Annotated in this window: 53 protein-coding genes and 4 tRNA genes; 19 read left to right on the top strand and 38 right to left on the bottom strand. The window is 70.3% G+C overall.

The genetic code is table 11. The features are described 5' to 3' along the window. Positions 1-162 precede the first annotated feature (162 nt). The 4 genes from QM641_RS05430 to QM641_RS05415 all read right to left on the bottom strand — a co-directional run bounded on the left by QM641_RS05430 (position 163) and on the right by QM641_RS05415 (position 3183). The gene (locus QM641_RS05430) at positions 163-837 is read right to left on the bottom strand and encodes an ATP-dependent Clp protease proteolytic subunit (RefSeq protein ID WP_415114233.1); all 675 of its coding nucleotides are present in this window, start codon (positions 835-837) and stop codon (positions 163-165) included. Between the two features lie 23 nt (positions 838-860). Then, a complete protein-coding gene (locus QM641_RS05425) occupies positions 861-1445 on the bottom strand; it encodes an ATP-dependent Clp protease proteolytic subunit (protein WP_415114231.1) in 585 nt (194 codons plus the stop codon). Between the two features lie 129 nt (positions 1446-1574). Continuing rightward, positions 1575-3035 carry a trigger factor gene (gene tig / locus QM641_RS05420; protein WP_415114229.1) on the bottom strand — a complete coding sequence of 487 codons (1461 nt, stop codon included), beginning with the start codon at positions 3033-3035 and terminating at the stop codon, positions 1575-1577. Positions 3036-3106: 71 nt separating this feature from the next. Then, positions 3107-3183, bottom strand: a tRNA-Pro gene (locus QM641_RS05415). A gap of 342 nt (positions 3184-3525) precedes the next feature. Here QM641_RS05415 and QM641_RS05410 point away from each other — a divergent pair. Then, positions 3526-3599: transfer RNA gene (locus tag QM641_RS05410), tRNA-Gly, on the top strand. Between the two features lie 218 nt (positions 3600-3817). Here the strand turns inward: QM641_RS05410 and QM641_RS05405 are convergent. The 3 genes from QM641_RS05405 to QM641_RS05395 all read right to left on the bottom strand — a co-directional run bounded on the left by QM641_RS05405 (position 3818) and on the right by QM641_RS05395 (position 5599). Beyond that, on the bottom strand, positions 3818-4189 hold the full coding sequence (locus QM641_RS05405; protein WP_415114227.1) for a hypothetical protein: 372 nt from the start codon (positions 4187-4189) through the stop codon (positions 3818-3820). 182 nt (positions 4190-4371) lie between these two features. After that, positions 4372-4953: a C40 family peptidase gene (locus QM641_RS05400; RefSeq protein WP_415114225.1), complete on the bottom strand. Its 582-nt coding sequence runs from the start codon at positions 4951-4953 to the stop codon at positions 4372-4374. Positions 4954-5065: 112 nt separating this feature from the next. Continuing rightward, positions 5066-5599 carry a gamma carbonic anhydrase family protein gene (locus QM641_RS05395; RefSeq protein WP_415114223.1) on the bottom strand — a complete coding sequence of 178 codons (534 nt, stop codon included), beginning with the start codon at positions 5597-5599 and terminating at the stop codon, positions 5066-5068. Between the two features lie 126 nt (positions 5600-5725). Between QM641_RS05395 and QM641_RS05390 the strand changes: the two genes are divergently transcribed. Then, positions 5726-6211, top strand: coding sequence for a Dps family protein (locus QM641_RS05390; protein WP_415114221.1), 486 nt, complete (start codon positions 5726-5728; stop codon positions 6209-6211). Positions 6212-6268: 57 nt separating this feature from the next. On the opposite strand, the gene QM641_RS05385 is transcribed toward QM641_RS05390, so the two are convergent. The 3 genes from QM641_RS05385 to QM641_RS05375 form a co-directional block, all read right to left on the bottom strand. Continuing rightward, complete coding sequence (locus tag QM641_RS05385; protein WP_415114219.1) at positions 6269-7768, bottom strand: amidohydrolase; 1500 nt, start codon at positions 7766-7768, stop codon at positions 6269-6271. A gap of 94 nt (positions 7769-7862) precedes the next feature. Next, positions 7863-8858: an Fpg/Nei family DNA glycosylase gene (locus QM641_RS05380; RefSeq protein ID WP_415114217.1), complete on the bottom strand. Its 996-nt coding sequence runs from the start codon at positions 8856-8858 to the stop codon at positions 7863-7865. Beyond that, positions 8858-9346, bottom strand: coding sequence for a ribose-5-phosphate isomerase (locus tag QM641_RS05375; protein ID WP_415114215.1), 489 nt, complete (start codon positions 9344-9346; stop codon positions 8858-8860). The genes QM641_RS05380 and QM641_RS05375 overlap by 1 nt, the downstream gene beginning before the upstream one ends. Before the next feature lie 167 nt (positions 9347-9513). On the opposite strand from QM641_RS05375, the gene pepN reads away from it, so the two are divergent. The 7 genes from pepN to QM641_RS05340 all read left to right on the top strand — a co-directional run bounded on the left by pepN (position 9514) and on the right by QM641_RS05340 (position 17633). Then, entirely contained in the window at positions 9514-12060 is a 2547-nt protein-coding gene (gene pepN, locus QM641_RS05370; RefSeq protein ID WP_415114213.1) for an aminopeptidase N, read from the top strand. Between the two features lie 232 nt (positions 12061-12292). Then, positions 12293-13204 (top strand): ABC transporter ATP-binding protein, encoded by a 912-nt coding sequence (locus tag QM641_RS05365; protein WP_415114211.1) that lies wholly within the window; start codon positions 12293-12295, stop codon positions 13202-13204. Beyond that, the gene (locus tag QM641_RS05360; RefSeq protein ID WP_415114209.1) at positions 13201-14013 is read left to right on the top strand and encodes an ABC transporter permease subunit; all 813 of its coding nucleotides are present in this window, start codon (positions 13201-13203) and stop codon (positions 14011-14013) included. The genes QM641_RS05365 and QM641_RS05360 overlap by 4 nt, the downstream gene beginning before the upstream one ends. Positions 14014-14028: 15 nt before the next feature. Next, complete coding sequence (locus QM641_RS05355) at positions 14029-15321, top strand: sensor histidine kinase (protein ID WP_415114207.1); 1293 nt, start codon at positions 14029-14031, stop codon at positions 15319-15321. Next, complete coding sequence (locus QM641_RS05350) at positions 15318-15980, top strand: response regulator (protein ID WP_415114205.1); 663 nt, start codon at positions 15318-15320, stop codon at positions 15978-15980. The genes QM641_RS05355 and QM641_RS05350 overlap by 4 nt, the downstream gene beginning before the upstream one ends. 58 nt (positions 15981-16038) lie before the next feature. Further along, positions 16039-17181, top strand: coding sequence for a mechanosensitive ion channel family protein (locus QM641_RS05345; RefSeq protein ID WP_415114203.1), 1143 nt, complete (start codon positions 16039-16041; stop codon positions 17179-17181). Further along, complete coding sequence (locus QM641_RS05340; RefSeq protein ID WP_415114201.1) at positions 17178-17633, top strand: globin; 456 nt, start codon at positions 17178-17180, stop codon at positions 17631-17633. The genes QM641_RS05345 and QM641_RS05340 overlap by 4 nt, the downstream gene beginning before the upstream one ends. On the opposite strand, the gene QM641_RS05335 is transcribed toward QM641_RS05340, so the two are convergent. Both QM641_RS05335 and QM641_RS05330 read right to left on the bottom strand, forming a co-directional pair. Then, positions 17611-18660, bottom strand: a complete 1050-nt coding sequence (locus QM641_RS05335; RefSeq protein WP_415114199.1) for a magnesium and cobalt transport protein CorA — start codon at positions 18658-18660, stop codon at positions 17611-17613. The two genes, QM641_RS05340 and QM641_RS05335, sit on opposite strands and share 23 nt — an antisense overlap. A 4-nt stretch (positions 18661-18664) precedes the next feature. Next, complete coding sequence (locus tag QM641_RS05330; RefSeq protein ID WP_415114197.1) at positions 18665-19348, bottom strand: hypothetical protein; 684 nt, start codon at positions 19346-19348, stop codon at positions 18665-18667. Between the two features lie 61 nt (positions 19349-19409). On the opposite strand from QM641_RS05330, the gene QM641_RS05325 reads away from it, so the two are divergent. Further along, complete coding sequence (locus QM641_RS05325; protein ID WP_415114195.1) at positions 19410-20297, top strand: acyl-CoA thioesterase; 888 nt, start codon at positions 19410-19412, stop codon at positions 20295-20297. A gap of 12 nt (positions 20298-20309) precedes the next feature. On the opposite strand, the gene QM641_RS05320 is transcribed toward QM641_RS05325, so the two are convergent. The 4 genes from QM641_RS05320 to QM641_RS05305 all read right to left on the bottom strand — a co-directional run bounded on the left by QM641_RS05320 (position 20310) and on the right by QM641_RS05305 (position 23708). Next, complete coding sequence (locus tag QM641_RS05320) at positions 20310-20813, bottom strand: acyl-CoA thioesterase (protein WP_415114193.1); 504 nt, start codon at positions 20811-20813, stop codon at positions 20310-20312. After that, positions 20806-22488: an energy-dependent translational throttle protein EttA gene (gene ettA / locus QM641_RS05315; RefSeq protein WP_415114191.1), complete on the bottom strand. Its 1683-nt coding sequence runs from the start codon at positions 22486-22488 to the stop codon at positions 20806-20808. Before ettA ends, QM641_RS05320 begins: the two co-directional genes overlap by 8 nt. A gap of 93 nt (positions 22489-22581) precedes the next feature. Next, entirely contained in the window at positions 22582-23052 is a 471-nt protein-coding gene (locus tag QM641_RS05310; RefSeq protein WP_415114189.1) for a DUF6993 domain-containing protein, read from the bottom strand. A 74-nt stretch (positions 23053-23126) separates the two neighbouring features. Further along, a complete protein-coding gene (locus QM641_RS05305) occupies positions 23127-23708 on the bottom strand; it encodes a single-stranded DNA-binding protein (protein ID WP_415114187.1) in 582 nt (193 codons plus the stop codon). 172 nt (positions 23709-23880) lie between these two features. On the opposite strand from QM641_RS05305, the gene QM641_RS05300 reads away from it, so the two are divergent. Continuing rightward, the gene (locus QM641_RS05300; protein ID WP_415114185.1) at positions 23881-24177 is read left to right on the top strand and encodes a hypothetical protein; all 297 of its coding nucleotides are present in this window, start codon (positions 23881-23883) and stop codon (positions 24175-24177) included. On the opposite strand, the gene QM641_RS05295 is transcribed toward QM641_RS05300, so the two are convergent. After that, positions 24178-25614 (bottom strand): PLP-dependent aminotransferase family protein, encoded by a 1437-nt coding sequence (locus QM641_RS05295; protein WP_415114182.1) that lies wholly within the window; start codon positions 25612-25614, stop codon positions 24178-24180. A 61-nt stretch (positions 25615-25675) separates the two neighbouring features. Here QM641_RS05295 and QM641_RS05290 point away from each other — a divergent pair, with 61 nt between their 5' ends. Further along, a complete protein-coding gene (locus QM641_RS05290; protein WP_415114180.1) occupies positions 25676-26305 on the top strand; it encodes a YczE/YyaS/YitT family protein in 630 nt (209 codons plus the stop codon). Here QM641_RS05290 and QM641_RS05285 read toward each other — a convergent pair. The 4 genes from QM641_RS05285 to QM641_RS05270 form a co-directional block, all read right to left on the bottom strand. Next, positions 26266-26748 (bottom strand): DUF2017 family protein, encoded by a 483-nt coding sequence (locus QM641_RS05285; RefSeq protein WP_415114178.1) that lies wholly within the window; start codon positions 26746-26748, stop codon positions 26266-26268. The two genes, QM641_RS05290 and QM641_RS05285, sit on opposite strands and share 40 nt — an antisense overlap. Further along, entirely contained in the window at positions 26745-27035 is a 291-nt protein-coding gene (clpS, locus tag QM641_RS05280; protein ID WP_415114176.1) for an ATP-dependent Clp protease adapter ClpS, read from the bottom strand. The genes QM641_RS05285 and clpS overlap by 4 nt, the downstream gene beginning before the upstream one ends. Next, on the bottom strand, positions 27035-27382 hold the full coding sequence (locus QM641_RS05275) for a metallopeptidase family protein (protein ID WP_415114174.1): 348 nt from the start codon (positions 27380-27382) through the stop codon (positions 27035-27037). Before QM641_RS05275 ends, clpS begins: the two co-directional genes overlap by 1 nt. 137 nt (positions 27383-27519) lie before the next feature. After that, positions 27520-29700 carry a DUF5979 domain-containing protein gene (locus QM641_RS05270; protein WP_415114172.1) on the bottom strand — a complete coding sequence of 727 codons (2181 nt, stop codon included), beginning with the start codon at positions 29698-29700 and terminating at the stop codon, positions 27520-27522. A 137-nt stretch (positions 29701-29837) separates the two neighbouring features. On the opposite strand from QM641_RS05270, the gene QM641_RS05265 reads away from it, so the two are divergent. Then, on the top strand, positions 29838-30608 hold the full coding sequence (locus tag QM641_RS05265) for a LysE family translocator (protein ID WP_415114170.1): 771 nt from the start codon (positions 29838-29840) through the stop codon (positions 30606-30608). Here QM641_RS05265 and QM641_RS05260 read toward each other — a convergent pair. Beyond that, a tRNA-His gene (locus QM641_RS05260) sits at positions 30601-30676 on the bottom strand. The two genes, QM641_RS05265 and QM641_RS05260, sit on opposite strands and share 8 nt — an antisense overlap. A 34-nt stretch (positions 30677-30710) precedes the next feature. Beyond that, on the bottom strand, positions 30711-31334 hold the full coding sequence (gene orn, locus QM641_RS05255) for an oligoribonuclease (protein WP_415114168.1): 624 nt from the start codon (positions 31332-31334) through the stop codon (positions 30711-30713). Positions 31335-31398: 64 nt separating this feature from the next. Here orn and QM641_RS05250 point away from each other — a divergent pair. Beyond that, positions 31399-31471, top strand: a tRNA-Arg gene (locus QM641_RS05250). Between the two features lie 75 nt (positions 31472-31546). On the opposite strand, the gene QM641_RS05245 is transcribed toward QM641_RS05250, so the two are convergent. Next, complete coding sequence (locus tag QM641_RS05245) at positions 31547-32542, bottom strand: NAD(P)-dependent alcohol dehydrogenase (protein ID WP_415114166.1); 996 nt, start codon at positions 32540-32542, stop codon at positions 31547-31549. A 131-nt stretch (positions 32543-32673) separates the two neighbouring features. Between QM641_RS05245 and QM641_RS05240 the strand changes: the two genes are divergently transcribed. Both QM641_RS05240 and QM641_RS05235 read left to right on the top strand, forming a co-directional pair. Continuing rightward, positions 32674-33798: a sensor histidine kinase gene (locus tag QM641_RS05240; RefSeq protein ID WP_415114164.1), complete on the top strand. Its 1125-nt coding sequence runs from the start codon at positions 32674-32676 to the stop codon at positions 33796-33798. Further along, positions 33795-34448, top strand: a complete 654-nt coding sequence (locus QM641_RS05235) for a response regulator (RefSeq protein ID WP_415114162.1) — start codon at positions 33795-33797, stop codon at positions 34446-34448. The genes QM641_RS05240 and QM641_RS05235 overlap by 4 nt, the downstream gene beginning before the upstream one ends. On the opposite strand, the gene QM641_RS05230 is transcribed toward QM641_RS05235, so the two are convergent. The 3 genes from QM641_RS05230 to QM641_RS05220 all read right to left on the bottom strand — a co-directional run bounded on the left by QM641_RS05230 (position 34445) and on the right by QM641_RS05220 (position 37625). Continuing rightward, positions 34445-35890 (bottom strand): CoA transferase, encoded by a 1446-nt coding sequence (locus QM641_RS05230; protein WP_415114160.1) that lies wholly within the window; start codon positions 35888-35890, stop codon positions 34445-34447. The genes QM641_RS05235 and QM641_RS05230 overlap by 4 nt on opposite strands. A 408-nt stretch (positions 35891-36298) precedes the next feature. Continuing rightward, positions 36299-37096 carry a lysostaphin resistance A-like protein gene (locus QM641_RS05225; RefSeq protein ID WP_415114158.1) on the bottom strand — a complete coding sequence of 266 codons (798 nt, stop codon included), beginning with the start codon at positions 37094-37096 and terminating at the stop codon, positions 36299-36301. Further along, the gene (locus QM641_RS05220; RefSeq protein ID WP_415114156.1) at positions 37065-37625 is read right to left on the bottom strand and encodes a DUF4386 family protein; all 561 of its coding nucleotides are present in this window, start codon (positions 37623-37625) and stop codon (positions 37065-37067) included. Before QM641_RS05220 ends, QM641_RS05225 begins: the two co-directional genes overlap by 32 nt. A gap of 147 nt (positions 37626-37772) precedes the next feature. Between QM641_RS05220 and QM641_RS05215 the strand changes: the two genes are divergently transcribed. Next, positions 37773-38411: a MerR family transcriptional regulator gene (locus QM641_RS05215; RefSeq protein ID WP_415114154.1), complete on the top strand. Its 639-nt coding sequence runs from the start codon at positions 37773-37775 to the stop codon at positions 38409-38411. 56 nt (positions 38412-38467) lie between these two features. Then, the gene (locus tag QM641_RS05210) at positions 38468-38677 is read left to right on the top strand and encodes a methyltransferase (protein WP_415114152.1); all 210 of its coding nucleotides are present in this window, start codon (positions 38468-38470) and stop codon (positions 38675-38677) included. Positions 38678-38692: 15 nt separating this feature from the next. On the opposite strand, the gene QM641_RS05205 is transcribed toward QM641_RS05210, so the two are convergent. The 11 genes from QM641_RS05205 to QM641_RS05155 form a co-directional block, all read right to left on the bottom strand. After that, the gene (locus QM641_RS05205) at positions 38693-39280 is read right to left on the bottom strand and encodes a hypothetical protein (RefSeq protein WP_415114150.1); all 588 of its coding nucleotides are present in this window, start codon (positions 39278-39280) and stop codon (positions 38693-38695) included. After that, complete coding sequence (locus QM641_RS05200; protein ID WP_415114148.1) at positions 39264-39584, bottom strand: hypothetical protein; 321 nt, start codon at positions 39582-39584, stop codon at positions 39264-39266. The genes QM641_RS05205 and QM641_RS05200 overlap by 17 nt, the downstream gene beginning before the upstream one ends. Positions 39585-39615: 31 nt before the next feature. After that, entirely contained in the window at positions 39616-40890 is a 1275-nt protein-coding gene (locus QM641_RS05195; RefSeq protein ID WP_415114146.1) for a DNA polymerase IV, read from the bottom strand. 111 nt (positions 40891-41001) lie between these two features. Beyond that, positions 41002-41673 carry a hydrogen peroxide-dependent heme synthase gene (gene hemQ, locus QM641_RS05190; RefSeq protein ID WP_415114143.1) on the bottom strand — a complete coding sequence of 224 codons (672 nt, stop codon included), beginning with the start codon at positions 41671-41673 and terminating at the stop codon, positions 41002-41004. Positions 41674-41692: 19 nt separating this feature from the next. Further along, positions 41693-42799 (bottom strand): ferrochelatase, encoded by a 1107-nt coding sequence (locus QM641_RS05185; RefSeq protein WP_415114141.1) that lies wholly within the window; start codon positions 42797-42799, stop codon positions 41693-41695. Next, on the bottom strand, positions 42796-44310 hold the full coding sequence (gene gatB / locus QM641_RS05180) for an Asp-tRNA(Asn)/Glu-tRNA(Gln) amidotransferase subunit GatB (RefSeq protein ID WP_415114139.1): 1515 nt from the start codon (positions 44308-44310) through the stop codon (positions 42796-42798). The genes QM641_RS05185 and gatB overlap by 4 nt, the downstream gene beginning before the upstream one ends. Then, a complete protein-coding gene (gene gatA / locus QM641_RS05175) occupies positions 44310-45821 on the bottom strand; it encodes an Asp-tRNA(Asn)/Glu-tRNA(Gln) amidotransferase subunit GatA (RefSeq protein ID WP_415114137.1) in 1512 nt (503 codons plus the stop codon). Before gatA ends, gatB begins: the two co-directional genes overlap by 1 nt. Further along, positions 45818-46117: an Asp-tRNA(Asn)/Glu-tRNA(Gln) amidotransferase subunit GatC gene (gene gatC / locus QM641_RS05170; protein ID WP_415114135.1), complete on the bottom strand. Its 300-nt coding sequence runs from the start codon at positions 46115-46117 to the stop codon at positions 45818-45820. The genes gatA and gatC overlap by 4 nt, the downstream gene beginning before the upstream one ends. Positions 46118-46169: 52 nt before the next feature. After that, the gene (locus tag QM641_RS05165; RefSeq protein WP_415114133.1) at positions 46170-46574 is read right to left on the bottom strand and encodes a PIN domain-containing protein; all 405 of its coding nucleotides are present in this window, start codon (positions 46572-46574) and stop codon (positions 46170-46172) included. Then, positions 46571-46831, bottom strand: a complete 261-nt coding sequence (locus QM641_RS05160; RefSeq protein WP_415114131.1) for a type II toxin-antitoxin system Phd/YefM family antitoxin — start codon at positions 46829-46831, stop codon at positions 46571-46573. Before QM641_RS05160 ends, QM641_RS05165 begins: the two co-directional genes overlap by 4 nt. Before the next feature lie 38 nt (positions 46832-46869). Next, positions 46870-47406: a DUF4262 domain-containing protein gene (locus QM641_RS05155; protein ID WP_415114129.1), complete on the bottom strand. Its 537-nt coding sequence runs from the start codon at positions 47404-47406 to the stop codon at positions 46870-46872. Between the two features lie 107 nt (positions 47407-47513). Between QM641_RS05155 and QM641_RS05150 the strand changes: the two genes are divergently transcribed. Then, positions 47514-48332 carry a DUF4440 domain-containing protein gene (locus QM641_RS05150; protein ID WP_415114127.1) on the top strand — a complete coding sequence of 273 codons (819 nt, stop codon included), beginning with the start codon at positions 47514-47516 and terminating at the stop codon, positions 48330-48332. Positions 48333-48590: the final 258 nt, after the last annotated feature.

Here is a 48590-nt window from a genome sequence, read left to right as displayed (position 1 = left end):
TCTGGCTCTTGCCGCAGAAGGAGCACTTGAACAGGTCGGCGCTCTCACCGATGCGTGCCATGGCGCTCCTCCTCGTCGCGGGTCGGGTGCTGCCCTCTGAGCCTAATCGCTGACACCGACATCCGGCGGATTGGCAACGGATGACCTTGTCGCGACGGATCCTCAGGCCGTCAGCGCCGCCTGGGGACCGCGCTTGCGCGAGGTGAGCACCTGGTCGACGATGCCGTAGTCGAGGGCTTCGGTGGCCGACAGGATCTTGTCGCGATCGATGTCCTTGTGCACCTCGGCGGCGGTCTTCTTCGTGTGGCGGGCCATGGTGTCCTCCAGCCACGTGCGCATGCGCAGGATCTCGGCCGCCTGGATCTCGATGTCGGACGCCTGCCCGTGACCGGACTCGCCGACCGCGGGCTGGTGCATCAGGATGCGGGCGTTCGGCAGCGCGAGGCGCTTGCCGGGCGCGCCGGCGGCCAGTAGAACGGATGCCGCGGAGGCGGCCTGCCCGAGGACCACGGTCTGGATCTGCGGCGAGACGTACTGCATCGTGTCGTAGATCGCGGTCATGGCCGTGAAGGAGCCGCCCGGCGAGTTGATGTACATCACGATGTCGCGGTCGGGGTCCTGGCTCTCCAGCACGAGCAGCTGCGCCATGACGTCGTCGGCGGAGGCATCGTCGACCTGGACGCCCAGGAAGATCACGCGGTCCTCGAAGAGCTTGTTGTACGGGTCCTGGCGCTTGTACCCGTAGGCCGTGCGCTCCTCGAACTGCGGCAGGATGTAGCGGCTGCCGGGGGCCTGAATGCCCTGGTGCGCGATGCCGCCAAAGGGGGGGACGTTCATGTGGTTCTCTCTCCTTCGCGGGGTCACTGGTCGGTTCCGCCGCCGCCGTGCACGTCCGCGGCGTGCTCGCGGATGTGGTCGACGAAGCCGTACTCGAGCGCCTCCTCCGCGTTGAACCAGCGGTCGCGGTCGCCGTCGGCGTTGATCTGTTCGACGGTCTTGCCGGTCTGTCCGGCGGTGATCTCGGCGAGGCGCTTCTTCATGTCGAGGATCAGCTGCGCCTGGGTCTGGATGTCGCTGGCCGTGCCGCCGAAGCCGCCGTGCGGCTGGTGCAGCAGCACTCGGGCGTTCGGGGTGATGTAGCGCTTGCCCTTGGTGCCGCTGGTGAGCAGCAGCTGGCCCATCGAGGCGGCCATGCCGATGCCGACGGTCACGATGTCGTTCGGCACGAACTGCATCGTGTCGTAGATCGCCATGCCCGCGGTGATCGAGCCGCCGGGCGAGTTGATGTAGAGGTAGATGTCCTTGTGCGAGTCCTCGGCGGCCAGCAGCAGGATCTTGGCGCAGATCTCGTTGGCGTTCTCGTCGCGCACCTCCGAACCCAGCCAGATGATGCGGTCCTTCAGCAGCCTGTCGAAGACGCTCGTCGCGACAAGTGGTTCAGCCATGAATGCTCCCGTTCCGGTTTCGTCGGATCGAATCTACCCGCGCGTCGGGAACGACCCGCGCATGTTCGCCCTGGGCAGAGCGAGGGGGTGGATGCCGCGGCATCCACCCCCTCGCCCGGGACAGATCGCCTACTCGGCGTCGGCCGCCTTCGTCTTCTTCGCCGCCGGCTTGCGGGCGGGGGCCTTCTTCTTCGGCGCCTGCTCGGCGGGAGCCTCCTCGGCCGCGATGATCGCGTCGGCCTCGGCGGCGGCATCCGCGATCTCCTGCGCCTCCTCGACGACCTCCTCCTCGTCGGTCACGGGCTCCTCGCCCTCGACCGCGATGAACCCGGAGAGGTCGACGGGCTTGCCCGCCGTGTCGACCACGGTGACCTTGCCGAGCGCGATCGCGAGCGCCTTGTTGCGTGCGACCTCGCCGACCATCACCGGCAGCTGGTTGCCCTGCTGCACCGCCTGGAGGAATTCCTGCGGCGCCATGCCGTACTGCGCCGCGGACTGGATGAGGTACTGGGTGAGCTCCTCCTGCGAGACCTGCACGTCGTGCTGCTCGACGATCTTGTCGAGGATCATCTGGGTGCGGAACTGCGTGCGGCTCGCCTCGGCGACCTCGGCGCGGTGCTCGTCGTCATCGAGGCGACCCTCGCCCTCGAGGTGGGCGTGGACCTCGTCCTCGACCAGCTGGTCGGGCACGGGGATGTCGACCTGATCCAGCAGCGTCTCGACGAGCTTCTCGCGCGCGGCCGCACCCTGCCCGAACGCGGCCTGCTGAGCGACGCGCTCGATGAGGCTCTCGCGCAGTTCCCCGATCGTGTCGAACTCGCTCGCCATCTGCGCAAAGTCGTCGTCGACCTCGGGCAGCTCGCGCTCCTTGACCGCGGTCACCGTGACGGCCACCTCGGCCTCCTCGCCGGCGTGGTCGCCGCCGATGAGGGTGGAGCGGAACGTGGTGTCCTCGCCGGCCGTGAGCGAGTCGACGGCCTCATCGATGCCCTCGAGCAGCTCGCCGGACCCGATCTCGTACGACACGCCCTCGGCGCGGTCGATCTCGGCGCCGTCGATCGTGGCGACGAGGTCGAGCTCGACGAAGTCTCCGGCTGCCGCCGGACGGTCGACGGTCACGAGCGTGCCGAAGCGGGCGCGCAGGCGGTCGAGCTCGGCATCCACCGCCGCGTCGTCTACCTCGGCGGCCGGGATCTCCAGCGTCAGGCCGTCGAGCGCGGGCAGCTCGAAGTCGGGCCGCACGTCGACCTCGACCTCGACCTGAAGGTCGCCGGAGAAGTCCTTCTCGCTCGGCCATTCGACGATGTCCGCCGACGGGCGGCCGAGGGCGCGGACCTCGTGCTCGAGGATCGCAGCGCGGTAGAACCCATCGAGTCCGTCGCTGACGGCGTGCTCGAGCACGACGCCGCGACCGATGCGCTGATCGATGATCGGCGCGGGGACCTTGCCCTTGCGGAAGCCGGGGACCTGCACGTCCTTGGCGATGTGCTCGTACGCGTGGGCGATGCTCGGCTTGAGCTCGTCCGGGGTGACCGTGATGCGGAGCTTGACCCGGGTCGGGCTGAGCTTCTCGACGGTGCTGGTGACCATGCCTGTTCGTTCTCCTCGTATTCGGCCGCACCCATGCGCGGTTCGGGAAGGTCTGGGGTCTTGGGATGCCGTGGTCGGGGCGACAGGATTTGAACCTGCGGCCTCCCGCTCCCAAAGCGGGCGCTCTACCAAGCTGAGCTACGCCCCGGGCGCGCACGAAACCGTGCGCCGTAAAACGGCCGGGGCAAGTCTAGCCGACCTCGTCGTCGGGCAGTTGAGGACCCGTGCAGAGGCGACGTCGTCGGGTGCGCCGCGCAATGCTGCCCGCACGAAGGCCAGACGTCGGGAATAGGGGCTTCTCAGCGCCCTGGGACGAGATCCAGCCTTGGTTCGGGCCGCATTCCCCCAGAGACCGCGGGGTCTGTGGACCTCTGTGCGTGCGAGGGAAGTCGGCGCGCCGCACGTTGGTCGCGCTGAGCGTCGCGGGCGTCGCAGTCGGGGGCGCACCGGCGGTCCAGTAGACTTGCGGGTGCCGCGGCCATGCCGCTGCGGGGATGTAGCTCAATGGTAGAGTCCCAGTCTTCCAAACTGGTAGTGCGGGTTCGATTCCCGTCATCCCCTCCAAGCTCCGACGTGTCGCCGAAGGCAGGCGCGGCGGAGCTTTGGTGCGAATGCCGTCCGAACCGACCCGCTTCGGGGGGTCCCGCTCCGCCCGAGGCTCCGCGCGCCGGCGCAGCCGGCGGGTGGAGAGGCGGAGTGGCCGATTCCCGTCATCCCCTCCAAAGCTCCGACGTGCCGCCGAAGGCAGGCGACCCGATCCGCCAGGCGACCCGGAACAGAGGTCAGCGTTCCGCGCCGCGCTCCAGGACGCGCACGAATGAGTCGGGCAGCACGACGTTGTCCGGCGCGCCGGCGAAGAAGTCGGCCACGTCTTCGGAGGCGTACCCGGCGATGCCGCAGCCCACTTCGGTCACCAGGAACCGCAGCTCCGGGTGTTCGACGGCGAACCGCACGAACCGCGCCGCCTGCTCCTCGAAGACCACCGGCCCCGACATGGTGTCGATCCCGTAGGACCGGCCCTGCAGGCCCTCGGCCTGCCCCCACACGGCACCGAACCTGTCATAGGCGAACCGCGCGGCTCCGCCGCCGTGCGCTCCGTAGGAGTTCGAGCCGAAGACGAAGATCTCGCCCGGCGCCAGTGACTCGATGCGCATGTCGACCCCCTCGGCCTGTCTCCTCGTCAGCGTACGCGCAGCGGCGACGGCGGGAGTCGCTGCAGTGCGTCGGAGATCTGCCGTTCGTCGGAGCGACACGCCGGCGGAGGGTCCGACGAAGCGCCGATTTCCGACGATGTGCCGACAACACCGGAGCACACGAGCCCGGGTGTCGGGTGCCGTCAGCCGAGCCGGATGAAGATCGGGCTGTCCCACAAGTCGTCTCGGTGCCGGACCATCAGTCCCTCGTAGGGCGAGTCGAGCATGCCGCCGTTGCCGTCGTAGATCGCGATGTGCGTGTCGGGCCACCACAGCAGGTCGCCGGCGCGGGCCTCGGACTGCGGGATCTGCACGCCCAGCGCGGCCTGGTGGTTGGCACCGCGCGGCAACTCGATGCCGAAGGCCTTGAACACGTACTGGACGTAACCGTCGCACGAGAAGGAGTCGTTCGGATCGTTCCCGGTGCCGTAGGGCACCTTGCCGACGAACTCCGACGCGTACGCGACGACGTTCTCCCCCGAGTAGGACTGCGCAGGCGCGGCGAACGACTCAGCCGCCGCAGCCGAGCCCGCAGCGGTGCTCCCGGACTCAGCGGCTGCGACCGGGAGCGGCGCGACGACCTCGACGCTGTACGAGCCGCGCTCAAGCACCGGCCCGCTGGAGGCCGCCACGACGAGCGTCTGAGCGGCCGGCCGTTGGGCGGGCGCGGCGGCGGATGCCGCAAGACCGCTGTCGGGCCCTGCGGCGAAGGCTGCGGAGGTCACGGGTACGACCAACGCGGCGACGGCTACAACAGCCAGAGTCTGCTTCATCGCGCGCATGCGCCCTCCACAGTACCCGCTCGGGGCGCGGCGGCGAATCGATCACGGCCGCGCCTCACCCGACGGCGTCGGCGTGGGCCGCCAGATGCCCGAGGTAGTTCTCGGCGTTGCGCCGGATGCCCTCGCGCTCCTCGTCGGTGAGCATGCGCCGAACCTTCGCGGGCACGCCCGCCACGAGCGAGCCCGCGGGCACCTCCGTGCCTGCGAGCACGACCGCTCCCCCGGCCACGAGGCTCCCCGCACCGATCACCGCGCCGTTGAGCACGACCGCGCCCATGCCGACCAGCGCGCCGTCGGCGATCGTGCAGCCATGCACGACCGCGTTGTGGCCGACCGACACGTCCTCGCCGATCGTCACCGGGAAGCCGCTGTCGACGTGCACCGCGACGCCGTCCTGCAGGTTGCTGCGGGCGCCCACGGTGATGGTGGCGGCCTCGGCGCGCAGCACCGCGTTGTACCAGACCGAGGCGTGCTCCCCCAGCACGACGTCGCCGACCACGCGTGCCCCGTCGGCGATGAACGCGGATGCCGGGACCTGCGGCGAACGACCGTGGACGGGCAGGACGGAGGCACCGGCGGCGATGGTCATACAGCGACGATATCCCGCGTGATTCCGCGGTGTAAGCCCAGGCTTGTCTTGCTTGCGGAATGCTTCGAGCCGAGTACCGTTGGATGCAGGCAGGGAACATCTGCCGAAATCGGAGGCACAGAGAAAATGACCAAGACGCAGACGATCGCCGCCACCGCCGCGGGCCCCGAGGCCGCCGCCAGCACGGCGCAGTTCCTCACCCCGGTCGTGCTGGGGCTGCAGGCTCTGGCCGTCAACGGGAAGCAGGCGCACTGGAACGTGCGCGGCGCCAACTTCATCGCGATCCACGAGCTCATCGACACCCTCGTGAGCAACGCGCAGGGCTTCGCCGACCTGGCCGCGGAGCGCATCGTGGCCCTCGGGCTGCCGATCGACGCCCGCGTCTCGGTCGTCGCCGAGAAGGTCGCTCCGACCACGGTCCCCGCGGGCTTCGCGCCGTGGCAGACCGAGATCCGCGCGATCATCGACGACATGGATGCCGTGATCGCCGACGTCCAGGCCGCCATCGACGGGCTCGACGAGACCGACCTCACGAGCCAGGACGTCGCCATCGAGATCAAGGCCGGACTGGAGAAGGACCGCTGGTTCCTCTTCGCCCACCTGGCCGAGTAGGACTTCCAGCAGACGAGGCCCCCGATCGCGAGACCCGGGGGCCTCGTCGTCGCGCGACTACCCCACGTGCGTCAGGCGGCCCGCGATCATGGTCGCGGCGATCCGCATCGCGCGCAGCTGCTGCTCGGTGGCGGTGAGCGGGTCGTGCTCGCACACGACGAGGTCGGCGGTCATCCCTGGTTCCAGTGCGCTGCCGGCGTGCGAGCCGCCCTCCGTGGACGCGGCCAGAGCGGTCGCGGCATCCAGCGTCTCCTCGGGATGCCACGCGGTACGGCCGTCGCGCGTCCGGTGCACCGCGGATGCCATCGCCGCCCACGGTTCCAGGGGCGCGACCGGAGCGTCGGAGCCGAACAGGAGGTTCGCACCGGCGTCGGCCAGCGCTCGGAGCGGATAGGCGCGCGCGGTCTGGGCCGCCCATTCCATGTCGGACAGGTCGCGGTCGTCTAGCGCGTGCTCCGGCTGCACGCTGGCACCCACGCCCAGCCGCGCGAACCGCGGTAGATCGGCGTGGGCGACCAGCTGCGCGTGCTCGATCGTGCCGTGCGCGGCGACGAGGCCGAACGCGTCGAGCGCGTGGGTGACGGCGACGTCGCCGATCGCGTGCACCGCGCACGCCAGCCCTCCGCCGGTCGCCCGGGTCATGAGCTCGATCAGCTCGGCGGGCTCGACCGTGAGCACGCCGCGGTTGTGCGGGGCCCCCACGTAGGCGTGCGAGCACGCGGCCGTGCGTGTGCCGAGCGACCCGTCGCTGATGATCTTGAGCGGCCCCATACGTACGAGCCCGGCCGGGTCGATCGCGTCGCCGGTCTCCAGTCCCTCCGCGATCGCACGGTCGAGGTGCGGCGGGTAGACGCCGAACGAGATGCGCGTGGTGTCGAACCCCGCCGCGAGCCGCCGGTTCCACGCCTCGGCATTCCAGGCCATATCGAGGTCGACGATGCCGACGACGCCTCGGGATGCCGCATCCTGAAGCGCCGCGAACACCGCCGCGTCGGCGAGGGCGGAGTCGACGGCGTTGAGCCTGCGGGAGATCTCGAACGCGGGCCCTTCGCGGAGGAGCCCGGTGCCCTCGACGGGCATCGCCTCGCGTCGGAGTGCCGCGGAGTTGAGCCACACGCTGTGCACGTCGGCGTTGATGAGGTAGGTCGGCACCTCGCCGGTGGTCTCGTCCAGCGTGGCGAGGTCGGGCTCATCGGGCCAGAGCGCGTCGCGGAAGCCGGCACCAACCCGTCGCCCGTCGCCGAGGACCGGGGCGGCGCCCATCACAGCGGCGGCGTGCGCGGCCGACTCCGCCTGCCGCAGCGGCACGCGCTGCGCCTCGAGCGCCCACTGCACGGTGTGCACGTGGTGGTCCCACAGTCCGGGGATGAGCCAGGACCCGCCGGCGTCGAGCACTGCACCGCGGCGCGGCAGCGCACCGACCGGGGCGATGTCCGCGATGCGGCCATCAGTGAGGTGGACATCGACCGCGGCGGTGCCGAACGGATCGATCCGATCGGCACCGGTGAGCCGCGCGTCGGCGATGACGTCGACGCGCTCGCCGCGAGCCAGGCTCATCGTCGGCATCCCGTCGCCCGGCTCGCCGCCGCAACTGGCACCCTCGCGGGGGGAAGGGGCACCCTCGCGGGGGGAAGGGGCACCCTCGCGGGGGTCAGCGCTGGCATCGCGGGCACCAGTAGAGCTTGCGGGCGCCCATCTCCTCCAGGACGACCGCGGTGCCGCACACGCGGCACGGCAGCCCGGCGCGGTGGTACACCCAGTGGCGGTCGTCGCGGCTGGCCATCGCGCGGCGGTAGGCCTCGGGATCGAGTCCGTCCATGGTCATCATCTGGCCGGTCTCGACGCCGATGCGCAGCAGCCGCACCCAGTCGCGCCACAGTTCGCGAACGACCTCCTCGCGCACGTCGCGGCCGGGCGTGTGCGGGTCGAGCCCGGCTCGGAAGAGCAGCTCGGCGCGGTAGACGTTGCCGATGCCGCTGACCACGGACTGGTCCATGAGCAGCAGCCCGATCGGGGTCGGCTTGCGGCGGACGGTCGCGGTGAAGCGCTCCTCCCCCTCGGCCGGATCGTCCACGAGCGGGTCGGGGCCGAGCCCTGCGATCGTCGCGAGCATCTCGTCCGGCGTCTGCAGCTGGCACGCGGTGGGTCCGCGCAGGTCCGCGCACGTGCTCTCGGTGAGCAGGCGCAGGCGCACCTGTCCGACCACCGGCGGCGGCCACGCGTCGCCCTCGTCGGCCAGGCCCGTGGTCTGCTCGCTCATGCGCACGTGCACCCGGGTGCGCCGCGGAGCCCCGATCGAGGTCAGCGAGTTCTCCCCCGCGGCATCCATCACACGGTCGAGATCGGTGCCACGCTGATTGGTCTGCCCCATGCGACCGTTCGCCGACGCGATCGTCGGGTCGACGAGGATCTCGCCGGCGAAGTCCCACGCGCCGTACATGCCCAGGTGCACGCGCAGCCAGAGCTCGTCGTCGAACTCCAGGAACATCTGCTTGCCGACGGCACGCACATCGACCGCGGCACGGCCGTCGATGACCGAGGCGCCCTCCGCGAAGCGGCCCTGGGGGCTGGATGCCGCGACCTGGCGCCCGACGAAGTTCCGGTCGAATTGGCGCGCGATCCGATGTACCGAGTGCCCCTCGGGCATCAGTGCGCGCGAGGGTCGGGCGCGAGCGTGCCGTGCGCCTCGTAGGCGGCGATCTGGCGGATGCGGCGGACGTGCCGCTCGTCGTGCGAGAACGGCGTCTCGATGAACCGGTCGATGAACGACACGGCCTCCTCGAACGTGTGCTGACGGGCACCGATCGCGATGACGTTCGCGTCGTTGTGCTCGCGGGCGAGCTCCGCGGTGGCGAGGTTCCATACGAGAGCGGCGCGGATGCCCTGCACCTTGTTGGCGGCGATCTGCTCCCCGTTGCCGGAGCCGCCGAACACGACGCCGAGCGCGGCGACGCCCGCGGCCTGGTCGCGCACGACGGCGTCGGCGGCGCGGATGCAGAAGGCGGGGTAGTCATCGAGCGGGTCGTACTCGACGGGACCGTGATCGACGACGTCGTGCCCCGCCTCGGTGAGGTGGTGCAGCAGCTGCGTCGAGAACTCCAGGCCGGCGTGATCGGTCGCGATGTGGATGCGCATGCCCCCATCCTAGGGAGCACGAGCGTGCGGGTTCCAGCGCGTCGGCGCAGGCTCCTTGCGGTCGCAGCCACGTTCGTCGCGAGCGGGGGAACGCTTAGGCTAGGGGGGTTGTCGTCGGCGCCGGCCACGCCTTCGTGCGGCATCCACCCTCATCCACGGGAGCATCAGTGCCTGGACAGAACCTCACCCGCCGCGAGGCGCAGGAGCGCCGCGCGATCGTCGACACCGCGTCGTACGACATCTCGCTCGACCTCACGATCGGGCCCGAGGTGTTCCGCTCCCGCTCGATCGTGCGCTTCTCCGCGACCGCGGGGGCCTCGACGTTCATCGATCTGGTCGCGCGCGACGTGCACGAGGTCACGCTCAACGGCCGTGCGCTCGACCCCTCGGCCGTGTTCGCCGACTCGCGCATCGCGCTGGAAGGCCTCGCCGCCGACAACGAGCTCGTCGTCGAGGCCGACTGCCTCTACACCAACAGCGGCGAAGGCCTGCACCGGTTCGTCGATCCGGTCGACGGCGAGGTCTACCTGTACTCGCAGTTCGAGGTGCCCGACTCGCGACGGGTGTTCGCGGTGTTCGAGCAGCCCGACCTGAAGGCGGCGTTCCAGTTCACGGTGACCGCGCCCGAGCCCTGGCAGGTCGTCTCCAACTCCCCCACCCCCGAGCCGACCAGGCACGGCGACGGCACCGCGACGTGGCGCTTCGCCCCCACCCCGCCGATCTCCTCGTACATCACGGCGCTCATCGCCGGGCCCTACGAGGCGACGTTCGCCGAGCTGACCAGTTCGTCGGGTCGCGTCATCCCGCTCGGCGTCTACGCCCGAAAGAGCCTGTGGCAGCACCTCGACGCGGACTACGTCTTCGACATCACGCGCAAGGGCTTCGCCTATTACGAGGAGAAGTTCGGCGTCGCCTACCCGTTCGAGAAGTACGACCAGCTGTTCGTGCCGGAGTTCAACGCCGGGGCGATGGAGAACGCCGGCGCGGTCACCTTCACCGAGACGTACGTGTTCCGCAGCAAGGTGACCGATGCCGTCAAGGAGCGCCGCGTCGTCACGATCCTGCACGAGCTCGCGCACATGTGGTTCGGCGACCTGGTCACGATGCGCTGGTGGAACGACCTGTGGCTCAACGAGTCGTTCGCCGAGTGGGCCTCGACGATCGCGACCGCCGAGGCCACCGAGTGGACCGAGGCGTGGACGACCTTCAACGCGATGGAGAAGACCTGGGCGTACCGCCAGGATCAGCTCCCCTCCACGCATCCGATCGTCGCCGAGATCAACGACCTCGAGGACGTGCAGGTCAACTTCGACGGCATCACCTACGCCAAGGGCGGCTCGGTGCTCAAGCAGCTGGCCGCGTGGGTCGGCATCGATGCCTTCTTCGCGGGCGTCTCGGCGTATTTCGCCAAGCACGCGTGGTCGAACACCGAGCTCGGCGACCTGCTCGCCGAGCTGGAGACCACGAGCGGCCGGGAGCTCGCAACGTGGTCGAAGAAGTGGCTCGAGACGGCGGGGGTCAACACCCTCTCGCCCGTGATCGCGACGGATGCCGCGGGCCAGATCACGCGCTTCGCGATCGTGCAGACCGCCCCGGCCGACTACCCCACCATCCGCCCGCACCGGCTCGGCGTGGGTCTGTACAACCTGCGGGACGGCGCCCTCGTGCGCACGCACCACGTCGAGCTCGACGTCGACGGCGACCTCACCGAGGTGCCGCAGCTGAAGTATCACGGCCGTCCCGACCTGGTGCTCCTCAACGACGAGGACCTCGCCTACGCGAAGATCCGCCTCGACGACCGGTCGCTGCAGACCGCGATCGCGCACCTGGGCAAGATCACGGACCCCCTCGCGCGCTCGCTCGTGTGGGGCGCGGCGTGGGATCAGACGCGCGACGGCGAGTCGGCGGCATCCGACTACGTCGACCTCGTCCTCGGCAACATCGGCGCCGAGACGGAGTCGACCACCCTGCGGACCACGCTCGGACAACTCCTGCTGGTCGCGAACTCCTATGTCGCACCGGAGCGCCGTGACGCGACGCGCGAGCGGGTCGCGGACGCGCTGTGGGAGCTCGCGCTGGCGGCGGAACCGGGCAGCGACGCGCAGTTGCAGTTCGTCACGGTGTTCGCGGCGGCCGCGGCCACGCCGGCGCAGTGGGAGCGGGTGCGGGAACTGCGCGAGGGCACTGTGCGCCTGGAGGGCCTTGAGATCGACACCGACCTGTCGTGGTCGCTGCTGGTCTCGCTCGCCGCGGGGGGCCTGGTCACCGAGGCCGACATCGACGCCGCGCACGAGGCCGACAACACGGCCAAGGGCGGCGAGTTCGCCGCGCAGGCCAAGGCGGCCCTCCCGACGCGGGAGGCCAAGCGCGCCGCGTGGTCGTCGCTCGTGGACCGAGCGGCGCTGCCGAACACCGTCGTCCGCTCGGCCGCGCTCGGGTTCGTGCACCCCGCGACGAGAGAGCTGCTGCGCGAGTTCGTCGACGACTACTTCGACATGCTGTTGCCGGTGTGGGACGACCGCACGTACCAGATCGCGAACTACCTGATCGTGGGGCTGTTCCCCGCGCCGCTGGCCGATCTCGCGCTGCGTGACGCGACCCGGGCATGGCTGGCGGCGCACCCCGATGCGCCGCCGGCGCTGCGCCGCCTCGTGCACGAGAACCTCGCCGGCGTCGAGCGTGCCCTCGCCGTGCAGGAGCGCGACGCCGAGTAGTCCTCGCCGTGCTCGGGTGCGGACGAGCTTCTCGCGAGACCTCAGGAGTGCACCGTTCTGGGGCGGAAAGCGGTGCAGACGGGAGGTTTCGCGGGGGTAGGCGGCGGCGAGACGGGCCTAGGCGGCGGCGGCGACAGGGCGCGCCTGACGGTACCTGGGTACTACGCGGCGGCACGGCTTCGGGACTCCGGGTGGACGCGCGACCATATCGGCGCTCCGTAGCGTCGGTGCCATGATCGTTGCAGAGAACCTCACGAAGAGGTACGGAGACCACAACGCGGTGTCGGACGTGTCCTTCACCGTCCGCCCCGGCATGGTGACCGGCTTCCTCGGCCCGAACGGCGCCGGCAAGTCCACCACCATGCGCCTGATCGTCGGCCTCGATCGCCCCACGGCGGGCCGGGCGACCGTCGGCGGCACCGAGTACGCGAAGATGCGCGCGCCCCTCACCGAGGTCGGCGTGCTGCTGGACGCCAAGGCCGTGCACACCGGACGCAGCGCACGCAACCACCTGCGCGCGATGGCGGCGACCCACGGCATCCCGCGCAGCCGCGTCGATGAGGTGATCGAGCTGACCGGCATCTCCTCGGTGGCCGCCAAGCGCGCGGGCACGTTCTCGCTCGGCATGGGGCAGCGGCTCGGCATCGCCTCGGCCCTCCTCGGCGACCCGCACACGCTCATCCTCGACGAGCCGGTCAACGGCCTCGACCCCGAGGGCGTGCGGTGGGTGCGCCAGTTCGTCCGCCAGCAGGCGGCATCCGGACGGACCGTGCTGCTGTCGAGCCATCTCATGAGCGAGATGGCACAGACCGCCGACCACCTGATCGTGCTCGGCCGAGGACAGGTCCTGGCCGACGCGCCGCTGAGCGACATCGTGCGCGCCTGGACCACGAGCCGCGTCGTCGTGCGCAGCCCGCGCGCGACCGAGCTCGCCCAGGCGCTCACCGCGCCCGACGTCACCATCGTCACCACCGCCGCCGACACGATGTGCGTCGAAGGCGTGGCGGCATCCGTCATCGGCGACGTCGCCGCGGCCCGCGGCATTGCGCTCCACGAGCTGACCCCCTCGACCGGATCGCTCGAAGAGGCCTACCTCGCCCTCACCGGACAGGCCGTCGAGTACAAGACCAAGGAGATCTCATGAGCACCCTCACCGCCCCCGCCCCGGCGCGTTCGACCATCGTCGCCCCGTCCACCGCGCGCCTGAGCTTCGGCCGGGTGCTGCGCAGCGAGTGGATCAAGCTCGCCACGCTCCGCTCCACGTGGTGGTCGCTCGGCATCGCCGTCGCGCTCTCGGTCGGCATCTCGCTCCTCATGGCGGCGGCGCTCTCCGACGCGGACGCCGGCTTCCCGGCGGTGATGACGATCGTCATGCCGCTGCAGTTCACGATGCTCGTCGCCGGCATCCTCGGAGCCATCGCCGTCACCGGCGAGTACTCGACCGGCATGATCCGCTCCACCCTGGCCGCTGAGCCGCGGCGCGGCGCGGTGCTCGCGGCGAAGGCGCTGGTCATCGCGGCCGTCCTGGCCGTCGCCACTCTCGTCGGCGACGCCATCGCGATCGCCGCGACCGCCCCCATCCTGTCGACGCAGATCGACTGGTCGGATGCCACGGTCTCGATCCTCCCGCTCGCGTTCGGCATGCTGTCGATGATGGTGTTCGCCCTCATCGGGCTGAGCTTCGGCTTCGTCATCCGCAACGGCGCCGGCGCGATCGCCGCCACCGTGGGCCTGCTGTTCGTCGCCCCGGTCGTGGTGAGCATCTTCTCGATGTTCGGGCAGTCGTGGCGGTGGATCGTCGACCTCGGGCGCTACCTGCCGATGAACGCCGCCGCGGCCATCACCACGCCGGGCGGCCGGGACGACCTCTGGCCGGAGGTGCTCGCCCTCCTCGCGTGGGCGGTCGTGGGCCTCGGCGCCGGCTGGGCCGTCCTGCGCACGCGCGACGCGTAGCCGTAGAGTCGAGCCGTGCCCCGACGCCGTCGCAGCAGCAGCTCCGCTCCGCCTCAGGCGGACGCGGAGCTGCTGCTGCCGCGTCCGCCCGGGCTCATCCGGCAGTTCTGGGCGCGGCATCCGCGTGCAGCCGACGTCATCGTCGCGCTCCTGTGTCTCACGATGTCCTCCGGCACGCTCGCCGCCTCCGTCCGGTACGGCACGCCCACAAGCACCGGGGTCACGACCGACGCGCCCACGGTGGCGGCGACGGCCTGGATCGCCGTGCTCGCCGTGGCCACGTGCGCCGCGCTCCTGGTCCGCCGCCGCATTCCGCTGCTGCCCCTCGCCCTCGCAACGACCGGCCAGCTCCTGTTCGTGTTCGTCCCGGTGAGCTCACTCAGCCCCGCGCTCGCGGTCGCGGTGTACTCCCTCGCCGTCTACCGCTCGAACCGCGCGTGCTGGATCGGCTACGGCGTGTCGGTCGGAGCGGTGGCAGTGGTGGCGGCGGTGGCGGCGACGACCGGTGCCGTGGCGGTCAATCTCGCCACCAACGCCGGCCTCGACGGGGCTGTCACCGCACTCGTGGGGGCCCTGATCGGAGTCAACGTCGGAAACCGCAAGCGTTACCTCGCGGCGGTGATCGACCGGTCCAGACAGCTGCTCGTGGAACGGGACCAGCAGGCCCAGCTCGCCGCCGCCGCCGAACGGGCACGCATCGCCCGCGAGCTGCACGACATCGTCGCGCACAACCTGACGGTGATGGTCGCCCTGGCAGAAGGAGCAACCGCGACCGCCGATCCCGCTCGCGCGCGGGCGGCGACCGGGCAGATCGCCGAGACCGGGCGCGGGGCCCTCACCCAGATGCGGACGATGCTCGGCGTGCTGCGCGACGGCCACGACGACGCGCCGCGCGCGCCACTCGCCCCGCTCGGCGACGACGCGATCGCCGACACCGTGGCTGCCGCACGCGCCGCCGGCTTCCCGGTGACGCTGTCGACCAGCGGTGAGGCGGAGCTGCCCGCCCCGGTACGGCTCGCCCTGACCCGCACCGTCCAGGAGGGACTCACCAACGCCATGCGCCACGCCCCGCGCGCTACCGGCATCGACGTCGCGATCGCCTATGAGCCGGATGGCGTCCACATCGCCATCCGCAACGACGGTGCGCCCGGGACGAGCCGGGAGGGCGGCTACGGCATCCGGGGACTGCGCGAGCGGGTCGCCCACGTCGGCGGCACCTTGGAGGTCGGTCCCCGCGGCGCCGGCGAGTGGGCGCTGCACGCCCGCCTGCCGCTGGAACCGCGGCCGGAGGACGGTGAGGCCGCGTGATCCGCGTGCTGCTCGTCGACGACCAAGAGCTCATCCGCGTCGGCTTCCGGCTCGTGCTGGAGGCCGAGTCCGACATCGAGGTCGTCGGCGAGGCGGGCGATGGCCTCGCGGCGGTCGAGGAGGCGGAGCGGCTCGCGCCGGAAGTCGTACTCATGGACGTGCGGATGCCACGGCTGGACGGCATCGAGGCCACCGCCCGCATCGTGGCGGCCCGACCCGCGACCCGTGTGCTCGTGCTGACGACCTTCGACCTCGACGAGTACGCGTTCGGCGCGCTGGATGCCGGTGCGTCCGGGTTCCTGCTGAAGGACGCGCGTCGCGACGACCTGGTCGCTGCCGTCCGCGCCGTCGAGCGCGGCGATGCCGTGCTCTCCCCGCGCGTCACCCGCGAGGTCATCCGACGCAGTGGCCTCGCGCCGGCGACACGGCCCGCGGCATCGGAGCTCACCGCCGCACTCACCGAGCGCGAGCGCGAGGTGTTCGCCGCGATCGGCCGCGGCCGCAACAACGCGGAGATCGCGCGGGACCTGTTCCTCAGCGAGTCCACGGTCAAGACCCACGTCGGGCGGGTCCTCGCCAAGCTCGGAGCGCGCGACCGGGTGGAGGCGGTCATCCTCGCCCATCGGCACGGGGTCGTCAGGCTCGACGAGCTCGGTTGAGCCGCCCCGCCCGCCACGCCCAGCGCCCGCCGATCGATCGCACCTAGGATCGGGAGCGATGAACATCATTCCTCTGACCGCAGCGACCCCCGCGCCGTTCTGGGACCGGGCGCTCGACGTCCTCATCGTGGTCGGGGCCAAGAGCCTCGCCGTGGCCTCGATCATCGTCGGTGCCTTCCTCGTGGCGTGGCTGCTCAAGCTCCTGATCCGTCGCGTGGTCAGACGCATCGTCACGGGCGCCAAGAACCGCGCCGAAGTGCTCGACACCCGCGCGATGGAGCACTCCCCGCTCGCTCAGGTGCGCATCGTGCAGCGCACGCGCACGCTCGGCTCGATCCTGCAGAACATCGCGAACGTGACGATCGTGATCATCGCGCTGATCCTCATCGTCTACACGATCAACTCCGACGTGATCGGCTCGTTCACCCTGCTGACCGCCGCGATCGGCGCGGGTCTGGGCTTCGGGGCGCAGAACATCGTGCGCGACGTGCTCAACGGCATCTTCATCGTCGCCGAGGACCAGGTCGGCATCGGCGACGTCGTCGACCTGGGACTGGCCACCGGCGTGGTCGAGTACGTGAGCGTCCGCATCACCCACGTCCGCGATGTGAACGGCACGCTCTGGTATGTGCGCAATGGCGAGATCCTGCGGATCGGGAACATGTCCATGGGCTGGTCGCGGGTGATCATCGACCTCGCCGTGCCGGCCGACGCCCCGATCGAGGAGGTCGAGGAATCGATGCTGGAAGCGGCTCGGAGCCTCGCCGAGGAGGAGAAGTGGCGCAGCCGAGTTCTGGAGCAGCCGGAGATCTGGGGACTGGAGTCTGTCTCGGGTGACGCCCTGGTCATCAGGCTCGTCATGAAGACGCGCGCCGGGGCGAAGGAGGACGTCGCGCGCGAGCTGCGCATGCGGCTCAAGCACGCGATCGACGAGCTCGGCCTGACCCTGCCTCAACTCAGCTCGATCACGCTCTCCGGGCTGGAGAGCGCGCAGCGCGTGCGCGGCGCGAACCCGCCGAAGACCCGGCCCACGCCGGTGCCCGTCGGCGAGGAGAAGGTCGTCTGGAAGCCGAAGAAGCGCGGCCGCAAGAAGGCCAAGTCCAAGCGGCATCCCGAGGCGATCGATCTCCAGGCCGCCGACACGGATGCCGCCGAGCCGTCCTCGTCCGAAGACGAGTCGAAGAGCGGGTCGACGACGTGAGCGAGCCGGATGCCGCGCCGCTGAGCTTCTACGACGAGATCGGCGGGCACGACACGTTCGTGCGACTCGTGGCGGCCTTCTACCGCGGTGTCGCCGCCGACGACCCCTTGCGGGCCATGTACCCGGAGGAGGATCTGGGTCCGGCCGCGGAGCGCCTGTGCCTGTTCCTGGAGCAGTACTGGGGCGGACCGACGACGTACAGCCGGAGCCGCGGGCATCCCAGGCTCCGGATGCGGCACGCCGCGTTCCACATCGACCCCGCCGCGCGGGACCGGTGGCTCACTCACATGCGGGCGGCCCTCGACGAGCTCGCCCTGGCTCCCCTGCACGACGCGACGATGTGGGACTACTTGCAGCGCGCGGCGTACGCGATGGTGAACACGTTCGAACCGGGCGGGATCGGCCCCGCAGGCAGCCCGAGCACGCCGGTCAGAGCCAGCTCTTCGCTTTGAAGACGCGGTAGAGCGTGAAGGCGAACGCCCCCATCGCGATGAGGGCCAGCGGGTAGCCCCACGGGGAGCGCAGCTCGGGCATGACCGCGAAGTTCATGCCGTAGATCCCGGTGATCAGCGACGGCGCGAAGATGATCGCCGCCCAGCTGGAGATCTTCTTGGCCTGCTCGGTCTGGGCCAGGCTCGTCTCGGTGAGCCGCTGCATCTTCTCGTTCTGCACCTGGGCGACAAGGGTCGTGTGCACGGTGAGGGCGTTCTGCAGCGTCTGGCGGAACTCGTCCACCTTCTCGTTCACCCGGATGACGTGGTCGAGCACGTCGCGCAGCGACCGCCGCAGCTCGAGCGCCGCCGCGTCCCCCAGCGTGTCGGCATCCACCGCCGCCTTGTCTGCCAGGCCCGCGCGCAGGACCGAGATCATCCCGACGAGCGGACGCACCGCGCGCTGGAAGTCCATCACCTCGCCGGAGAGGTCGTAGATGCGCCGTGCGACGGCGTCGTCGCCGCTGAAGAGCTGGTCCTCGATCTCATCGATGTCGTTCTCCAGCCCCGCGACGACCGGTTCGTACTCGTCCACGACCTGGTCGAGGATCGCGTAGCAGACGCTCAGCGGCCCGCGCGCCAGCAGCTCGGGCTCGTGCTCCAGGCGGGCACGGATACGGGCGAGGTTCGGCGTCTCGGCGTGGCGCACCGCGATGACGAAGTCCTCGCCGACGAACAGGTGGATCTCGCCGAACTCCACCCGCTCCTCACTGTCGAGGTAGCGTGCGGGTCTGAGCACGAGGAAGCGGTGGTCGCCGTATCGATCGATCTTCGCGCGCTGGTGGCCGCGCACGGCGTCTTCGACGGCGAGATCGTGCAGGTCGAACTCGTGCGCCACGACGTCGAGCTCGGTGGCATCGGGACGGTAGAGCCCGATCCAGGCGAAGCCCCCCGGCTCGGAGCGCAGTGTCTCGAAGGTCTCGTCCAGGCTCTTGGGCGTCGCCGCCCGGTGTCCGTCGACATACACCGCGTTTCCGATCACCGTCACGGCGTCATCCTCGCACGTCGCCCCGCCCGGTGGTGCGCACGGCGGTCAGTCCCGTGCGTGTCGGCCCCTTGTGCAGCACGTGCCCTCGCCGCAGGCTCAGCCGCGTCCAGGCTCCCGAGCGGAGCACGCGCACCTGTTCACGGTCGCCGAGAAAGCCGAGACTCAGGGCCGCGAAGGCGACACCGGCGGGAAGGCCGACGAGCTCGTCCACCGGAACGCTCCACACCGCCGCGCGCACCGCGCGCACGGCATCCTCGCCCGCATCGACCGGCACCGCCCGGGCGACGTCTGCCACCCCGCGGTCAGCGGCCTCGCGCAACCGATCGGACAGCAGCGAGGCTGTGCGGGTCCACCCGGTACGCGGCGGGGAGATCCCGGCCCAGGCGGCCGTGACCGCCGACTCGGGAAGGTCGACCGAGGTCGGGTCGCCGACGGTCGCGACCAGGCGTGTGGCATCGACCACCAGGTCGCACACCAGCTCGGGGTCGACCCCGACCGCGCGCATGCCCAGCACCGTCGGCGTGGGATCGAGCAGTCCCTGCGGGGCCAGCGGGCCCGCGCTGAGCCGAAGCACGCCACCCGATGCCTGCAGGCGAAGCGCGCCGTCGCCGGTGCGCGCGGCACGCGAGGCGAAGGTCAGTGCATCGCTCGCCGCGCGCGGATCAGGGAAGAGCAGTCGAGCCGGCATCCGACCTAAACTACCAACGCGGCGCCGACGTGACGCCGTCTGACGACATCTGGGGGCGCTCATGACGCAGACCGGTGCCGAGCGCTCCCCCGCCGTCCGCGCGGTGGACCGACTGATCGGCGTGCTCGATCTGGACGACACCGCCGCGCGCACCACCGAGGACATCTTCACGGGGCGTTCGCAGCGGATGCCGTTTCGCCGCGTGTTCGGCGGTCAGGTGCTGGCGCAGTCGCTCGTCGCCGCCACGCGCACGGTGCCCGACGGACGCCGCCCGCACTCGATGCACGGCTACTTCCTGAGGCCCGGAGATGACACGCTCGATGTGACGTTCGCGGTCGACCGCATCCACGACGGCCGGTCATTCTCGCGCCGGCGCACGCAGGCGTTCCAGCACGGCGTGCCGATCTTCTCGATGATCGCCTCGTTCCAGGTCGGCGACGAAGGCCTAGAGCACGCGGTGCCCATGCCCGACGTGCCCGAGCCCGATGACGTCGTCGACTCCGTGCCCGACCTCCCGGAGGACCACCCTCTGTTCCGGCACGTCATGGCCGATCGTCCGGCCGAGCTCCGACACATCGACTCGCCTCTGTATCTTCGCGTCGAAGGCGAGCCGCGACCCGCGCAGGCGGTGTGGATGCGCACGCGTGCGCGACTTCCCGACCACGCCGCGCTGCACCGTGCGGTGCTCGCCTACCTCAGCGACATGACGCTCCAGGAGCCGATCCTGCGCGCCCACGGCATCCCGTGGGCGACGCCGGGGCTGAAGGTTGCGAGCCTCGACCATGCCATGTGGTGGCATCGCGACGGCCGGCCCGACGAGTGGATGCTGTATGTGCAGGAGTCTCCGAGCGCGGGCGGCGGACGCGGCCTTTCGACCGGGCGCATCTTCGACCGCGCGGGGCGACTGCTCGTCAGCGTCGCGCAGGAGGTCATGGTGCGCGTGGCCTGACGCGCGGCGGCGTCAGTGACGGTGCGAGAACGCGACCGGTGCGCCGAGATACGGCGCCCACGCGGAGCGCACGTGCTCGGGCAGCCGCACCGGACGCCCGGTGGTGAGGTCGACGAGCACGAAGACCGCGTTGGCGCGCACGTAGAGCTCGGCCGGCTCCGCCCCGACGGGGCTGTGCACCTCGTAGCAGACCTCGACGCTCGCCCCGCCCATGCGGGCGAACCAGAGCTGGATGTCCAGCGGCTCGCGCTGGTACGGCACCGGGAGCAGGTACTCGATCTCCTGCCGCGCGATCAGGGTGCCCAGGCCCTCCGCGCCCTCGACCGAGATGACGGCGGTCGGGAAGGCCTCTGCCCTCTCGTCCTTCCAGAGGGCGCGCACGCGCGCCTCCTCCAGGAGCTTGAGCATCGCCACGTTGTTGACGTGGTTGAACGCGTCGAGGTCTCCCCATCTGAGGTGGATGGGGACGTGCAGGCGGATGCCGCCGGTGGCGGCCCCGGTCTGCTCGTCAGTCACGCGTGAGCTTCCGGTACGTGGAGCGGTGCGGCTTGGCGGCATCCGGACCCAGCCGCTCGATCTTGTTCTGCTCGTACGCCTCGAAGTTGCCCTCGAACCAGTGCCAGCGGTCGGGCTCGTCGTCGGTGCCCTCATAGGCGAGGATGTGCGTCGCGATGCGATCGAGGAACCAGCGGTCGTGGGTGATGACGACGGCGCAGCCGGGGAACTCCAGGAGCGCGTTCTCCAGCGACTGGAGCGTCTCGACGTCGAGGTCGTTGGTCGGCTCGTCGAGCAGCAGCAGGTTGCCGCCCTCCTTGAGGGTCAGCGCGAGGTTCAGGCGATTGCGCTCGCCCCCCGACAGCACGCCCGCCTTCTTCTGCTGGTCGGGCCCCTTGAAGCCGAACTTCGAGACATATGCCCGCGACGGAATCTCGGTCTTGCCGACCGTGATGATGTCCAGGCCGTCGGACACGACCTCCCACAGCGTCTTCTGCGGGTCGATGTTCGCGCGCGATTGGTCGACGTAGCTGATCTTGACCGTCTCGCCGATCTTGAGGTCGCCCCCGTCGAGCGGTTCGAGGCCGACGATGGTCTTGAACAGCGTCGTCTTGCCGACGCCATTCGGGCCGATGACGCCCACGATGCCGTTCGGCGGCAGGCTGAAGCTCAGCCCGTCGATGAGCGAGCGTCCGTCGAAGCCCTTCTTCAGCTTCTTGGCCTCGATGACGATGCTGCCCAGGCGCGGGCCCGGCGGGATCTGGATCTCTTCGAAGTCGAGCTTGCGCGTGCGCTCGGCCTCGGCCGCCATCTCCTCGTAGCGCGCGAGACGGGCCTTCGACTTCGCCTGGCGCCCCTTCGCGTTCGAGCGCACCCACTCCAGCTCCTCGGCGAGGCGCTTGGCGAGCTTGGCGTCCTTGCGGCCCTGGACGGCGAGGCGCTCGGCCTTCTTCTCCAGGTAGGTCGAGTAGTTGCCCTCGTAGCCGATCAGCCGGCCGCGGTCGACCTCGGCGATCCACTCGGCGACGTTGTCGAGGAAGTACCGGTCGTGGGTGATCGCGATGACGGCGCCGGGGTACTTCTGCAGGTGCTGCTCCAGCCACAGGACGCTCTCGGCATCCAGGTGGTTGGTCGGCTCGTCGAGCAGCAGCAGGTCGGGCTTCTGCAGCAGGAGCTTCGTCAGCGCCACGCGGCGCTTCTCGCCGCCGGAGAGGTTCGCGACCGATGCGTCGCCGGGCGGGGTGCGCAGGGCATCCATCGCCTGCTCGAGCTGCGAGTCGAGGTCCCACGCGTCGGCGGTGTCGATGTCCTCCTGGAGCGTGCCCATCTCGGCCAGCAGCGTGTCGAAGTCGGCGTCGGGGTCGGCCATGAGGGCCGAGATCTCGTTGAACCGGTCGACCTTGGCCTTGATCTCGCCGACGCCCTCCTGCACGTTCTCCAGCACGGTCTTCGACTCGTCGAGCTCGGGCTCCTGCATGAGGATGCCGACGGTGAAGCCCGGCGAGAGCTTCGCCTCGCCGTTGGAGGGCTGGTCGAGCCCGGCCATGATCTTCAGGATCGTCGACTTTCCGGCGCCGTTCGGCCCGACCATGCCGATCTTGGCACCGGGGAGGAACGCCATGGTGACGTCGTCGAGGATCAGCTTGTCGCCTACCGCCTTGCGGGCGCGGACCATCTGGTAGATGTACTCAGCCATAACGGACCAAGTCTACGCAGCCCCGCGAGGGTGCCAGTTCTCCCCGCGAGGGTGCCCGTCCTCCCCGCGAGGGTGCCCGTTCTCCCCGCGAGGTCACCAGTCGATCGGCCGAGTGCGACCGACGAGGCATCCGCCGTCGGGGAGCTTCGGCAGTACGACGGCGGTCGGCGTCGGGGTGGAGGGGCCCACCTGTCCGACCAGGCACTGCTCGTCCCGCCACAGCACCGAGAATTGGATGCTGTCGGCCGGGTCGTCCACACTCGTGCGATCTGGAGTGACCTGCATCGCCGCCCTTTCGAACCCCGCCGCGACGAGCGCATCGACGTACGCGCGGCCCTCCACGCTCCCGGTCGCGGCGACGGAGGTCACCGTCTGTGCGAACAGCGGGAGGTTGTCCTCCGCGGTGCCGTCGGGGACGAGCGTGGCGGGCTCGGCCGTCGCGACGGGCGGGGACGCCGGCGCGGTCTTCGCGGGCTTGGCCGGACCGCCGGTGCATCCGGCTAGCGCGCCGGCGACCATGAGCGCGACCAGTCCGAGCGGGGCGACGGAGGGACCTCGAGGCACGGCACGAGCCTAGTCGCCGGATGCCGCAGACCGCGGGGCGTGCATGGCCGAGTCCGCCGGTCGGTGGCGTCGAGTCAGAACGGCACCTCGACAGGCTCCTCGCTGCCGAGCGGGCGGGCATCCCACGCGTCGTCGTCCACGAGTCCCGCGCCCACCGTCGCCGTGCTGCGTTGCGGGATCGCGCTCGGGAACGCGTCGGCGCCGCCCTCTCCGATCGGGACTCGGAACGGGTCGGTCGCATCGTGCCTGGCCGCGTCGAGTGAGGTCGGCTCGGAGCGGGGACTCTCACCCACGATGCCGGAGGTGTCGCGCTGGAAGGTGCTCGTCCCCCACAGCAGGTCGTGGCCGATCCCGTCGGCGTCGATCTCGGCTTCGAGGCCCTTTTTCGTGCTCGTCTCCCACTCGCGGAGCTTGAGCGAGCCGGTCACGACGATCCGCTGCCCTTTGTGCAGGGAGACGAGCGCGTGCTCGGCCAGCCGGCGGAACGCCGACACGGTGTACCAGTTGGTCGCGCCGTCGACCCATTGCCCTGATCGGGCGTCGAAGCGCCGTTGGCTGCTGGCGAGCCGGAAGGAGATGACCGGCACGCCGGTCGAGGTCTGGCGCCGCTCGGGCTCGGTCGCGATGTTCCCGATGACGGTGATGTGGTCGCTCATGGACGGTTCCTCTCTTCGCTGCGGGGACGATCCCCGCTGCTCCGGCCCTCGCGTGCCCGGCGAGGGCCGGAGCACTCCCCACTGTGACGGCGGCGTCAGCGCCATGGGACACCGAAGCCCCGATCAGTGGAGAGATCGCGGGATTCGCGGGTTGTGGAGGAGGCTTCGATGGATGTCGGAGGTCGAAGCTAACTTCGATGATCAGGAGGTCATCATGGTACCTATCGTCGATTCCCCGCCAGTCCTGCCGACCGAGCTCGGTGGTGCGCGACTGCTCCCGGTCGGACCGGACCGATGGCGCGTGCTCCGGCCGAACGGTCTCGCCGCCGGCCACCTCGAGCGTCATGACGATGGCACGCGGACCCGCTACCGCGCGTGGCGCTTCCAGGCCTCGACGGGTGCGTTCCGCGAGGTCGGCGAGTTCTGGTCACCGGAGGAGGCCGTCGAATGTCTTCGGCTCTCCCGGTGATCAGACGACCGCGGCGGCGGGCTCGGGCGCCGCCGTCGGGTCGGGCGCCGCGAGGCGCACCGCGGGCCAGACTTCGGCGAGCACGTCCACGGCCCGTCGAAGCTCGTCGGCGGGCGAGGTGAACGGCAGGCGCAGGTGGCGGTCGTGCCCTCCGACCGCCGCGAAACGCGGCCCGGCGGACAGGTGTACGCCGTGCGGGCGCGCGGCCAGCAGAAGCGATCCGCTCAACGGAGCGCCCAGCTCCACCCACAGCGACACGCCGCCGCCGACCGACGGCACCGTCCACTCCGGCAGCCGCTGACGGAGTGCGCCGACGAGCGCATCGCGCCCCTCCCGCAGAAGCACGGAGCGCTGGGCGACGATCTCGGGCAGAAGCGGGAACAGCCGCTCGGCGACCGCCTGCTCGAACTCGGGTGTGCCGAGGTCTCGCCGAGGACGCTCCGAGGCGAGGCGGCGGATGTCGTCGAGTTCGGCGCGGATCCAGCCGATGCGGAGCCCGCCCCACACGGTCTTGCTCAGCGAACCGACGCGCACGATCGGCGTGCGTTCGGCGAGTGGACCGGCGAACGGCATCTCGGCGGTCGGGGCGTCGATCGCGAGGTCAGCGGTCGTGTCGTCGACGATGAGCAGCGTGCCGGAGCGCTGCGCGGACAGTGCGATGCACTCCTGGTCGCGACGGGACATCGTGCGCCCGGTCGGATTCTGGAAGCGCGGCATGAGGTAGGCGACGGCCGGACTCGTGCGGGCGAGCGCCTGTGCGGCGCGGTCGAGATCCCACCCGGTGCCGGTGGTGACGGGGACTTCGACGAGTCGTGCGCCGGCGGCCCTCAGCGCATCGGCCGCGTGCGGGTAGGTCGGCGTCTCGATGAGCGCGCGGTCGCCTCGACGGAGGAACACCCCGGCGATCAGGTGGATCGCGCTCTGCGCGCCGGTCGTGACCATGATCTGCGCGGGCGAGGTCGGCAGTCCCGACGACGTGTAACGCTCCGCGATCGCCGTGCGCAGCGCTGGGCTGCCGACGACGTCGTAGCCGGCGCGGGCGACGAGGGTCGCGGCATCCTGCGCGACCTCGCTCATCACGCCGGCAAGCCCGGGCCATGCGGCCGGACTCGCCTGCTGCAGATCGATCGCGTCGACGCCGGGCTCGATCGTGCTCGCCGCACGGCGGCGGAGCGGGAGGGTGATGCTGCCCGCGCCGCGCAGGCTGTCGATCTGACCCGACTCGCGCAGACTCCGATAGGCCGCCGTCACGGTGGCCCGGCTCAGTCCGAGCACCGCCGCCAGCTCGCGCTCGGCGGGGAGCGCGGTGCGCGGTGCGAGCCGGTTGTCCAGACACAGCAGTCGGATGCCGTCCGCCAGCGCCTCGTACGCGGGGGTGCGCGTGCGCCAGCCGCCGAGGGCGGCGGCCAGGGCGCGCGCAGAGATGCGGGAGTCCATTGGGCCACTGTATCCGAATTGGCCTGTTGCGAGAGAGCCAATTCTGCGGTGGGATGGAGTCATGACGCGTCGGATCGTGCAGCTGCTGCTGGGACTCTGCCTCTACGGCGTCGGCTGCGCTCTCACGGTGCGGGCGGGCATCGGTGTGGATCCGTGGACCGTCTTCGCGGAGGGCGTCTCGAAGCAGACGGGTGTCGGGATCGGGTGGGTCACGAATGTGATCGGCTTCCTCGTGCTGCTGCTGTGGCTGCCGTTGCGTCAGCGACCCGGGATCGGCACGGCGTTGAACATCCTGCTCGTGGGCACGAGCATGCAGGCGACGCTGGAGGTCGTGCCCGCGATCGACGGCTGGCTGTGGCAGGGCGCGACCTTCTTCGCCGGCGTGCTGCTGGTGGCCCTGGCATCCGGCCTGTACATCGGGGCTCACTTCGGTCCCGGCCCGCGTGACGGTCTCATGACGGGCCTGCACGCCCGGCTGGGCTGGCCGATCTGGACGGCGCGATGCGTCGTCGAGGCCACCGTGCTCGTGACCGGCTGGTTCCTGGGCGGCACGGTCGGCATCGGCACGGTGCTGTTCGCCGTGCTCATCGGACCGCTCGTGCATGTCGCGCTGCCCTTGCTCGACACGCCGGCGGTCCCCCGCGCGGCCGATCAGCCGTCGACCGCGCGCACCAGCCCGTCGAGTCGATAGCCCAGCCACTCGTACACCCCGAAGCGGGGGTCGTCGACCTCCTGGTCGCTCTCATGCTCGATGCCGAGGCGTGAGGCGAGCACGAGGCGAAGCGCCGCCAGCGTGCGCAGCCACGCACCGGTCTGCCCCGGGTCGAGCACGACAGCGACGGTCGCCGCGGCCAGCGCCGGGTCGATGTCGTCCGGGGAGAGGCGGTCGCCGCCGGGGCGCAGCGAGTCGAGCACGACCTCGGCGTCGACCTGCCGACGTGCGAGCAGGTCGCTCTCCGTGAGCTCACGGAACTCGCGCGCCGCGTCATCGTCGTCGGTGTAGGCGTCGGGGGTCAAGCGCGCTACCGCGGGATCGGCGTGCGACCCGTCGCCGACGAGGGCCGCGAACTGCTCCACGAGATCGGTGAGATGGGCGGCCTCGATGAGCGACAGCTCCAGGACGACCGTCGTCATGCCTCGGCCCTGCGCACCGTGGCCCACAGGCCGTAGTCGTGCATCGCACGCGCGTGCAGCTCCATCTGCTCGCGGGCGCCCTCGGCGACCACGGCATGGCCGTCGTGATGCACGGCCAGCATCCGCTCGGTGGCGACGGCGGCGGAGAAGCCGAAGTACTCGCGGAAGACGTGCACGACGTAGTTCATGAGATTCACCGGGTCGTTCCAGACCACGGTCTGCCAGGGCGCCGCGAGGTCGGCGACCGTGTCGGATGCCACGTCCTCCCGCGGCAGCGCTCCGACCATCACGCCCACCCCAGTTCGTGCAGCCGGTCGTCGTCGATGCCGAAGAAGTGCGCGATCTCGTGCACGAGGGTCGTGTGCACCTCGTCGCGCAGCTCGTCCAGGTCGTCGCACGCGTGCAGATGCGCGTCGCGGTAGACGATGATGCGATCGGGAAGCTCCCCCTGACCGTAGTGGTCGCGCTCGGTCAGGGCCCAGCCGTCGTAGAGCCCGAAGAGGTCGAGACTGCCGTCCTCCGGGCGATCCTCGACCACGAAGACGACGTTGTCGAGCCCGTCGACCATGTCGTCGGGCAGTCGATCGAGCTCGTCCGCGACGAGAGCCTCGAACGCCACGGCATCCATCTGCATTGCGGGCTGTCCTCGGAATCGGAGCGGGAGATCCTGCTCACACGCTGTACCGCGATTCTATCCGGCGGCGCGATCCGCAGCGCAGAGGTGAGGGCCGGGAAGGTGCAGAACACCTTCCCGGCCCTCGGGAGGGGGGATCAGGGCTGCGTGCGGCGGAACGTCACGACCATGACGATGCCGGACACCAGCAGAGCGAGGGCCGTGAGCGGGACCCACAGCGCCAGCTCACCCCCGGTCATCGCCAGCCGCGTCCCGGTCGGCTGCGATGCGGACGGCACGGCAGGCTTCCCGGGGTCGACGGTCACGACGGTCGGCGTGGACGTGGCGGTGTTGGTCAGCACGACCTCAACCTGCTGTGCCTCGCCGACGGTGAAAGAGGCCGTCTCGGCCGCTTCGCCATCGCCGACCTGGAACGCCGGGGCGCCCCAGACCACGTCGGCGACCTCCGGGAGATCGACCTCGGTGATGGTCACCGTCGAGCCCGCCGGCACGCCCGTGACCACGAGCGGCTCACCCACGGTGAGGGTCGCCGTCACCGGCTCACCATCGCCGACCACGTAGGACACCGTGAACTCCGTGCCCGCGGGCACCTTGCTGGCGGCAGCGCCGTCGAGCAGCTTCTCGATCGAGAACTCACCCGGCACCAGCGGTCGCGGCGTGGCGGTGTTGGTCAGCACGAGCTTGAGCACGTCGCCGGCCTGCGGAGTGACGCTGAACGTGCCGTCGCCGTTGTCGACGACGCCCTCGCCCGTGATCTTCGCCGCGCCCCAGACGACATCCGTGATGCTCGGCAGATCGACCTCGCTCAGCGTGATCTTCGTGCCGGCAGGCACCCGCTGCGACGTGACCGTCGTGCCGTCGGCGCGCAGGTCGATGTCCTGACCGCCGCCGCTCCACGTGGCCTTCACGTGGAACACGGTGTCGGTGGGAACCTCCGACGCCCGCTCACCGGTCACGACCTTCTGGATCGCGAAGCGGCCCAGTGCCGACGGGTCACCACCACCGCCGGCCAGCGCTTTGAACGATGCGGAGGCGGTGTAGTCCTGGCCCCGGAGACTGACTGTGTTGCCCACGCGGTCGCCGGTGAAGAGGATTCCGTCGGCCTCGGTCTTGTAGTTGAGGCGGTAGGCGGCGGTCGTGTCGAGCGCGTGACCGTCGATGGTCAGTGTGCGACCGTCGGCGCTGATCGTGTACGACGACGCCGTGAAGGACGCGTCCTTCACCCACGTGGTGAGCATTCCCTCGTCGTCGACGACGTTCTTGTAGAGCACCGCGCTGTCGGCGATGAAGTGGTGCAGTTCGAAGCCCTCGCTCGCGTCGATCGTGTCGACGAGCGAGAGAGTGCCGCCGGCGGCGGGGATCGTGACGCTCCAGTTGAAGCGGCCCGAGTCGTAGTCCGCGTAGCCCCACTTCGACGCGCTCACCGGAGCCTTGGTCGCGGTCGGAGTGCTCGTACCGGTGCCCGTGCCCGGAGTGGGCGTGGGCTTCGGGGTGATGCCGCCGACCGGCAGGGTCACACCGAACGTCGCGGCGCCGAGCAGGAAGTCGATGTCGGTCTGACCCTCGTCGGTCTCGGCCGTCGCGGAGAGCGTGAACCAGATGTTGCCGGAGTGGATGTCCACGACGCGCTCGGTGAAGACGCAGGTGGCGGTGACGCCCTCCCACGTGCAGTCGGCGAGCACCGTCGAGCCGCCGTTCTCGAACAGGTGGAACACGTTGCGGCTGACCGGAGCGAACTGCGACGGCAGCGTGAGCTGGAAGTAGTCGCCCGGCTGCGTGTCCATCGGCACGCTCCAGTTCGCCGAGAAGGCGATCGACTGGCCCACCACGAGCGGCTTGCCGCCGTTGTCGGCTAACGCCGCGCCGCTGATCGTCACCGCGGCCTGCTGCGGGCCGCGCGCGGCCGTCTCCGTGGCGACCGGTGCGGTAGACGTGTCGGATGCCGCGACCGGAGGTGCGGCGGGCTGCGCCGTCTCATCGACCGCGGGTACTCCTTCGCTCTCGACGGCGACGATGTCGCTCGCCTCAGGCGCGGCGGCGGGCGGCTCGGCGAGCGGCGCCTCGGTCGTCTCCGCGACCGGTGCGGCGACGGAGTCGGCCTGCACCTCGGGCGCGGTCTCGTCGGCGACGACGATCGACTGCGGCGCCACGGCATCCGACGACTCGCCGTCGGCGTATGCGGCGGAGACGCCGCCGACCACGACGGTGGTCAGCGCCAGTGTGACCGCAGCGGCCGTGGCGAGCGCCTTCTGCACCCAGCGGCGCCGGCGACCCCCGCCGGGCGCGGTCGCATCGTGATTTTCGACAGCAGTAGCCATCATTCCCCCAGATGTCATGCTTCGCACTCGGCGAAGCCCCCAGTGACGAGGTCGCAGCGCATCGGTCCCCACCGTGCAGTGCTGCATCCCCGGAGACACCCCCCAAGGTGTCCTTACCCAGAGAGATGCCTGAGTGAGTGAATCATTACGCGAACGCTAAGAATTCTCTTAACTTCGCGTCGAGGACCGGTCCCTTGGAGTGCGTTCGAACGCGAGGGGTTCCGCTCCGGAATCCGCTGTTCGTCGGAGATCTGCACATCGTCGGAGCAACACGCCGAGATCGGCTCCGACGATCGGCTGATCTCCGACGAAGTGCGACGGCCGCATCGTGCGGCACCTCTATTCGGTATGGAAAGACCGACGCGCCTTGGCTCTATACAGAGAACCATGCGGGCGTTCAGGCTGATGGGGTGAGTTTCGAGTTCTGGGTGCTCGCGCCGGAGACGGATGCCGGTGCGTCGACGGTGTGGCGGGTGATCGGCAGCGCGGTGCTGGTGAACCTGCTGAACCCGAAGCTGACGATCTTGTTCTTCGTGTTCTTGCCGATGTTCGTGAATCCGGCCTCGGATGGTGCGGTGTCTCGGATGGTCGTGCTCGCACTCGTGTTCATGGCGATCACGCTCGTGATATTCGGCGTCCTGGCCGGCGGATGGGGTCCGTACCCGATCACGAGGCCCGGCGCTCCCGCGGCGTGGCGGAGTGCGGACAGGGGCTGGACCGCGATCCCGACCGCTTTCGCACGGTCTGCGAGGGCGGCGTCGTCGACGCTCTCGGCGAGTTCGACGACGAGGTGGAGCCCTGCCGCGATCCCCGTGATGCGGCATCCCGGAAGCGTCACAAGAATCGTTGGGCCGCCCTGCGCTCGTTCCTCTCGGGACCCGCCGCCGGGGCCATTGCATTTGGGGTGAGTAACGGGACTTGAACCCGCGACCCCCTGGACCACAACCAGGTGCTCTACCAACTGAGCTATACCCACCATGTGCCCGCGAGCGGGCAACCGTCACAGTCTATTACAGGCCCGATGCGAACGACGACACGGCGGAGGCGGCGGCCGCACGCGCCGTGTCGGTGGTCGGACCCGGATCGGCGACGAACACCGCCTCGCGATAGTAGGCCAGTTCGCGGATCGACTCGCGGATGTCGGCGAGCGCACGGTGGCCGCCCTCCTTCGCGGGCGCATTGAAGTAGGCGCGCGGATACCAGCGCCGTGCCAGCTCCTTGATGCTCGACACGTCGACGTTGCGGTAGTGCAGCCAGCGGTCGACGCGGGGCATGTACTTCGCGAGGAACATCCGGTCGGTGCCGATCGTGTTGCCCGCGAGCGGCGCCTTGCCCTCGGCGACGAACTGCTGGATGTACTCGAGCACCTCGAATTCGGCCTCGGCCACGCTCACGCCGTGCGGGATCTGCTCCAGGAGGCCCGACACTTCGTGCATGTTGGTGACGAACGGATTCATGTGCTCCAGCGCCGACGAGTCGGGCTTGATCACGATCTGGAAGCCGGGGTCGAGCGCGTGCAGCTCGAAGTCGGTGACGATCACGGCGATCTCGACCAGCTCGTCGACCTCGAGATCCAGGCCGGTCATCTCGCAGTCGATCCACACGAGACGGTCGTTGTCCGCGGCGCTCACCATGGCGCCTATCCTAACGACCGCCCCCGACGCGGCGCCGGGTGGTGCCGCGTTACGCTGGACGGACGCCCCCGTAGCTCAGTGGATAGAGCGGCGGCCTTCTAATCCGCGGGTCACAGGTTCGAATCCTGTCGGGGGCGCTCATCGCATGATGGCACACGATGTTCGGAGAATGTGATCTCAGCGAACGACATCCGGCTTTGATCTCACCAGTCTCAGGCGTGTGCGATGCGCAGCACGACGTTGCCGCGCTTGCGGCCGGTGTCGACGTAGCGGTGCGCTTCGACGACGTCGGCGAGGTCGTAGGTGCGGTCGATCACCGGCCGGTAGCAGCCCGACTCCGCGAGGCTGACGAGCTGGGCGAGTTCCGCAGCTCCCGGTTTGCCGACGTCCCACGCGACGAGCTTCCCCGACCTACGGCTCTGCCCGCGGCTGCGCAGCATCCCCTGCAGGTCGCAGATGACGAGCAGGAGCGCCCCGCCCGGATTGATGGATGCCTCGACCCTGTCGAACGCGGCGTTGCCCACGCCGTCGACGACCACGTCGTACCGGGCGTTGTTCGCGGTGAAGTCCTGCCGGGTGTAGTCGATGACGCGGTCGGCGCCGAGCGAGGTGACAAGCTCCGCGTTCGGCCCGCTCGTGACAGCGGTCACGTGGGCTCCGAGGTGCTTCGCAAGCTGGATGACGGCGGTGCCGACAGCTCCGGACGCGCCGTTGACCAACACTGTGGTGCCGGGCCGGATCGAGACCTTCGACAGGAAGCCCTGGGCGGTGATGCCGCCGAACACGAGGGTGACGGCCTCCTCGTGCGTCAGGTTGGCGGGAGCACGGGTGATCGCGCCATCCGCGGGCACGCACACGTACTCGGCGTGACCGCCGAATTCGCTGCCCGTCATCGCGATCACCCTCTCGCCGGGGGCGAAACCGGTCACTCCCCCGCCGACGGCCTCGACGACGCCCGCGGCATCCATGCCCAGCACACGGCGCTTGGGCCGGAACAGGCCGATGGCGGCCGCGGCGATCAGGTCGAGCCCGCGCGGGACATCACGGGTCCGTGCCCGGTGATCGGCGATGCTCACCGTGCTCGCGTGCACGCGGATGAGCACCTCGCCGGGTTGCGGCACGGGCACGGGGAGTTGCTCGAGGCGCACGACCTCGGGTGCGCCGAAGCGGCGGTACACCGCCGCGGTCATGGTGGTCGTGGTTGTCATACTTCGATGCTCGCCGCCGCCCGGGCCTGCGGCATCGGGAGAACGGCCCGGAACATCCCGGCCGAAAGTACGATCCTGCACTCGTACTCCGTGCCGACGCCGCGTATCCCGTGCGCTCGTATCCTGAGGTGGTGACCGGGCTCCTGCACTCCGCGTGGCGTGCACCGAGTGCGGTGCCCCCACCGCCGCGTCGGGTGTGGCGCGACTGGGTGCTGCTGGGCTCGATCGTCGCGCTCGCGATCATCGAAGGCATCCTGAGAACGGACCTCACCCAGCCGGTGGTCTCCGTGATCACGGCGCTTTCAATCGCACCGACGGTGCTGTGGCGACGCACCCGACCGCTCGTCATGCTCGTGACCGCGATAACGGTTGCGACACCCGCGCAGCTGCTGCTGCCGGACTCGACGCTCAACACGAGCGTGTTCGTGCTGATCCTCGTGTACGCGCTGTTCCGCTGGGGGTCGGGTCGCGAGCTGCTGCTCGGCTCGGCGCTGCTGCTGGCGGTGCTCGGGATGTCGTTCGCGCTCACCCCGGAGCTCGATGTCCTCGTGGGCGGATTCGCGGTGCTGCTGTCGGCGTCGGTGCTCGGCGCGGTGCTGCGCGCGCAGGCGAGCGCGAGGCAGCGGCGGATCGACCGCATCCGCACCCTCGAGCGCGAGCAGCTCGCGCGCGACCTGCACGACACGGTCGCTCACCACGTCTCGGCGATCACGATCCGTGCCCAGGCGGGCCTCGCGATGGCTGCGAGCGATCCGGATGCCGCCCGCGACGAGCTGCGAGTGATCGAGGCGGAGGCGACGCGCACCCTGGCCGAGCTGCGTTCCATGGTGGGCGTGCTGCGCCAGGGCGAAGACGCCGAGCTCGCGCCCAGCCCGCGCCTGCGCGACATCCAGTCCCTCGCGGGTACGCGCCCGGGCGGCGCCACGGTCACGGTGCGGGTCTCCGGCGACGACGGCAGCATCCCGCCGCCGGTGGCAGCGGCCGTCTTCCGCCTCGCCCAGGAGTCGGTGACCAACGCGTTGCGCCACGCGAGGCAGGTCACCCGCGTCGACGTCGTCGTCGACGTGGATGCCGGGGGGGTTCGCCTCAGCGTGACCGACGACGGCGACGTCGCCGCCTCGCCGAACCCCGGCTTCGGCATCACCGGCATGATGGAGCGCGCAGCCTTGCTCGGCGGCACCTGCCAGGCAGGCCCTGCACCGGGCCGTGGGTGGGCGGTCACCGCGGTGCTGCCTCGTGTTGGATGGGCAGCATGACCATTCGCGTGCTCGTCGCCGACGACCAGGAGCTGGTGCGCACCGGGCTCAGCATGATCCTCGGCGCCGAGCCCGACATCGAGGTGGTCGGGCAGGCCGTCGACGGCCACGAGGCGGTCGCCCTGGCACGGAGCCTGCGGCCCGACGTGTGCCTCTTCGACATCCGGATGCCCGGTCTCGACGGCATCGAGGCGACCCGCGCCCTCGCCGGCCCCGGCGTGCAAGACCCGCTGGCGGTCGTCATCATCACGACGTTCGACCTCGACGAGTACGTGTTCGCCGCGCTGCGGGCCGGCGCGAAGGGCTTCCTGCTCAAGGATGCCGGGCCGGAGCTGCTCGCTCAGGCGATCCGAGCCGCGGCCGACGGTGATGCGCTCATCGCACCCAACGTCACGGTGCGCCTGCTCGAGGCGTTCGCCGGGTCGGAGCCCGCGGCATCCCCGGCGCAGCCGATCGAGCCGCTCACCGAACGCGAGGAACAGGTGCTCGTGAAGGTCGCGAGCGGCTTGAGCAACAGCGAGATCGCGGGCGAGCTCTACATCACGCTCAGCACGGTGAAGACCCACGTCGCGAGCCTCATGACCAAGCTCGGCGCGCGCAACCGCGTCGAGATCGCGATCTGGGCGCACGAGACGCGGCGCATGCGTTAGCCGCGACGCTGCGTGATCTCGTCGGCCCACTCCGGGCGATCGCTCCCCCAGCGATGCAGTGGCGAGACGTATCGGGTAGGGGCTCCGGGAAAGTCGAGCAGCGGTGGTGCGCAGGTGACAACGGAGCGGCTCTCACCGGCACCAACCCTCAGCGAAAGCGACTCGGTCGGAAGCTCGGGGGCGTCGCCGGCCTTGTTCGAGCGGTCGGACGGGCCGGCGGCGAGCAGTTCGTGGGCGATGCGCGCCAGGTTGACGTCGATCTCGAACGAGCCGCCGTGAGAGCGCTGTGCCCGGAGCGCGGTGGCAACGGATGCCGCGAGGAAGTGCCCTGCTGAGTGGTCGAGTGCCTGAACCGGCAAAGCTCCGGGTGTTGTCCCACCGTCCCTGCTCTCGACGAGGGAAATGCCCGTCGCGGCTTGCACGAGGCTGTCGAACCCACGGCGTTCGCCCCAGGGGCCGTCCGTTCCCCACGCAGAGAGCTGCGCGACGACGATCCCGGGGAAGCGTAGATGGAGGGACTCGACGTCGAGGCCGTACCGGGCGAGGGCGCCGGGCCGATATCCGTGCACGACGACATCGGCTGTTTCGAGCAGCCGCTGGAACGTGTCATGGCCACCTGGGTCGCCCAGGTCGAGAAGCGCGCTTCGCTTCTCGTGCCCGGTGTCGAGGTGCTGGGATTGGGATTCGGGAAGTCGCGGGGAATCGATGCGCAGGACGTCCGCGCCTGCCACGGCAAGATCGCGAGTCGCGACGGGACCGGCGATGACCCGGGTCAGGTCGAGAACCCGGATCCCTGACAGAGGACGCCCGGAGAAGGGCAGCCAGGGGCGAGGAGCAGCATCGCCGCCGGAAGCGAATCGGACGATGGGACCGTCCTCGACTGCCGTGTGGTGCGGATGCTGCCGCCATTCGGCGGAAGTGCGAACGGCGAGCACGAGCGCCCCGGCCTCGGCCGCCCTCTTCTCGATCTCGAGGCGCGACCAGGTGAGCATCGCCGCCTCGACCTCGGTGCGTTCGGCGTCCGATGAGATGCCGAGCAGCCTGGTGAGGCGTTCCGCGTGGTGCGGATAGTTGCCGTGGGTGCGAACCCAGCCGTCATCGACCTGCCAGAATCCGGAGAGCGGTGCCCAAATGGGCGGCGCGGCACCGTCGATACGGAACAGCCGCTCGCTCCCGAAGGACGCTTGTACGCGTGCAGGATCGGGCGAGACCGTGAACGACTCGACCTGTGAACCGCCTCTGTCCGCTCCGGCGAGTGCGATTGCGAGCGAGGACAGCGCAACGCTGTCGTAGGCCAACTCGCCCACTCGCAGGTTCGACTCCCATGTGGGCAGCTGAGGTGCGAGGCTGAGCGCCGCCAGTTCCTCGTCCCGGAGACCGAGCGCCTGGGACACGCGGCTGCCCACATGGTGGAGCCCGGGCCGGTCGCGGGAAATCGGCATCCGTGTCATCTTCGGCACCTCCGATCCCCTCCCTCCCATCTTGCCCCCTCGGGATAATTGAGGCATGGGTGAAATGCACGAGGGGCTTGAGGTCGTAGCGTTCTCGGACGTGCCCGGACTGCGGGCGTGGCTCGGAGAAGCCGGCGTGACCCATCCCGGCGTCTGGGTCCGTTTGCCGCGCGCGACGTCGACCCGCCCGAGCGTGACGTTCCACGATCTGCTCGTCGAGGGCATCGCCTACGGGTGGAGCGAGAGCACCCGCCACGCGTACGACGAACAGTCCTACCTCCAACGCTTCACGCCTCGACGAAGCCGCGGAACGGCTTCCGAACGCAACCGTCGGATCGCAGCCGACCTTGAACGCTCGGGTCGCATGACGGAGGCCGGCCGCGCTGCACTGGGCCTCCGTCAGGAGAACGCGAGGCCGCTCACCACGGTGAACACCAGCACGAGCACGACGACGCCCTCGATCGAATGCAGAACGATCGCGAACCAGATCGTGCGATACCGCCTGGCGGCCCAACTGAAGGGCATGGCCGTGAGGAGCACGACCGGCAGCGTCCAGAGCTTCTGGGTGTGATAAAGGGTGAAGAGGATGGCGTTCGCGAGCCAGTCCCATCGCCCGAACGCACCTCGCATTCGCGGCAGCAGCACCCCTCGGAAGAAGAGCTCCTCGCCCAGCACATAGTTGAAGACGAAGCTGACCAGTGCCACGACAAGGATCCACCACTGCCCTGTGAACGCGGGATCGGCCAGTCCGCTGATGGCCGCGCCCTTGAGTTCGGTCAATCCGGCAGCTTCCATGAGCGATACCAGCAGGTCGGCTGTGAGAGTGAGCGCGGCGAAGGCCGCGGCGATCGGGACGATCATCCACCACAGCCGGGGTCTCGGGGCATTGGTGCGAGGATCGCGGGGCTGTTGCGCCCAGACCCTCGGGGCGACGACCGACCAACGCAGGGTGCCGAGTTCTCGGCGCAGCAGGATCAGTGAGAAGACGAACTGCCACACCATGCCGCAGATCATGAGCAGCCAGAACAGCATCCCCGGGTTCAGGGTGGTGGCCGCGCGAAGTATCGGCCAGACTCCCCAGACGAGGATCGCCGTGGGGGCAGTGGCGGCGAGCCAGGTGAGCAGGATGTTGCGAAGCGAGAGTTGTCGAGGATCGCCCCGACGCTCAGCCGTGCTTTTCGTTCCGCGCACGACCACCCCAGCCCAACAACCAGATGAACAGCACGACCTCGCCGATGAAGACAAACTGTCCCAACCTCAGCGTCGCGTCGGGTACGAGCAGCACGAGGCAGGCGTCGAAGACGTAGCCGACTCCGGCGAGCAGCACAAGAGCGCCGAGCCAGGTGGGCATATCGCGCGACCGCACTGTCGCGGTGCCTGCGAGCAGGAGGTGCGCACCGAAGAGCAGCAAACCTGCGTCCCAGGTGGACTGAAAGCCGTCGACGTCGCCCGAGGCTAGTGCGCCCGCGGCTGCCGCGAAGATCGGCGCGTAGGCGAGCCGCATGGCAGCGGAGATCGCAGCCAGGAGAGTTCCGCCCGAGCACAGCACGGGGTAGAGGGCTACGGCGACGACGACGTCGAGTGCGGCGACCAGGAGCACCACCAAGGCTGCGGCGGCGGTGAGGCCGGCGGGGAGGGCGAGCATCACGCCGAGCGGGGCGATCACCGCCATCGCCGCGAGACCGACGCCGGAGACGATCGAAGCGGAGCGAATCGAGACTTCCAAGAGGGGACTCCTCATCTGAGAAAGGGACGCAGTTGACGGCCCTGGAATCGGAAGGGAGGCCGATTTATGGATAGTGTAGCTAACGGTTAGTGCCACTGTCTACTGACTGATGCCATGCTGGGACGCATGGAGTCAGACGCTCTGCGCATGACGATCAGTCAGCTATCCGAGGTGACGGGCGTCCACCCATCGACCATCAAGTTCTACATCTCATCGGGTCTCCTGCCGCGGGGAGAGTTGATCGCCTCCAATCGAGCCGTCTACGGTGCCGTCCACGTCGATCGCATCCGCTTCATCCGCACGCTGGTCACGGTGGGCGGCGTCAGCATCGCGCGGCTGCAGGATGTGGTCGCCGCACTCGACGGCGGATCGTTGACCGCCGTCCTTGCCGCCGCGCAGGACGCGGTGCGCGATGATCCCGCAGCCCCCTCCGTGCGGGAATCCACGCTCGACCGGCTGCGTGAGCGCTTCGGCATCGAAGCGGGAAGCCCTCTCTTTCACCATCCATCTCTGCGGCGGCTCGCGGCGGCTGCCGAGGCGGCAGAGGAGCCGCTGGGCGACGGGTTCGACGAGTGGCTCGACGGCCTCATCGATGCCGCGGATCGCGCGGCCAGCGCCGACCTCGCCCTCGTCTCGCACGCCGGATCACCTGCCGTCGCCGCCCAGTACGCGGTGGTGGGCATCCCGCTCGGCGACGTGATCCTCAAGCACGCTCGACGGCTGTGGCAGTCCACCTCGACGACCCAGACCTACGGCGCCGGTCCGGTCCGCCCTGCAGAGGATTGAGCCCTGGCATCCGTCCCCGCACCGGCGTAGCGTCGAGGTATCGGAAGGAGTCTGAGATGATCACATCCGAGACGACGAGCCTGTGGGTGGCCTACGGCGACAGCGGCGTGGTCGGGACGATCCGCAAGGGTGACGACGGCTACACCGTCACGATGGCGGGGGCGTCCTCGTCGGTCGGGACGTACCCGACGATGGATGCCGCCAAGGGCGCCCTGAACTCGCATCAGCGGCCCGGCTCCGGCTGGCCGCAGTTCCGCGAGCACTGAACCGCAGGCGAAGAATCACGGCACGTCGAACACGTGCGTGGCGTGCCGCACCGGATCGTCGCGCTCCAGGTGGCGTCGTTCCTGTGCGGCCCAGCGCGCCCAGTGCGGGCGGTAGGCGTCGCCGTCGCGGGTGAGCGCGCGCTCGCGGCGGGAGTCCTCCGGCGATTCCAGCCACACGCGCACCTCGCCGAGCGGCGCCGTAGCTGCGGTGAGCAGCCCGGACCCCTCGACGACGAGCGGCAGGTCGGGCACGACCGCGTACGCCTCGGCACGCGCGTGGGCGACCCAGTCCCAACGACGCCACACACCGATACGTCCCGCGCGATGGGGAGCGAGGATGTGCTCGCGGGCGTCCTCGACGCCGTCGTCGAGTCCGTCCCAGCCCGGATACAGGGAGTCGAGGGCGACCAGTTGCACGGCTCCCCCGCCCGGCCACCGCGCGACCAGGTCGCGTGCGAGCGAGCTCTTGCCCACCCCGCTGCGTCCGTCCAGGAGCACGACCGGTGCGGCGACGACGCACGCTGCGATCGCGGCCAGGATGGTATCGGATGCCGCGCCCAGCGCCGCGGTCACCGCATCGGCGCGGTCAGCGCTTGAGCGCACGGATGATGCGACTGAGCGTACGGCCGGCGACCCAGATGAAAGGAATCGCCACCGCGACCAGCGACACGAGGTTCGGCTCGAAGCGCAGATCGTCGCCGCGGCGGATGTAGGCGCCGAGCGGGATCGAGACGCCGCCTCCTCCGCCGCCGTTGCTGCCTTCCTTGTCCTCACCGGCGCCGAAGCCCGACCAGGCGAGCGCGACGGGGACGATGCGGACGCCGTCGACGTCCTGCTGCTCGCCGTACGCGCTTGTGACGCCGAGCGATGCGGTCTGCTTGCCGAGTTCGAGTGCGAGATTGGGCATGGGTCCACGCTAGTCCCCTCGGCGGCATCCGTCAGCCGGAGCCGTGACCACCCGAGAAGGGCAGCCGCGGACTGCTCGGCAGGGCCTCGACGTCGCGCCGGGCGCCCAGCGCGCTGGCGCGCATGACCGCCCCGCGGCCGAACCGCGCGCTCGCGTCGTCGAGCGCCTCGTCGACGCGTCGCCAGTCGGCGTCGTCGTCCCACAGGGCCAGCGGCGAGCCGTCGGCGGCGCGCAGGTTCTCGCCGCGCACGCCGACCAGGCGCACCGGCTGGTCGAGGTCGATGCGCTCGAACAGCTCGATGGCGACGGCGCCGATGCGCTGGCCGACCTGCGTGGGCTCGGCCAGCGTCTGCGATCGGGACAGCGTCGTGAAGTCGGCCTTGCGCACCTTGATCGCGATCGTCGCGGCCGACCAGCCACCCGCGCGCAGCCGCGCCGCCACCCGGTCACCCAGCCGCCGCAGCTCCGTGCGCAGCACGGCGGGGTCGGCGACGTCCTCCAGGAAGGTCTCCTCGTGGCCCACGCTCTTCTCCACCCGGTGCGTCTCGACCTCGCGCGGGTCTATGCCGCGCGCGAGCTGCGAGATCCGCTCCCCCATCGCCTGGCCGAGGGCGCGATCGAGCACCGGGCGGGGCGTGGCGATGATGTCGGCGACCGTGCGGATGCCACGTGCCTCCAGCGCCTCGGCGGCCTTGGGACCGACGCCCCAGAGCGCGCGCACCGGGCGCGCGGCGAGGAAGGCCGCGGTGTCGGATTCGCTCACGATGAGCAGGCCGTCGGGCTTGGCGAGAGTCGATGCGATCTTCGCGACATGCTTGGTCGAGGCCACCCCCACGCTGCACACGAGCCCGGTCCGCTCACGGACGCGGGCGCGTAGTATCCGCGCGATCTGTCCCGGACTCCCCCACAGCCGGCGCGCGCCGCCGACGTCGAGGAACGCCTCGTCGATCGACAGCGGCTCCACGAGCGGGGTCACCTCGTGGAAGATGGCCATGATCTCGCGCGACAGCGCGGCGTAGCGCTCGAAGTGCGGCACGACGACCACCGCGTTCGGGCACAGACGCAGCGCCTGCCCCACGGCCATCGCCGAACGCACCCCGAACCGGCGCGCCTCGTAGGAGGCGCTGGAGACCACGCCGCGTCCCTCCAGACCCCCGACGATGAGCGGCCTGCCGGCCAGGGACGGATCGTCGAGCACCTCGACGGCCGCGTAGAAGGCGTCCATGTCGACGTGGAGGATGCGAGTGCCGGTGTCGTCGGCGTCTGCCGGCGATACAAGGCGCCCGCTTCCGTCACCGCGTCCCATGCCTCCATTGTCGGCGACACCGCCGACATCGCGTCAACGGGCACCCTCGCGAGAAGAACCGGCACCCTCGTGAGAAGAACGGGCACCCTCGCGAGAAGAACGGGGTGCGCGTCAGCGGGCGGTGAGCGCCTCCAGCTCGACGCGAGGCCCGGTGAAGAACGGAGTCTCCTCGATGACGTGCCGTCGGGCGCCGGTGGCGCGCAGCTCCCGCATGAGGTCCACGATGCGCACGAGATCGTCGGCCTCGAACGCGAGCAGCCACTCGTAGTCGCCGAGGCCGAACGCCGCCACCGTGTTGGCGAGCACGTCGCGATAGTCGCGCGCGGCGGCGCCGTGCTCGCGCAGCAGCTCGCGGCGCTCGTCGTCGGGCAGCAGATACCACTCGCGCCCGCGCACGAACGGATACACGCACAGGAATCCGCGCGGCTGGTCGCCGGCGAGAAAGGCCGGCACGTGCGAGCGGTTGAACTCCGCCGGGCGGTGCACGCCGATGTTCGACCACACCGGCAGCAGCCCCGGATCGGCGGTGAGCACGCGATAGGCCGCCTGCAGGGTCGCGGTGTCCTCCGCCCACCACCAGGCCATCAGGTCGGCGTCGGCGCGGAACCCGGCGACGTCGTACCAGCCGCGCACGCGCAGCCCGTCGAGTGCGGCGAGGCCGGCGCGGACGGCGGCCACATCGGTCGGCGCGCCCTGGAACACGGCGTACATCGTGAACGCGGTCGCGTCGTTGACGGCATCCGCCACGGCGGAGTGGTCGACCGGAGGAATCGTGTCGGTCATTGCTCGCCCTTCTCTCGTTTCAGTCCTCGGTGCCGGCGAGCACCGGGATGCCGGTGACCTCGCCCTCGCGCATGCGACAGCTGCCCGGCGGCGCCTCGTCGGGGAACGCTCCGAGCGCTCCGGTGGTGACCGGCTCGGCGGACTCGCCGCGTGCGCGCGCGGCACGCTCGAGCACCAGGTCGACCAGGCCCCGCACGAACGCGGGCCGGGTGCCGGCCGTTCCGGCCCGCACGGCCGCCATCCCCAACTCGCTCGCCGCCTCGAGCGCCTCGATGTCGAGGTCGAAGGCCACCTCCATGTGGTCGGAGATGAAGCCGATCGGTGCGATCACCACCCGCTCGACGCCCGCGGCGTGCAGCCGGGTCAGCTCGTCGGAGACGTCGGGCTCCAGCCACGGCGTGCGCGGATCGCCGGAGCGCGAGCAGTAGGCCAGGCTCGATGACAGCGGCACGGCGACGGTCTCGCGCAGCCGGGCGTCGATCGTGGCGCGGACGTCCTCGTGCTGCTCGCGGTACCCCGGCCCGGTCGCGGTCGACGCGCGCTGCATCGTGTCGGGGATGGAGTGCGTCACGTACACGACGTGCATCGGGCCGTCGCCGGGCAGCCGACCTGCCGCCTCCACGATCGCCTCGGTGTTGGCGTCGATGAACCCCGGCTCGTTGAAGAACGGGCGGACGATGTCAAGCTCCAGCCCGGGCACGGCGAGTTCGGCCACCGCGGCCGCGAGGTGCTCCCGATACTGGCGACTGCCGGAATACGACGCATAGGCGCTCGTGACGACGACGAGGATGCGGCGCGCGCCGAAGGCGACGGCATCGCGCAGCACGTCGACGGTGTACGGATGCCAGTTGCGATTGGACCAAAGGACGGGAAGCGTCACGCCGCGGGCGGCGAGCTCGGTCTCCATCGCGGCGCGAAGCGCGAGGTTCTGCCCGTTGATCGGGCTGCGCCCGCCGAAATGGTAGTAGTGCTCCCCCACCGCCAAGAGCCGTTCCTCGGGGATGTTCTTGCCCCGCGTCACGTTGCGCAGGAACGGCAGCACGTCATCGGTCTGATTCGGCCCGCCGAACGAGCAGATCAGCAGCGCGTCGTACGGTGCGGGGTCGGGTGCGAGGGCTCGGGTCACTGCGCGGCACGCTCCAGGATCAGCTCTCGCACGCGGGCGGCGTCGGCCTGTCCACGCATGGCCTTCATGACGGCGCCGATGACGGCGCCGGCGGCCTGCACCTTGCCGTCGCGGATCTTCGCCAGCACGTCCGGCTGAGCCGCCAGCGCCTCGTCGATCGCGGCGATGAGGGCGCCGTCGTCGGAGACGACGGCGAGTCCCCGAGCATCGACGACCTCCTGCGGAGTGCCCTCTCCGGCGATGACGCCCTCCAGCACCTGGCGGGCGAGCTTGTCGGTGAGGGTCCCTGCGTCGATCAGCGCCTGCAGGGCGGCGACGGATGCCGGTTCGACGAGCGAGGCGGCATCCACCCCCTGCGCGTTCGCGATGCGGCTGATCTCGCTCATCCACCACTTGCGCGCGGCGACGGGCGACGCCCCGGCGGCGATGGTGGCCTCCACCTCGCTGAGCAGGCCCGCGTTGACGACGCCCTGGAAGTCGATGTCGGCGAAGCCCCACTCCGCCTTGAGCCGGCGACGGCGCGCCGCGGGCGGTTCAGGCAGCGCCGCGCGCAGCTCCTCCACGAGCGAGAGCGCAGGCGCGACCGGCAGCAGGTCAGGCTCGGGGAAGTAGCGGTAGTCGTCGGCATCCGACTTGGGGCGCCCCGGCGAGGTCGTCCCGGTGTCCTCGTGCCAGTGCCGGGTCTCCTGGACGATCTCGCCGCCCGCGGCGAGGATCGCAGCCTGCCGCTGGATCTCGTAGCGCACGGCGCGTTCGACCGAGCGCATCGAGTTGACGTTCTTGGTCTCGGTGCGCGTGCCGAGCTTGTCCTGACCCCGCGGCCGCAACGACACGTTCGCGTCGCAGCGGAGGTTTCCGCGCTCCATGCGCGCCTCCGAGATGCCGAGCGCACGCACGATGTCGCGGATCGCGGCGACGTACGCCTTCGCCACCTCGGGTGCACGGTGCTCGGCGCCGAAGATGGGCTTGGTCACGATCTCGACCAGGGGAACGCCTGCGCGGTTGTAGTCCACGAGCGAGTACTCCGCACCCTGGATGCGGCCGGTCGCACCTCCCACGTGCGTGAGCTTGCCGGCATCCTCCTCCATGTGTGCGCGCTCGATCGGCACCTCGACGATGGTGCCGTCCTCGAGCTCGATGTCGACCTTCCCGTCGAACGCGATCGGCTCGTCGTACTGCGAGATCTGGTAGTTCTTGCCGAGGTCCGGGTAGAAGTAGTTCTTCCGCGCGAAACGGCAGCGGGGCGCGATCGAGCAGCCGAGCGCGAGTCCCAGACTGATCGAGGAGCGCACGGCGGTCTCGTTCACCACCGGCAGCGAGCCGGGCAGTCCCATGTCCACCGGCGCGACGAGCGTGTTGGGCGCGGCGTCGTGGTGGGCGGGGTGGGCGGGGTTGCCCGCGGCGGAGAACATCTTCGTCCGCGTGTTCAGCTCGACGTGCACCTCGAAGCCGAGCACCGGCTCGAACCGTTCGAGCGCCTCGTCGAAGTCCATCAGCGCGACCTTGGCCATCAGCGGCTCCCTCCGAGGACCGGGGCGCGGTCCAGCAGCGGACCGCCCCACTGATCGACCAGCAGCGCCTCCAGGGCCGCGCCGACGCGGTAGAGCCGCGCGTCCTCGCGGGCCGGGGCGAGGAACTGGATGCCGACGGGCAGACCGTCCTCCTCCGCCAGTCCGCTGGGGAGCGAGATCCCCGGGATGCCGGCGAGGTTCGCCGGGATCGTCGTGACGTCGTTCAGGTACATCTGCAGCGGGTCGTCGATCCGCTCGCCCAGCCGGAACGCCGTCGTGGGCGAGGTGGGGGTCGCGATGACGTCGACCTGCGCGAACGCGGCGTCGAAGTCGCGCTGGATGAGCGTGCGCACCTTCTGCGCGCTGCCGTAGTAGGCGTCGTAGTATCCGGCCGACAGCGCGTAGGTGCCGAGGATGATGCGGCGCTTGACCTCGTCGCCGAAACCGGCCTCGCGACTGGCTGCCATCACGTCCTCCACGGTGCCGCCTGCGACCTCCACCCGCAGGCCGAAGCGCACCGAGTCGAACTTGGCGAGGTTGCTGGATGCCTCGGCCGGAAGGATCAGGTAATACGCCGCCACGCCGTACTCGAAGTGCGGGGCGCTCACCTCCACGATCTCCGCGCCGTGCGCCTCCATCGTCTGCAGCGCCGCGTGGAACGATGCCGAGACGCCCGACTGGAAGCCGCTGTCGGGAAGCTCGCGGACGACGCCCACGCGCAGGCCCTTCAGCACGTCGCCGCGTGCACCCTCCCGCGCGGCCTCCGCGAACGACGGCCAGGCCTCCGACAGCGAGGTCGCATCGTGCGGGTCGTGGCCGCCGATCGCGTCGTGCACGAGCGCGGCGTCGAGGACCGTGCGCGACACGGGCCCTACCTGGTCGAGGCTGGAGGCCAGCGCGATCGCGCCGTAGCGGCTCACCGCGCCGTACGTGGGCTTGAGGCCGACGGTGCCGGTCACGTGCGCGGGCTGTCGGATCGAGCCGCCGGTGTCGGAGCCGAGCGCGACCGGGGACTCGAAGGCCGCCACCGCCGCCGCCGATCCGCCGCCGGAGCCGCCGGGGATGCGGTCGAGGTCCCACGGGTTGTGCGTGGGGCCGTACGCGGAGTGCTCGGTCGACGAACCCATCGCGAACTCGTCCATGTTGGTCTTGCCGAGCGGCACGAGTCCGGCGGCGCGGGCGCGCGCCACGACCGTCGCGTCGTAGGGCGAGAGGAAGCCCTCGAGGATCTTCGAGCCGCTGGTGGAGGGCATGTCGGTCGTCACCAGGACGTCCTTGATCGCCAGCGGCACGCCGGCGAGGGGTCCGAGCGTCTCGCCGGCGGCGCGGCGGCGGTCGAGGCCGGCGGCGACCTCGACCGCGTGATCGCTCACGTGCAGGAAGGCGTGCACGTCCCCGTCTACGGCGGCGATGCGGTCGAGGTGGGCGCGCGTGGCCTCGACGCTGGAGATCTCACCGGTCGCGAGAGCCGCGGCCAGCTCCGCGGCGGTGAGCCGGGTGAGGTCGGTCATTGCTCTTCTCCGAGGATCGCGGTCACGCGGAAGCGGTCGTCCGCGGCATCCGGCGCGTTCTGCAGCACCTGCGAGGCCGTGAGCATGTCGCCGACCACGTCGGGACGGAACACGTTCTGCAGGGCGATCGGGTGGCTCGTCGCGCGGACGTCGGGCGTTGCGACCTCGGACACCTTCGCGATGTTGTCGACGATCGCGTCGAGCTGGCCGGTGAGCCGGGCCACCTCCTCGTCGCTGAGCCGGATCCGGGCGAGCACGCCGAGATGGCGCACGAGATCGGGTGTGATTTCAGACACCAGACGATTCTACGGGGACCGGGCGATGCTGCCTCGGCATCGCCCGCAACGCCTACACGCGGATCACCGTGACGCCGGGGACTCCGTCGAGCGCGTCGAAGTCGGCATCCTGGGTCACAATGGGCAGTTCGTTGGCCGTCGCGATCGCCGCGATCCAGAGGTCATTGATCTCCATGCGTCGACCCTTCTCGGCGAGGAATACGCGCAGTCGCGCCCAATGGTGGGCAGCGTCGGCGGTTACCGGGATGACCGGCATCCCTCTGAGCTTTTCAAGCGTCGCGAGCCGCTCCGAACGAGCCTCGACGTCGGGTGCCGACAGCACGCCCACCTCGATCTCGGCCTGCGTAATGACGGTGGTGAGCAGCACATCTGGGAAGCTCGCAACATCCACTTGGCGACCCGCCTCGAGGCCGATCAGCACCGACGTGTCCAGCACTCCCGCTGACCGCGCGCTCACCAGCCGAGATCCTTGTCGTCGGTGAGTTCGCTCGCAAGCTCCCGCAGAAGATCGCGCAGGCCAGGGTCGGCCTGCTTCTTGTTCAGCCACGCGACGAACTCCTCCCGCGGCATCGGACGCCGGCCGTCGTCGCGGGCCGGCACGAGCCGCGCCACGGGGCGGCCGTGCACGGTGATCGTGATGTCTTCGCCCGCCTCGACGCGCCGCAGGACGCCCGCGGTGTCGTTGCGCAGCTCGCGAACCGGGATGTCGGCCATGTCAGCATCGTAGCTCTGCGTAGCCGTGTGTAGCACAGTCATGCGCGGAACTCTCCCGGACGCGGCTGTATCCATGGCGGGATCGCGTAGCCCGTCTCCCAGGGGAACCGCCTCTGCTTGTCGTCGTACGTGAGTTGGAGCAGCGGCACCGAGTGCTCGGGCGGGCGCCGGTAGAACCGGTTCGCGGCGATCGCGATCTCGCCGGGATTCGGCACGGCTTCGACCGTAACGCGATGCGTCCAACCCTCGAAGGTCAGCAGCTCGCCGGGCACGAGGTCGTTGCCGCCGCGTATGCGGTCGGCCACCTCGTTCAGGACCCCCGACGCCGTCCCCGGATCGACGCCGACCATCAACAGCTCGGGATGCCCGATCCCGAACAGGCCCACCGTATAGGCGAACGGCGGCTGCTCGTCGCGCTGCGCGTCGTCCGTGGCATCGCCGAGCCGGCTGCAGCACGAGCACTGATCACCGCCGACGTACTGGATGTAGACGCCGTGCGCACGGATCACGTCGGCGGTGTGCTTGTCTTCCTGGTCCAGCCAAGCCTGGATCGCGAGGTCTGATGTGCGTGTCATGGGTGTTCCCTTCTCGATGCCAGCAACAGTAGAACGTACATACGACACTCCACGCGACTCGGCGATACCGGCTTCCGCAGCATCGCTTCACACGCCACGATGGACACGTGTCAGAGTTCGACATCGCCGACATCGCCGACATCATGCACAGCAGCAAGATGGACGGATACGTCGACCCGGTATCCCGCGAAGTGCACACCCGCCTCGACGACGGCTTCTACGGGGACGATGACCAGGACGACATCGCGGACGACTGGATCCGGATCGACGCTGCCGATACAGCCGAGGAGTACGAGGACATGGTCGACTTCGCCGCGGCGGTGACCGACACGCCGCAGCGAATTCGACTGATGCGGGCGCTCGAGGGACGCGGCGCATTCCGCCGGTTCCGTGACGAAGTGCACCGAGATGGCGACATCGGCCGGCTGTGGCACCGCTTCCCGGACGCGAGGCGGGAGATGCGCGTCGCGTCCTGGCTGGCCGATGTCGACCTCATTCCGCACGAGGAATCCGACGTGCTCGTCGTGGCGCGGCAGGCGACCCTCGCCGAGGTGCGGCGCAGTCTGGCTCAGCTCGCGGATGCCGAGCTCGAGGCGGTCGCAGCACTCGAACGCGAGCTGCAGACCCCCGAGTGCCGATCGGATCCCGCGCGGGTGGCGGAACTTCTGGCGGATGACTTCGAGGAGGTGAGCGCGTCCGGGTCAGCGTGGAGCAAGGCGGACACGCTCGCCGGTCTCGCGGCCGAGGCATCCGAGGCCCCGCGCATCCACGTCCACGAGCTCGTCACCCGCCGCGTCGCGGATGACGTCGTGCTCGCGCGCTGGATGTCCGAACGGAGCGGCCGACGAGCGGAGCGGACCTCGCTCTGGCGGCGCGACGACGACAGGTGGCGCCTGGTGCACCATCAGGGCACGCCCGTGGCGTAAGCGCGCTGCACCCACGGTGCGTCTCGCTCGAGGAACGAGACCTCGACGGGCTCCGCGGAGCCTGCCGTCACCGCGAGCTTGATCACCCGGCATCCGGATCGAGTGCTTCGAGCGCATCCGGCCCTTGCTCGACCAGCACCTTGAACTGGGCTGCGTCGATGACGCGCACGCCGAGCGCCTCCGCCTTCGCGAGCTTCGACCCGGCGCCCGGGCCCGCCGCGACGAAGTCGGTCTTCTTCGAGACGCTGGATGCCGCCT

The organism is Microbacterium sp. (assembly GCF_047605725.1).
Lineage (GTDB): Bacteria > Actinomycetota > Actinomycetes > Actinomycetales > Microbacteriaceae > Microbacterium.
Note: the sequence above shows the minus strand (reverse complement) of the source record. Positions and strands in the feature narration are given on the sequence as shown.

Excerpts from the sequence above, each read along its gene's own strand:
- QM641_RS05430 (WP_415114233.1), bottom strand. The coding sequence starts at position 837 with ATGAACGTCCCCCCCTTTGGCGGCATCGCGCACCAGGGCATTCAGGCC.
- QM641_RS05425 (WP_415114231.1), bottom strand. The coding sequence starts at position 1,445 with ATGGCTGAACCACTTGTCGCGACGAGCGTCTTCGACAGGCTGCTGAAG.
- tig (WP_415114229.1), bottom strand. The coding sequence starts at position 3,035 with ATGGTCACCAGCACCGTCGAGAAGCTCAGCCCGACCCGGGTCAAGCTC.
- QM641_RS05405 (WP_415114227.1), bottom strand. The coding sequence starts at position 4,189 with ATGCGCATCGAGTCACTGGCGCCGGGCGAGATCTTCGTCTTCGGCTCG.
- QM641_RS05395 (WP_415114223.1), bottom strand. The coding sequence starts at position 5,599 with ATGACCATCGCCGCCGGTGCCTCCGTCCTGCCCGTCCACGGTCGTTCG.
- QM641_RS05390 (WP_415114221.1), top strand. The coding sequence starts at position 5,726 with ATGACCAAGACGCAGACGATCGCCGCCACCGCCGCGGGCCCCGAGGCC.
- QM641_RS05385 (WP_415114219.1), bottom strand. The coding sequence starts at position 7,768 with ATGAGCCTGGCTCGCGGCGAGCGCGTCGACGTCATCGCCGACGCGCGG.
- QM641_RS05380 (WP_415114217.1), bottom strand. The coding sequence starts at position 8,858 with ATGCCCGAGGGGCACTCGGTACATCGGATCGCGCGCCAATTCGACCGG.
- QM641_RS05375 (WP_415114215.1), bottom strand. The coding sequence starts at position 9,346 with ATGCGCATCCACATCGCGACCGATCACGCCGGCCTGGAGTTCTCGACG.
- QM641_RS05365 (WP_415114211.1), top strand. The coding sequence starts at position 12,293 with ATGATCGTTGCAGAGAACCTCACGAAGAGGTACGGAGACCACAACGCG.
- QM641_RS05360 (WP_415114209.1), top strand. The coding sequence starts at position 13,201 with ATGAGCACCCTCACCGCCCCCGCCCCGGCGCGTTCGACCATCGTCGCC.
- QM641_RS05345 (WP_415114203.1), top strand. The coding sequence starts at position 16,039 with ATGAACATCATTCCTCTGACCGCAGCGACCCCCGCGCCGTTCTGGGAC.
- QM641_RS05330 (WP_415114197.1), bottom strand. The coding sequence starts at position 19,348 with ATGCCGGCTCGACTGCTCTTCCCTGATCCGCGCGCGGCGAGCGATGCA.
- QM641_RS05325 (WP_415114195.1), top strand. The coding sequence starts at position 19,410 with ATGACGCAGACCGGTGCCGAGCGCTCCCCCGCCGTCCGCGCGGTGGAC.
- ettA (WP_415114191.1), bottom strand. The coding sequence starts at position 22,488 with ATGGCTGAGTACATCTACCAGATGGTCCGCGCCCGCAAGGCGGTAGGC.
- QM641_RS05305 (WP_415114187.1), bottom strand. The coding sequence starts at position 23,708 with ATGAGCGACCACATCACCGTCATCGGGAACATCGCGACCGAGCCCGAG.
- QM641_RS05300 (WP_415114185.1), top strand. The coding sequence starts at position 23,881 with ATGTCGGAGGTCGAAGCTAACTTCGATGATCAGGAGGTCATCATGGTA.
- QM641_RS05295 (WP_415114182.1), bottom strand. The coding sequence starts at position 25,614 with ATGGACTCCCGCATCTCTGCGCGCGCCCTGGCCGCCGCCCTCGGCGGC.
- QM641_RS05290 (WP_415114180.1), top strand. The coding sequence starts at position 25,676 with ATGACGCGTCGGATCGTGCAGCTGCTGCTGGGACTCTGCCTCTACGGC.
- QM641_RS05285 (WP_415114178.1), bottom strand. The coding sequence starts at position 26,748 with ATGACGACGGTCGTCCTGGAGCTGTCGCTCATCGAGGCCGCCCATCTC.
- clpS (WP_415114176.1), bottom strand. The coding sequence starts at position 27,035 with ATGGTCGGAGCGCTGCCGCGGGAGGACGTGGCATCCGACACGGTCGCC.
- QM641_RS05275 (WP_415114174.1), bottom strand. The coding sequence starts at position 27,382 with ATGCAGATGGATGCCGTGGCGTTCGAGGCTCTCGTCGCGGACGAGCTC.
- QM641_RS05270 (WP_415114172.1), bottom strand. The coding sequence starts at position 29,700 with ATGGCTACTGCTGTCGAAAATCACGATGCGACCGCGCCCGGCGGGGGT.
- orn (WP_415114168.1), bottom strand. The coding sequence starts at position 31,334 with ATGGTGAGCGCCGCGGACAACGACCGTCTCGTGTGGATCGACTGCGAG.
- QM641_RS05245 (WP_415114166.1), bottom strand. The coding sequence starts at position 32,542 with ATGACAACCACGACCACCATGACCGCGGCGGTGTACCGCCGCTTCGGC.
- QM641_RS05235 (WP_415114162.1), top strand. The coding sequence starts at position 33,795 with ATGACCATTCGCGTGCTCGTCGCCGACGACCAGGAGCTGGTGCGCACC.
- QM641_RS05230 (WP_415114160.1), bottom strand. The coding sequence starts at position 35,890 with ATGCCGATTTCCCGCGACCGGCCCGGGCTCCACCATGTGGGCAGCCGC.
- QM641_RS05215 (WP_415114154.1), top strand. The coding sequence starts at position 37,773 with ATGACGATCAGTCAGCTATCCGAGGTGACGGGCGTCCACCCATCGACC.
- QM641_RS05210 (WP_415114152.1), top strand. The coding sequence starts at position 38,468 with ATGATCACATCCGAGACGACGAGCCTGTGGGTGGCCTACGGCGACAGC.
- QM641_RS05200 (WP_415114148.1), bottom strand. The coding sequence starts at position 39,584 with ATGCCCAATCTCGCACTCGAACTCGGCAAGCAGACCGCATCGCTCGGC.
- QM641_RS05195 (WP_415114146.1), bottom strand. The coding sequence starts at position 40,890 with ATGGGACGCGGTGACGGAAGCGGGCGCCTTGTATCGCCGGCAGACGCC.
- hemQ (WP_415114143.1), bottom strand. The coding sequence starts at position 41,673 with ATGACCGACACGATTCCTCCGGTCGACCACTCCGCCGTGGCGGATGCC.
- gatB (WP_415114139.1), bottom strand. The coding sequence starts at position 44,310 with ATGGCCAAGGTCGCGCTGATGGACTTCGACGAGGCGCTCGAACGGTTC.
- gatA (WP_415114137.1), bottom strand. The coding sequence starts at position 45,821 with ATGACCGACCTCACCCGGCTCACCGCCGCGGAGCTGGCCGCGGCTCTC.
- QM641_RS05160 (WP_415114131.1), bottom strand. The coding sequence starts at position 46,831 with ATGGCCGACATCCCGGTTCGCGAGCTGCGCAACGACACCGCGGGCGTC.
- QM641_RS05155 (WP_415114129.1), bottom strand. The coding sequence starts at position 47,406 with ATGACACGCACATCAGACCTCGCGATCCAGGCTTGGCTGGACCAGGAA.